This window comes from Methanobacterium bryantii, from assembly GCF_002287175.1.
GTDB classification, from domain to species: Archaea; Methanobacteriota; Methanobacteria; order Methanobacteriales; family Methanobacteriaceae; genus Methanobacterium_D; species Methanobacterium_D bryantii.
Window position 1 is genome coordinate 517637 of the sequence record NZ_LMVM01000012.1, and the last position, 56913, is coordinate 574549.

A 56913-nucleotide genomic window follows, 5' to 3' on the forward strand; every position below is an offset into this window, starting at 1 on the left:
CAATAAATATTTGGGAAGCCACATTCACTAAAATGATAGAAAAAAGACTTATAAAACCAGTTAATCCTAGAACACTGGCATATGAATATTTTTCATTTGCAATATATCTCTTCTTTGAGTATTTTGTCTTAAAATATGATGAAGACTTTGATTCATTTATGGATCTAGCTTTAGAAAAGATGAATAACCATACAAAATTCCTTTTGAAAGCTATAAAAGTTTAATCATTTATTATTGCAACTATGCTGCGAGTTTATGTTAACCTATTTATATTTGTTGAACAATTTTAAAAATAACGATATCAGGAATAATCATGAAGAAAAATCTTAAAGTCCTTTTACTTGGATACAACGGTGCCAATAACACGGGATCTGAAGCAAGGTTACTTGCTATAATAGAAGATATAAGGGCAATTCTGGGTAATGAAGCCCTTATTACTATTCCAACATTAAATAAAGAAAATTTAGAACGTTACCTTAAAGAGGACAAGTTTTTGAAGGTTGCTCCAATATCTTCGATTTTCTTTTTTGATATAAGAAAACTGGTTAAAGAACATGATGTTCTTTTGCTAGTTGAGGGAAGCTGCTACATGGATACCTGGACTTCAGCACTTTTATGGGCTTTTTTATGGGCTACTAAATGTGCAAAAGATTTTAAAAAGCCAAGTATTGCATATGCAGTGGATGTAGGTCATTTATCTTCTTTTAACAGGTGGTTAGTTAAACGAGAAGCCAGCAAAACTGATCTGATTTTAACTAGGACTGAATCCGCAGCCCAGGAACTCCAAAAAATAGGGGTTAAAGCTCCTATCCAGACAACGGCCGATTGTGCATTTACATTCAAAACTGAAAAAGATGATGATGAAATTTTAAAGGAAATATGGCCCGAATCAGATTCTGGAGTCGTGGGTCTGGCACCAATTGATTTTTATTTGTGGCCAGTGGTGATGCGGCCATGGGGCAAAAAGGAGAACCTGTATAAATGGCCTTACTATTATTCACGTTCAAAATCGAGAGTTGATGGAAGCGAACGATTAGCTCTTAAATGGGCTGAAGAAGCGGACCGTATAATTGAAAAACGTGGTAAAAGGGTAGCATTAATTTGTATGGAAGAACTGGATGAACCGCTGGCTGTATGTATAAAGAACAAAATGAAGAAGCCGGAAATGGTAAAAATATTTTCATCAAGAAAGTACAATGCATCTACAATGACAAGTATCCTCAGAAGTCTTGAACTTCTTGTAACTTCTCGTTATCATGCAGGTGTCTTATCGCTTGAAGCTCAGGTTCTGCAGATAGCTATAGGGCATGACACTCGTCTTAGGGGATTTTATAAAGAATTGGGGTTAGAAAATTATTTATTAGATTACATGTCGTCTGAAATCTGGTATAAATTAGAGGAAAAAGTTAATGAACTGCTTGAGAATCCTGAAGCACAACAGAAACTACTGAAAGATGGATTTATTCAGCACATTGGCCGTGCTCGTAAAAATCCAGAAATTCTTAAGGGTTTTCTCCAAGAGAGAGGGTGGAAGGTGAAAACATGAATAAAGTTGTACTTTTAACAGGGGCAAATGGGTTTTTAGGTACTCAAGTTGCTCTAAGACTTCTCAGGAGTTATAACTATAAAATTATAGCTTTAATAAGGGGCAATGATAAACAACATGCTACAAACAGGCTTTCTCGAGCATGGTGGGAATTTCCAGAACTTTTAGATGAATTAGGTAATAGGATTCATGTATTAAATGGAGATATTACCAGAACTGAATTAGGAATAGAAAAGCAGGAATATAAAAGCCTGATTCAAACGGTTACCCATATAATTCACACTGCTGCAGACTGGAAATTAAAATCTTCCCTTGAGGAACTCCAGAAAATCAACGTGCATGGAACTGAAAATATACTGAAATTAGCTCAGCTAGCTCATGAAGACCATGGATTAGAAAGATTTTCTCATGTATCTACAGCTTATGTTGCAGGTGGAAAAAAAGGCGTTGTATCTGAAGATTCTTTGACCTCAAAATATGGGTTTTTAAGTGATTATGAAAAGACCAAGTTTGAAAGTGAGGTCCTTGTGAGAAAATCTGGATTTGATGTATCTATCTTTCGTCCAAGCATGATTGTAGGTGATTCTTCTACAGGATACATTAAAACATTTAATACGGTATATGTACCTCTCAGGCTTTATTTAAGCAGAAAATTAAAAATAATCCCTGTTTCCAGATCAATGAAAATAAATTTAGTGCCTGTAGATTACGTTGCAGATTCAATTGTAAAGCTTACTTTTGATCGGGAGGCCGTAAATAAGACTTTTCACTTAACTGCACCTGTTGAATCGCTCCCTACCCTTGAAGAACTTATTGAATTTGTAAGGAAATGGAGTGATGAGAATATGGATATTAAGCTTAGTACTCCAATTTACATGCCATTAAATGTTTCATTACTCCAAAAAATCTCATCTCATGGCTATTTATTTGGAAAAGGAACAGATAAATTACTTGAAACAGTAAATACTCTTTCTCCTTATTTTAATGAAAATAGAGAATACTTGAGAGATAATGCTGGGGAAATACTGGGGCCATATAGATATAAATGGCAGAATTTCCTACCTAAACTCATTGAATTCGCTGTTTATCATGGTTTCTTACATAGATCTGATCGTACAGTTCATGAACAGGTTTTATTCAGACTTCAAAGGAGCAGCAGGCCTGTTAAATATTATGACATCGTTAAAGGTGAAATTAAAGAATCCAGTGCAACTGACATTTATCAAAACATACTATCTGCTTCAAAAGCCCTTCAGAGCATGGGAATTAACAAGGGAGATAAAGTAGCAGTGGCTGGTTATAACAGTACAAAGTATCTCATATTAGATATTGCAATTGGCATTATAGGCGCAGTAAGCGTACCTATTTATTATACGAGCCCTTTAAATGAAATTAAGGAAATACTGGACGACAGCAGTGCAAGAATTCTTTTTGCAGGCACTCCTCAAATTTTAAATGATTTAAATGAATTTGATTCTCACATTTCAGTTGTTTCACTATGCAAACAAAGTGTTGATAGGGATTTGGAGGTTATTTCATGGGAAGACTTCCTTAAAAAAGGAGAAGAAGTAAATAAAGTGATTGATGTTCATTTAAACTTTGATGACACTGCCACTATACGTTATACTTCCGGAACAACTGGAAAACCTAGGGGAGTTATGTTTACTCATGGGAACCTCCGTTGGATGGCAGAATTCATAGCTTCTATGCCTCCTTGGAAGGATAGAACCTCTGAAATATCTTACCTTTCGTTTCTTCCAATGAACCATGTGGTGGAAGGAATTATGGGAACTTATGCTCCTTATTATGCTCCTGCATCTTTAAACCTTTATTTTCTGGAGAATTTTCATGATCTTGAAGAATCTCTTCAGAAAGTGAGACCCAATGTATTCTTTTCAGTGCCGCGTTTCTATGAAAAGGTATGGTGCAGTGTATTGGAATCCAGAATAGGGCAAATTTACATTAGTTCTTCTGGAATCTTGAAGACAGTTCTGGGAAAATTAATTAAGAGGGAAATTCTTAAAAAGGCAGGCCTCGACAGGTGTGCTCAATTAATCGTTGGTTCTGCACCTGTAAGTGATGAACTACTCAAATACTATCATGAACTTGGTATTGAAGTTCATAATGCCTATGGATTAACTGAAGCGCCGCTTATAACCATTAATAGAATTGGAAAAAATAGAATAGGGACAGTAGGTGAACCTCTCCCTGATACCTATATTAAAATAGATGGAGACGGTGAAATACTTATAAACGGGCCACAGGTAATGTCAGGCTATTTTAAAGATGATTCAGATTCTTTAGAGGATGGATGGCTCCATACTGGTGATCTGGGATATGAAACCCCTGAAGACAGTCTTGTAATTACCGGCCGTAGAAAGGAGGTCCTGGTTAATTCTTATGGGAAAACGATAAGCCCCCTCAAAATAGAAGTGATGCTTAAAAATATCTCTGGAATCGAAGAGGCTATGGTAATTGGTGACGGAAAGCCTTACTGCAGCGCTTTTTTATGGGCAGAGTCAAATCTTGAAGGAATCGATGAAGCTATCGGTGAAATAAATACTCAACTTTCTCGTCCAGAAGAAATTAAAAAATGGGTTGTTTTAAATAATGATCTTTCAATAGGTACTGATTTAACTGCAAACCTCAAACTTAAAAGAAAATCTATTTCAAAGCGTTATGAAGACATTATTAATTTTATTTATGGATCTGGAGCTAAACCTGACAGTATATTACACTTTGGCAGCATTGAGGTGGATTCATGAGCATTCGGCTAAAACTTGCCTCAATTTGGCTTCCAGATTTCATTTTAAAGAGAGAACTGGACAATGTATCTCGAAAAACGATAACTGGGCTTGATGATCTTTTAAAAGAGCATGCATCTCTAAAAATGGAAACAGTAACTTTAAATGGAAAACTTGAACAGAGAAGATCTTCAATGGCCACGGCACATAATGAACGTGTTAAAATATTGATTCAGGAGTTAGGGTATCAAAAAGCTGTTAAACTTGGAAGAAGTGCCATGTTTGAAATTGGCTGTAAGCTAGGAAAAGAGGCCCGCCGAAAACTGGGAGTGGGAAATAATTTTAATGATCTTGAAACTGCAGCGGGAATACTTTACAAGATACTGGGGATAGAATTTAAAATAGAAAATAAGGATGGAAATATGGTAATGGTAGTAAACAGATGTTTTTTATCTAAATATTATTCTCCTGAGTCCTGCATGATTTTAAGCGCTGCAGATGAAGGGGTAGTATGTGGTTTAAATGAAAATATAGGTATGCAGTTTAAAGAAAGAATTACTGAGGGTGCACCTGAGTGTATAGCTTGTATAAATGAGGTAAAACTATGAGGGCAATAGTGGTAGGAACTGGAGCTGGAGGGGCGACAGCGGCGCGTGAATTAGCGAATGCTGGATTTGAAGTAATAATTCTGGAAGCAGGAAAAGAATTTAAACCTTTCAGACGGCTTTTACAGGTAGCAGGTCCTCTTAGGAGAACCGGCCTTTTAGGAAATGAAAAAACAATCACGAGAATGTTTCCACCTATGGACACTATGCGTTCATCGGATGATCTGGTACTTGTTAGGGGTATGACCACTGGTGGTTCTACTGTACTTTCATGCGGTAACATAGTACGTGCAGACCACGGTTTAAAAGAAATAGGCTTAGATCTTACCCCTGAATTTGAAAAAATTGAAAAAGATATTGGCGTAACTGAATTTCCCCGAGAAAGGTGGCAGCCTGTAACAGAAAAGATGTTTGAAGCCGCTCAAAAACTTGGATTAGAACCAAAGGTAACTCCTAAAGCTGTTGATTCAATTAAATGTGTATCATGCGGATTATGCGAACTTGGGTGTACTACCGACGCGCGGTGGGATTCTCGAAGGTTTTTAAGTGATGCAGTTGATGCAGGCGCTAAGTTATATACTTCGTCGCCAGTTGAAAAAGTTATAATAGAAAAAGGTCATGCTAAAGGAGTCATAGTAGGATCAAAGACTATCCATGCAGATATTGTGGTTTTAGCTGCAGGTGGAATTGGAACTGCACAGATGTTAAAAGCTTCAGGCCTGCCTGCTAAAGATAATTTATGGGTTGATATCGTCCTTACATTGGGAGGAGTTCTTAAAGGGGCAAATCAGATTAAAGAACCACCTATGGCGTGGTATACAAAGCATGAAGATTATATTCTCTCTCCTTATTTAGATATCCTTTCCCACTGGTTCCATAAACCATGGAGAAATGTATCTATAGAAGATAGAGTTGGCGTAATGGTAAAACTTGCAGATATAGAAGAGGGGGCAGTTTTTGCAGATGGAAAAGTGCAGAAAACTATAAAAAAAGAGGATTATACCCGTCTTGATGATGCGATTGGAGAAGCTAAAAAAATTATGGAATATGCAGGTGTTTCAGGCCCCTATATTAATGGTGTGCATAATGGGGGGCATTTAGGAGGTACAGTACCACTTACTAAAGATGATGTTGATTCAATGAAGCCTTCATGGCTGCCAAAAGGTTTGTGGGTAGCTGACTTATCACTGGCACCTCGTTCGCAGGGTTTACCTACAATATTACTTGCTTCAGCCATGGCACGTAGGGTGGCAGGAAAGATATCTGAAGAATATAGGACAAATGAAATAACATTGTAACATAATTATAGAATGGAAGGCGGTTAAATGAAGATATTGGCAATAATGGGGAGCCCTCGGAATAAAGGAAATACTTATAAAGTTACTCGAGGAGTTGAAGAAAGAATGAAACAGTTGGGCAATGTTGAGTTTGAATATTTATTTTTAAAAGACGCAGATTTGAAGATGTGCAGGGGGTGTTTTAACTGCGTTAAGAATGGTGAGGAATTGTGCCCTATAAAAGATAGTCGGGCAGAAATTGAAAATAAAATGTTTGAGGCGGATGGTGTAATACTCGCGTCCCCTGTATACTGTGAAAATGTAAGCGGGCTTATGAAGAACTTCATTGACAGGTTTTCATTTGTATTCCACAGGCCTAGATTTTTTGATCAAAAACTCATGGTTTTAGCAACCAGTGCAGGTGGAGGACTAAAAGAGACCATTGATTATCTTAAAAAGCTTCAAATCTGGGGATTTGGAACTCCTGTTGAGCTTAGTGTGATAACACCACCGTGGCCTCAGTCTGATGCTCTTCAGAAAAAGAATGAGAAAAACATAAACAATGCAGCTGAAGAGTTTTACCAGAAACTTCAGGAAGGAAGGCAGCCCCCTAATTTCATGCAGTACATGCACTTTAGATTCTTAAAGGAAACTTCTAAATTGGGATATCTTCCAGCAGATCTTGAATTTTATAAAGATAAGGGCGAATTTTTTTATGATACTAGTGTAAGTCCTTTAAAAAAGATATTTGCACCATTAATCATGAAATTTGCATTTTTCATGATGAGGGACATGGAGCCAAAGAGTTAGAAAATTAAATTTAAATTCTTTTTTTATTGTCAGCAAATTATTTGATTAATAACAATCATATTATATGTTATGAAGGAGATCTATACGGAGATCGAAATAAACGCTCCTGTAAGTATTGTCTGGAGTATTCTCACAGACTTCGATGATTTTTCGAGATGGAACCCATTTATCAGGAAAATATCTGGAAAACTGCAGGAAGGGGCGCAAATTGAGGTTTTTATAATCCTTCCTAATTCAAATGGGATGAAATTCAGGCCTAAAATATTAACTTATGATCCAGAAAAAGAATTAAGGTGGTTGGGGAATTTTTGGATTCCAAAACTGTTTGACGGTGAGCATAGTTTAGTTATTAATGAAATAAGTGAAAATAAAGTGTTATTTATACAAAAAGAAAGGTTCAGCGGCTTGTTTGTTCCATTTTTCTCTGGAACACTAAAAGATACAGAATCTAGTTTTGAAATGATGAATCATGCTCTAAAAGAGGAAGCGGAGAATAGATATAATAATCAAGTTAATTAATGATTATAATTTTAAATATAAATTTAAAATAGGTAAATTCTTTAATTGCAGCTATATCCTCAGTTTGTTTATTCTGTTAGTAATTTTTAAATAATTCAATTAACTATATAATCTTGTTTTAAAATTTAATATAATATTAAAGGGGTTTTTATATGTCTGCAAATCCAAACGAAGCGTATCTGGAAGCTATAACAATGACACTTGCATATTTAGAGAAAAAAGAAGATTGTGATGAGAAGTTAGTGGAAGAACTTAAAAAAGAAAGGGAAAGGATTTTAATAGAGCTGAATGTTCATTCTATTAATTGATGGTAGAACACTCTCTCAAGAAGCATATTTTGATTTTTTTATTTTGGTTTAAGTTGAGATCCTTTTGAAATAATTTTCTTAAATAATATATATTCTTTAAATTTAGATCTATTCACAAAAATCAGACATTTCATTCATATCATAAAATATATTGCAGAAAAATTTACAAGATGATTTTAATTCTTTTTTACCTTCCACAGTTAAAGAATAATTTTTATTTTCATCAATTTCAATCAGGCCTTTCTTTTTCAATTCCTTAAGTGCAGGGTATATAGTGCCGGGACTTGGCTTTGTACCTCTCCGTTTTTCTAATTCTCTGCCGATTTGGGCCCCGTTCATGCTATTTTTACCTATAATCCACAGTATCAGGTATGTTAAATAGCCCTTCATTTCACAGCATTTCATACTGCTATATTTGGCGTCCAGTTAAATAATTTTTTCTATGTATCGTATATTCGATATTGGTAAACCGATAATTATAAGTGGTGGCATGCGATATTATTAATAACATTAGAAAATTTGGAGCATAATACGATGGAAAATGATAGATACAAAAGAGGATGGTCAAAATTAGAAGAAGTTGATGGGAATGCAGGAGAAGTTGTATTAGAAAGTTTAAAAGATATTGCTCCTGATTTAGGTAAATATATTATCGAATATGGGTTTGGAGATATTTATTCTAGAGACGGCACTGATTTAAGGCAAAAAGAGATTGCAGTTGTAGCCGCCTTAACTGCAATGGGAAATGCTGCACCTCAATTAAAAGTCCATATTAATGGATCACTAAATGTAGGATGTTCTGTAGATGAAATCGTAGAGGTTATAATACAAATGTCAAGTTACAGCGGGTTTCCAAGCTCATTAAATGCAGTTACTGTGTTGAAGGAAGTTGTAAAGGATCGAAACATAACTATAACTCCTGTTAAGAAGGATAAAAGTGAAGATAGATTTTCTACTGGATCTGAAGAGTTATCTAAGTTAAAAAGTGATCAGGTGCAGATATTGAAGGATAACCTGGATGATATTGCTCCAGATATGGTTGAATATATCGTTGCGTATGGTTATGGAGATATTTACAGCAGAAAAAGTTTAGATGTTAAGATGAGGCAAATTGCCACAATTGCTGCACTTACGGCTATGGGTACAGCTGAACCTCAGCTTGCTTTTCATATTGGTGCCGGATTAAATGTTGGATTAACAAAAGAAGAAATAATTGAAACCATAGTGCTTATGAATATTTATGCTGGATTTCCTGCATCATTAAATGGCATTGCTGTGGCAAAAAAAGTGTTTACAGATCTTTAGATGGTTCAATATATTGGGGTGTCTGTTAACTGAGTATAATTTTTATTGTACGTGTATTGAATTTTGAGTTTCAATATACTTGTGACTTTGTTTTTAAACCATAGGAGCAATTCCATTTAAGCTTCTTAAAGTATATTTTTATAAAAATTTTTTAATTATCGTATAACCGATAATTATAAATACTATCTATCGGATAACCAATACTACATAAAAAGAAGAGGAGGTGAAATCCATGCTAGTGGAATTTGATTTACCACACTGGTGCTGCGGCCCTAAAGGATGTCAGCTAGAAATAGAATACGGTGAAATGATTGATGCAGAATAATGAAAAAGGGAGGTAAACCATTCAGTATGCTGCTCAATTATTATCTTGTACACTACAAATCCTAAAATTCTCGAATCACAGAGTTTTTAGGGTTAAATTTTAATTTTATGGTGATGATAATATGAAAAGAAGTAGATACGCAACTCCAATTTTTATAATTGGAACTCATGATGAAGAAGGTAATCCAAATGCTATAAATGCTATATTAAGGGAGATGTCATGTTCTGATCCTCAGCATATTTCAATTTCTATAAAAGAAACTACCAGTACACATAAAAATATTCTATATAATGAAGCTTTTACTGTAAATATCCCATCTCAGACTTATATTGATGAAATAGATGATTTAAAAATAGAATGTGGAAAACATGAAGATAAATTTACCTCAAGTGGATTAACTCCTGTTAAAAGTGAACTTGTAGATGCCCCATATGTCATGGAGTTTCCCCTAGCTTTAGAATGTAAACTTGTTAATGCAACTGAAATGGGATTATGCACCAGTTTTACAGGTGAAATTCTGGATGCGAAATGGATAGAGAGTTCATGTTGAACTTATCTTTATTTAAAAATTGATTTTAAAACCTTTAAACATGTTTTATTCATTTAATAATTATTATTTTAAAATAATAGGATTTTATATGGGTTAAAAAGCAAATTAAATGGTATAGTAACTAAAGTATGGGTAGTGATAAATTGAACGAAGTTTTAAAAAATATTAAAAGCAGAAGGAGCATTAGAAAATACCGCGGCGAACAAATTAAAGATGAAGAACTTGATATGATACTCGAAGCGGCCGTATATGCTCCAACGGGACATAACGATCAGCCATGGCACTTCACGGTTATACAGAATAAAGAACTAATTGATGAAATGAGTGCAGAATCTAAAAAGTTAATGGCAGAATCATCAGTTGGCTGGATGGTTAATATGGGAAAATCCGAGCATTTACATCTTTTTTACAATGCTCCAACTGTAGTGGTGGTTTCTGGGAAAAAAGATGCAATATCCCCACTTGTCGACTGCTGTGCAGCCATTCAAAACATGTTAATTGCTGCAGAAAGTCTGAATATTGGTTCCTGCTGGATTGGTCTTGTTAAATTTTTCTTTGAAAGTGAGGAAAATGTTGCAAAATTTAACCTGCCTGAAGATTATGAACCTTATTATGCGGTCTGTTTAGGATACAAGGACTCCTCTAATAATAGAGCGCCTGAAAGAAATAAAAACGTTGTAAATTACATAAAGTAATTCTTTTCGCTTAGAAAAAGTAAAAATATATGAATGGAATAATTCCTATTTCCGCTTAAAAAAAGCAAAACACGTGAATTATATGGAATAAATTTATTTATGCTCTTAAAAATCATAAATTATAATGAGATGATATGAAATAATTTAACTGATTAAATATTTCAGCAACTTGACTACGGAGGAAATTAGATGATTTTTTATTTTTCAGGCACTGGAAACTCACTATACGCTGCCCAAAAGCTGCATGAATCTGGTGAAGGGGAACTTATTGATATGGCTGGTGCATTAAATGAAAAACACTTTAAATATAAAGTACCTGAGGGTGAAAAAGTGGGTATAGTGTTTCCAGTTTATTTTTATGGGCTGCCTACAATTGTAGATGAATTTATGGATAAATTAACGATAGAAAGCGATGGAAGTCCATTTATTTACACTGTTATCACATGCGGCGGATCCATTGGGCATGCAGATAAAATGATTGCAGATAAGCTTAAACAGAAAAATCTCCAGTTAAACAGTGCTTTTTCTATTAAGATGCCCAGCAACTATGTCATAATGTATGATACACCAGATAAGGAAAAACAGGATTTAACCCTTCGAGAGGCAGAAAAACAAATAGAGAAAATAGTTGGATTTTTGGAAGTTAATAAAAAAGGTAACTTTGTCTCTAATCGCAGTTATTTTGCCTTATTGTCGCCGATTGCATATAAATTATATGGAACTTACCGTAAGACTAAAAAATTTTATGCTACTGATGCATGTACCAGCTGCGGCTTATGTGAAGAGATATGCCCTTCTAAGACAATACATCTTTCATCTGGAAAACCGGAATGGATAAATGAAAAATGCAGTCACTGCAGTGCATGTATCAACAGATGTCCTACACAGGCAATTCAATATGGTAATGCCACAGAAAAACGGGGACGTTATGTAAATCCTAATGTGAAATTTAGTTAAAAAGGAGTTATTTTACTATGGAATTTTTTGATTTAGTTAAAAAAAGGAGATCTGTTCGAAAATATAAGGTCCAACCCGTGGATAAAGAAGATATTTTGAAGATACTGGAAGCTGCTAATTGGGCGCCGTCTGCAATGAACTGGCAGCCGTGGGAATTTATAGTTGTATCTGGCGAACTTCTTAAACCTCTTGCTAATAGTTTCAAGGCTGTTGTAGAAAAAATAATGTACGAATCAGAGACTTTCGATGATGAGTTCGTAAAGTTTGCAGCCCATTATGGTGGAGCTCCTGTAGTTATAGTAGTGCTCACTGGAGCAAGTGAGAAATCTAATGTGAGAAAAGCGAATCTTGAAAGTACAAGTGCTGCTATGGAAAATTTGGTACTCGCAGCGACTAATCTAGGATTGGGCACATGCTGGATGACAGGACCTCTCCATGATGAGAATAACTTACGCAGTATTTTGGATATTTCGCCTGACAAAGAGATCGTTGCAGTAACACCTTTAGGATATCCTGATGAAGTTCCAGAGCCACGCCCACGATTAGATGCAGATCTAAAACAAAAGGTTAGATGGTTAGGTTATTAATTTTATTTCAAATGGAGGTATAATATGAAGGTAATTGCAGTCAATGGTAGTCCAAGGAAGAGCTGGAATACTGCGACTTTACTTAAAAAGGTTCTTGAAGGGGCTGAGTCTCAAGGGGCTAAAACTGAATTAGTTAATCTTTATGATTTAGATTTTAAAGGGTGTAAAAGTTGTTTTTCGTGTAAAACTAAGGGCAGTAAAAGTTATGGTAAATGTGCAGTTAAAGATGACTTAACTCCTATATTAGAAAGAATTGAAGAAGCAGATGCTGTTATTTTAGGCTCTCCAATTTATTTGGGGACAGTCACTGGTGAAATGAGGTCGTTAATTGAGCGTTTGATATTTCCGTATTTAACATATACTGAGCCTATACAGTCTCTTTTCCCCAAAAAGATCCATTCTGCATTTATTTACACCATGAATATTGCTGAAGAACAGATAGAATCGTATGGATATGCTACACACTTCAATACCAATGAAAATTATCTCAGGTTGATATTTGGAGAGGCAGAATCACTCTTCAGCTATGATACGTATCAGTTCAGAGACTATTCTAGGGTACTTGCTACTCGTTTTGATGAGAAGAGGAAAGCAAAAAGGCGGAGAGAAGTGTTTCCAGAAGACTGCCAGAAGGCTTTTGAGATGGGAGCTAGATTTGCTAAAAATGAGTAAGAAGATTGATTGTATATTTGATCAATCTAAAAATTAATTTTTAAATTAAATAAAATTAAGCTTCGGCTTTTAATATATCCAGTTTGGCCTTAGCTTTTTTAAATGCCTTTAAAAATGAATCATCATCCTTTGTAGGGATAATTTCTAGTCCTAATTTTCGTTGCTCATCGATCCATTCTATAGAAAATACAGGGATATCGATTTTTATAGGCTCTTCTGTTGGGTTTACAACGATGATGTTCCTATATGGAAAATCGACTTCAACGATGTATCCTCCAACACTTATGATATGGAGAGGTCTTACTACGAATTTCATATTACTGTCCTCATGATCTATTTTTCTGGATATTAACTTAATTTTTTTACAGGAAAGATGCAGCAATAGCTACTGCACCTAATATGGAAGTAACAGCTACAACGGGGTAAAACTGTTTGAATGTGAATACTGGGGAGAATGCACTCATTGATGCAATCAAAATTGGGAATATTATTGCTGTTGCAAGTGTTACCAGTATTCCTGGGCTGAACAGGTTTGGTGGTATTCCGATGAACATGGTTGTAAATAAGCTTGCAAGCACGAATATCAATAAACCCTTTGTGATATAAGTGTATGCCCTGTATTTTGACATGTACTCGAGCATTGGTCCTTCTATAACGTCTGCTTTGGTTTTCATTATGGCAAATGGGTATTCGTTGAGTAATATCATGGAACCAATGAAATATACGACAGCACCTATGGCGCCAGCTACAGTAAAGAGTACTGGACCATGTAACTGCTGAAATGCAATTATATTGCTGAGGTATATGCTTTTAGACATTGCAACAGGCACGAAAAGCGCTATGTAAAGTGGGAATGACCCGAAAGCTATAAGTCTAAATGCACGCAGGGTACTCAGTTCTTCAATAAATGAACGTGTTGCATCCACGTGTTTAGCTCCTTTTGCATGGTCTGGGAAAGGCATGTTTACTGATAATACTGATTTGGAAAGTGAACCCATAAACATGTATGTGATCTCTTCAACTTTTAGCAATCCCACAACTGCTATAATGCTCGCTAATCCTCCCAAGAAGTACATTTGGGGCATTATGATTAATAATATGGCTGTTACTATAATTAAGCTGATTAAAGGAATTGCATTGTACAATCTGGGCATTGGAGAGTTTGGAGTTACGGCCTCTTTAAAGAAAAATTTGATTGGAGCCATGAGCCCCGGACTTGAGATGGGAGGGCCTACTCTCTGTTGAATTCTTGCTTGAACGAACTTTCTTTCAATACCTGGAAGCCAGACACTGACTGCAAATGCTATAATTAATGTTCCAACCACTGCAATTGCCGAACTTATAATCATTGATGTATCCATTTGCCATTTCTCCTAACTTTTATTAGACTTATTTGTTGATATTAATTTTAAAAATTTGAATAAGTTTAGATGATCTTGTTCTGTTTATTTGTTTTTTTGAGTGGATGATCCACTATTTGTATTGCACGGTCAGTGCATGTAAAACATGGATCGCACTGAACTATTGCTAATTGTGCTTCGGTTATGTGAGTTCCTATACAGGCATGTTCCATTGCATTTATATTTGTTATGGAGGGTGTCCTGATTATAGAATTTCTTACTCTTCCATCCTCTAATCTGTAAGAGTGGTAGAGTTTACCCCTTGGTGCTTCTATATAACTTCTTATTATGCCTGTATCCTGCATTTCCCAGCTTCTATTTGTGATTTTTCCTTCTGGAAGGTCTTTAACAGCCTGTCTTATTATTTTTATAGCTTCAAAAATCTCAAGTGCACGCATTAAAAGGTTGGATTTAACATCCCCATCATCTTGGGTAATTACCTCAAATTCAAATGGGTCATACTGCCTCATGTCTCTCCTTAAATCTACTTCAACTCCTGTTGAACGGAGTGTTGGTCCTGTTGCAGCTAATCTAAGGGCATCTTCTTTACTAAGTGCAGCAACTCCTGTTATACGGGACATGATCATGGGGTCTCTTGTGAACCTGTCTGCAAATTCTGTCATTTTCTCTTCGATAAGATCCATGCCTTCACTGATTTTCTGTATCCTCATTTCATTTAGATCTGAACGGGGTCTTATACCTCCAATTACAGGGACACCGTACTGGACACGGTTACCTCCAATCATTCGGAGGAGTTCCATTACAGTCTCTCTTATGTAAAATATCCTCATTGAAAATGTTTCATGACCTAAAACCTCGCATCCATGGGCTAGATAAAGTAAATGGCTGTGTAACCTCTCAAGTTCGCTCATAATAAGCCTTATATATTCTGCTCTTGGAGGAACATCAATTTCAAGCCCTTTTTCAGCTACAAGGCATGAGTTCCAGATGTGGATATGGGAACATATTCCACATATTTTTTCTGTAAGGGCATTTGCCTTTTCAACAGGCAGCCCTTCCATTATTCTTTCAATTCCCCTGTGGTTGACACCTATGGTTATCTCGGCATCTCTTACATATTCATCTTCAACAAATAATCTTACTCTGTATGGTTCTAATGCTGCAGAGTGTACTGTTCCTAAAGGAACTTCTGTTTCGATTACTTTGCTGTTAACCTGGTTATTGTTACTCATAATATATCCCTGCTAAATAAGCTTATTTTTCCCTAATTCATTAAGTATAATTCAATAATTTTATTTTGCATTTAATAGTAAAGGTAAAGCTGATACAACTCCTGATAAAACATCTTCTGGCCTTACGGCACATCCTGGGACTTTAGCATCTACTGGTATGATCTGATCAACAGGTCCGGCTATTTCTTCAGAGGGAATATCTCCATGGATGTTCTTGTAAACTCCGCCCATTGTTGCACATGCTCCTGCTGCTACAACAGCTTTAGGCTCTGGAATTGATTCGTAAATTGCTTTTAAAGGTGCTTCTACATGTTTTGTAACAGGCCCTGTAACTACAAGCACGTCTGCTTCCCTGGGGTTCCATGTTAAAAATACTTTGTACTGTTCTGCGTCGTATTTTGGCGAAAGTATACAGTTTACTATTTCTATATCGCAGCCATTACATCCTCCAGTATATACAAGCATCACATGTACGGCTCTTGCTCTTGAATATGATTTTAGACTCAAATTCATCCCTCTTAGTGATTAATTATTATTTAGAATTTTGATCTTCTCTTTTTCTTATTACTGCATTGTCAGAGAGAAACTTGGAAATATAAGCTATTTTGTCTTCAGATATCTTAACTGGCTTTTCAAGAAGTTCTTTTATATCTGGATTCACGTCTCCAACATCATTTGGATGTATAGTACCTGCTTCTCCGAATAATGCATAAAGCGGACAAAAATCATGACAATGATAACAATGCACACATTTTAAAGTATTCAGCTCTGGTTTTTCTTTTTTAATGATGCCTTCTATTACTTCAACAGGTTCTTCAAGGCTTACCATTTCTATCGCGCCTGTTGGGCATACATTTTTACATCCAGAACATCCAATACAGGGTACTTCAGCAACCTTATCTGTAGGCACAATTTCTCCATTCAGGATTTTATTTCGAAGTTCCATGTCAGTTACTCGATCTGATGCGAAAAGAATCCTTTTTACGTTGCTGTATACTCCCTCTAAAAATATGATGCCTAAGTTTTTCATTTTGCTACCTCGAATTCTCTTTCAAATAGTATGGCTCGTGCAGGACACACATTGCTACATGCACCACAGTATATGCACTTTGAATCATCTACTGTAACTCTGCCCATTTCATCTTCAGTAATTGCTTCTTCTGGACAGGTTTTAATACAAAGTTTACAGTTCATACATAACTTGTTTTCTACAAATACAAAACCATCTTTTATAGATTTTTTTCTCATGGTGGTTTGCGGAATTGCATCTTGAGGGCAATGAATTGCACATTTTTCACATAGCACGCATTTTTCAAGATCTACTTCGATACTTCCCCTTTTAAGAGTAACTGCGTCTTTTGGACATATTTCTGAACATATGCCGCAGGATATACAATCTTCAGACACATCACCTTTCCATGTAATTGTTTTGAAGCCTCTTGCTTCATTTACATCACATGCCTTAACACATCTGCCGCATGAAACACAGTATCCTTTAATAGGCCGTTCTTTTTCATTGGATACTCTTAATGTCCCTACTGGACAAGCATCTAGGCATTCCATAGTGTCACATTCCTCACAAAGTGAAGGGTCATAACGTATTTTACCATTTATCATCTGCAGTGCTCCATATGAACATGCTTCGGTACACAAGCCGCAGTTTAAACATGAAATAATGCAGCCTTTAGCTTCTTTGGAGTCACTATTCCTTTTGATCTTAAAGTCTTCAATGGCTATTGCATTATTTGGGCATTCTTTAACACATTTAAGGCAGAGAGTACATTTTGTTTCATCAATTGTCCCGTTGGATATGGCGCCGGCTGGACATACATCTTCACATATTCTGCATTCCTGGCACACGCCTTCAAGGTCATTGTTGATTATAATGGCATCTGTTGGGCAGTAGTATTCACATCTACCGCAGAATGTACACTTTTGCGTGTCTGTAATCACGTTGACTCTGCTTGATTTTCCTTCTTCTTTTTTAACTCTTATCTGCGGCGGGTTTGTGAGATTTAAAGATTCAAGGAACTTAATTTGCCTGTCTTCTATTACATCATACGCGTCAACACGGGCACCAATTGGGCAGGTGTCTACACATATTCCACATCTAGAGCATATCCCTTTTACCAGATCCCCCTCAATTGATATGCTGCTTACAGGACAGGTTAACTCGCAGACTCCGCATGCGTTACATTTTGCCCTATCAACAACATAACCTCCATATCTATTTTTAAAAATAGCTCTGTTGGGGCATGCTTCTTCACAAGCGCCACAGGTAATACAGCTGAATGCTTTACCGTTTATTAATCTAATGGCACCTGTGGGGCATTCTTTGATACATTCTCCGATGCCTTCGCATTTTTTGGTTGATAAAAACATAATCTTTACCCTCTAACTCTTTTTTCGAATGTTTAAATGTGACTTGAATCTTTGATTATCTTGAAGTGTACTTACTACACTCAACTTCTAACTCTAAATCAATCTTTTTTAGACATTATTACTCTCTTGTTTTAAAGTCTTATTATCTCCCGAAAGTTAATTTACCAATTATTATACCTACAATGCCTGATAAAATTCCTGATGCTAAAGGAAGATCCTGATAATATGGGAAAGGTCCCTGGTAGTAAGCTATTATGATTGCTACAATTACCACAATGGCGTAAACTTCTTTATCAAACTTCAATTTACTTTCTGGAACTGGTTTTATTCTCGTTCCTAATATGAATCCCAGCAGAAATCCAAGCACCAATGGACCAAGGTAGAAAATCATTGTTCATCCTCTCCAAAAAGATTGTCACGTTGTTCATCACTTCTTAGGAGTTTATCACTCTCTAAGAAAGCTATTACCACTGCACTTAGGCCGACTAACACTTTTAAACCCACTACAAAGTTTAGGTAGGGTATAATTCCTGCATGTACTGGGTCAGGATAGTCAAACAGGTTTTGTATGAATTGTGGTACTATATTGTAAAGATCAACACCAAGGTTGTACATGAAGAACCCGGAGAATACCAATCCTGCAAGCCCTAAAAATATATAGCCTAAAGCGCCTGCACTTTCAAGGGATGCCATAAAGCTGTGTGAAATTTTAATGGGACTTTCTTCCAGTCCGTAGACAATGATACAGAATATTATGCCTCCTGCTATCATTGCACCTCCCTGAAATCCTCCTCCAGGGGTTATATGCCCTCCAAGGATTGTATTTAATCCTATAAGAATTATTATGAGTGATATTGGAAATACAAATAATTTAAGGATTGTACTCATTTGTCTTCCTCCCCACCGAAATCAACCTTTCCTCTTCCAAATATAAGCAGTACAACAACAACTGCAGTTACAAGTATCAGTGCTTCTCCAAGTGTATCATATCCTCTCCAGTCGAATACTACGTTTGTAACCATGTTTGGAGCGATATGAGGGCCTATCCAGTTATAAATATAACTTATTCCTGGGTTCAATATCTGGTCAAACCCGTATATAGCATGGAATAGTGTCACGGCGAATAATAATAATGAAATACTTGCAATAAGGTTCTTTAAACCTTCAGACATTTAAACTCCCCCAGTAGAACAATACTGAAATGATTCCCAGTGCTAAAATTGTATAGAATACCATTCCATTAAGTGAATCATTTTGTTCTTCTTTTAATTTTGGCATGACAGGCATTGCAAAAAATGCTATTACAATTACCAGAAGAACTGCAACAATCATTAAAGCATTGCTGAAGAATCTTAACATTATCACTGCAACCAAAAGGGATGATAAAAGCGTTATTTCTGCTGCTAACATTGATGAAGCTTCAATACTGGTTACAGCTTTATTTTCTCCATCCTGTCCTTGAACTTTCTTTATTCTGTTTATTATAATATCGTAAATGCCCATAGAATCCCTCTATTTTATATTACCAAGCTATTTGCTAGTCCCTGCAGGAAACCAGTTGCAACCTGCGGGAAAAGACCTAATATAATACACACAATCAGGAGTACAACCAGAGAGAATATGGTTGCTTTAGGTATTTTGCCCTCTTTGATTTCAAGTTCTCTTGGTTTAGGCCTCATATAAACGGCATAAAATGCCTTCATAAATGTCATAAATGTCACAATACTTAGAAGTATCATGATTATACCCAGTTCAGGTATTCCTGCACTTAAAGAGGACTGAATCAACATTAATTTACTTTGGAATGCGTTAAGAGGTGGAACACCTGCCATTGCAAGCCCTGCTAAGAATACGAGTAAGGCTGCTTTTGGTGCTTCTGCCATCATTCCTCCCAGTTTTCGGATATCACTTTCTTTTGTCTTATAAAGGATAGTACCGAATCCTATAAACAAGAAAGCGGTTATCACTGCTTCATTTACTGCCTGGAAAAGTCCTGCTGTTATACTTGCAGCAGTTCCAATTCCAAGTCCTAATCCGATGTAACCTAATTCACCAACAGCGAGATATCCAATAATCCTTTTAACGTCGGTCTGCATGAGTGCCATAGTTATGCTGAGTATCATTGCAGCTAAAGATATGGCTATTATAAAAACCTTTGAAAATGCCAGGTATGAGAATATTCTGAGGATTATGACTCCAAGTGCTGCAAGTGTAAATACTGAAAATACCTGAAGCAAAGCAGCTCCATGAGGTAAAGCTTTACTGTATATATCTGATTTTATGGTGTGGAATGGTGGGAGTCCCGATGCATAAAGCCATCCAAATGTTATAAGTGCGCACGCCATAAGCAGTACTGGATTTTTAGGGTCTACTAATCCGTGTTGTAGGGAATAAACTATATCGGTTATGTTAACGTTACCTGTAACCCCTAGAAGGAGAGCTATTCCGAGTAATAGCAATGGGGAAGCAATACTTCCTAGAATCATGTATTTTAGGGCAGTTTCGTAACTACCTTTAATTTTAGATGCAACCACAATACCAACCTGTGCTATTGCTGCAATTTCAAAGAAGACATAAAGGTTGAATATGTCGTCTGTAAGAAGAATTGCGGTCATTGCAGCTGTTCCCATAAACATCAGGAATGCATAGACTCCAGAAGCTTTTTTTGTTTCGCTTAAAGACGTAAAGATTGCTAAAAATGCAATTAAGCATAATATAAATATTAAAATCTGCTGAGCACTACCAAATGAATAGACTATACCCATGTGGAACAGGTTTAATGCAGAATTTGTAATAAAAGCTGGCAATCCCTGTGCTAGCGTGGGGCTATTTGCTAATGTGCTGTACCCTCCTACGTAGTGAAAACCATAGGTTGTAACTAAAGGTATAATCGGTAAAGCTAAAGCTACTACAATTGAGAGTATTTTTACAATACGGTCCTTTGTATGGAACAGGTTTAAAAGCAGTGCACATGTAATTGGAATTATAACCATGAGTGGAATTAATGGGTTCATAGTTCGCCTCCCATTAACCATTTAGGCTTATTCAAAGACAGATTAATGTGATTTTGAATATCTGTGTTTTTTATTCCGGACATCTTTTTACTCTCCAAGAATCTTTGACGCGTTTATTGACCCGTACTTTTTGTATAATACTATTATTAAACCGAGCATTACAGCCAGTGTACTTGCCCCAATTACAATACTGGTGAGAACTAAAGCAAATGGGAGTGGATATGATGCATTTTGGGCAAACTGGTCAATTACCATGCCTGGCATGAAAATATACACGATCCCGCCGGCTTTGTATCCCATTGTGATAATGAATAGATTTACTCCATCTGCAATAAAGGCTAGCCCTATGACCTTTTTTATTAAATTATCAATAAATAAAGCGGCAAATATTCCTATTATTATTAGTGCTCCTGATGTGAAAAACGATGCAAGTTGTGTATCTATAACCATGATAATCCCTCAAAATGCAATAAATGTAACTATTCTTCCTCCATTCTACGTGTTTTCTTAACTGCGAGTGCAATAAATACGGGTATTATAGCTGAACCTACAATTGCTTGAGTCAATGCTACATCGGGAGCCAGTAAATATTGGAACAGAAAAGCAATTGCAGTTCCTGAAATCCCAGTTAATATGGCTGCTTTAAGGAGATCTCTTTGGATTAAAGCTATAATTGCTCCGAAGACTGCTATAATCATTAATATGTAATCAATCATTTTTTTCCTCTCCATAATAATAAGCATTAGCTATAGCATGAGATGCGAGTGGTGTAAGGAAAAGGTATATAATACCTAAATAGTACGTATTGGGAAGCACGATTAGTGCTAGGATACAAGCCATATCAGCTACACCGAGCATATGCACTCTTGCATAGAGAATTTTATTTTTATCATCCTTGTATCTGAGTAGTCCGATTGCGGTAAGGACTATGAGGATTGCAGATATTATCATTACTGCTGATCTTATCAAAGTTATTATGTCATCCAAATTACCATCCCCGTATAACCTTTGAAAATGCTATGGTGCCTATAGGGCCCAAAATAATCAGTGCAAGGGCTATAGTCTCACAATATAATATTCCATAAACTTGTCCGATTAAAACTAATAAGGTTGCTACGGCAATACTCAAACCTAGTAGACCTACAATACCCATGGATATGGTCTTTCTGGTTGAAATTCGTATTGATGCAAGTGCATAAAATGCAAGTGCGCCCATTAAAATGTATTCAGATATCGTTAGTATATCCATTTTAACACCTTTGTTTACTCTAGCCACCCTTTAATATATGGTTCAAAGGGAATTACATCCTCTTTTTTTCTTGAAACGATTGTTGCAACTTTTATAATGCAGTTTTCAGTGTCTACATCAATTGAAAGTGTACCTGGGGTTAAAGTTATGCTATTTGCAAGTATAACCTGAGAAATTGGCCTTTTAAGTTCAGTTTCAATTTCTATTATTTCTGGTTCGACTTTACCATTCAACGTTCTTCCTGCTACATCTAAAGTAGCTTTTATGATCTCTATAATAAGCACGATGAAATAAGCAATTGCATAAAACATTTTGAATATGATATTCATGGAGTAACCTCTCTTTGCAAACAATGTAATCTTTAATTATATGGTTTAAGGTGAAATTTCGCTATCACCTTGAAAATCAACCATTATATCATGTAATTATAATGATAAAACATGATATATAAAGATAACTCTTTTATCTTTGGATGATTAGTATGCCTTAATTTATTACCTCAAAAACAAGAATTACTCTAACTTTATAATCATAAATCAAAATACTGTACTGTTCAACTTAAAAACGTAGATAAACGCTAAAAATGCCCATAATATGAATAAAACTGCTCCAGAACGTTTTTTAAATTTTTTAGATGATGCTGGGTTTAATAAACGTATTCCGCTGGGGGTGAAAAGATCAAGTAATATGTGGCTTAAAGATCCAATTAATATGGCTAAAAAAACGTAAAGCATATTTAGATCCGTATTTTCTGTTATTATAATTCCGGCAGGTACAAGGATAAAAAATGGAAGTAAAAATTTCTTATTTAAAGCTATAATTCCTAAAATGACCGAAATTACAATTAGGCTGATTTTTTCATCGATATTAAACCCATGAAGTAATGTGTAAATTCCAATGATGGAAAAAGCAAGTAAAAATGATAAAGTCATTACTCCCCATATGGAATGTACAAAACCTCTATGTTTTGATAAATAAAATATAAATGCCATTATAATTAACGAAATTCCTATTAACGGTAATTTTAAAATATAAAGTGAAAACGTTAATAAAATCCCTAATACGGCTAGAAGAATCAGGTCATTCTTTCGTATGTGGTGGTCCATGTCTATCATTGATGCTCCAATCAATGCAAGTGAAAGATAGAAGATATCGTGAACGAAAGGTAATGCTATTATTAAAGAGAATATGGCGTGTTTTTTGTAAGACGGCATTTTAATCACTGAAAATCAGAAAAACAATGATATTTTATTAAGATTAGATTTAAATTATATCAAAATACTTTAAGTAGGATATCATCTGCAGGTAAGACCTTTCATGGCCTTCATTAGTTATTAATCCATTTTGTGATACCACTTCGCAGGTCACAGCTGGGACTCCTTCGAGGTTACACTCGTCCTCAAGTGCTCCATTGTATAATGCGCCGGCTTCTTTATGGCATATTATTTTTGAATAAGTGGACTCTGTTATGTACTTTGCTATCAAATAACTTTTATAACATGGGCTTTTGGAACAAAAGACGCTTTCAACACCAGGATTACTTCCCGGCTTGGTAGAATGAAAATCACCTGCAGCACTTATTTTAAGATCTTTAATGGCATTTAATATGTTATTGGATATAAAACCTCCTTTTGAGGCCGCTCTATTCATGTCTACTCCTTTAAATCTCCTTGAATTTTCCATAGTGGCATGGGGTACCGCAAAAGGTATTATATAGACTGTTCCATTTAGATCTTGATTTGATAATTCTCCTATGAGTCTGACTGCAGCTACCTGTGGGGGGAGTTCATTTCCATGTATTCCTGCAGTTATCATCACTTTTGGAAATCCACGGCCTATTTTTAAAAGGGGAGTTCCAGATTTTGCTGTGTAAACTAAGTCGGCTATGATTTCACTTTCAGGAACATGTTCCATTAAGTGAATATTTTTTTCAATTTCTCCCTTAGTTTCATTGGATATTGTAGTTATATTTTTGATAGCCATGACTTCCACCAAGTTTAAATTGATAATTGTTCTATAGTTATCTTATATTTTTATAGACTCATATAAATAATCAAGGTGAAATAATGAAAAAAGTTGTTCTCGCATTCAGTGGAGGTCTAGATACATCAGTGTGCATCAAGTTACTTGAAGAAAAATATAACATGGAAGTTGTAACAGCATGCGTAGATGTAGGACAGCCCGAAGATGAAATAGAAAGACCAGCGTCAGCTGCAGATAAAATAGGCGTTTCAAAACATTATACCATAGATGCAAAGGATGAATTTGCAGAAGATTTTATATTCAAAGCAATTAAAGCTAATGCATTATATGAAGGATACCCATTAAGTACTGCACTTGCAAGGCCGTTAATAGCAATGAAAATCGTAGAACTTGCTAAAAAAGAAGGTGCAGATGCAATAGCTCATGGATGTACTGGTAAAGGTAACGACCAGTTTAGATTTGAAGCTATGATCAGATCTAAATCCAATATGGATATAATTGCCCCAATAAGGGATTTAAACCTTACAAGAACTGAAGAAGTAGAATATGCAAAGGACCATGGTATTCCTCTTGCTTCTGACAAGCTTTACAGTATCGACGAAAACATATGGGGAAGATCTATAGAGGGAGATATCCTCGAAGACCCGATGGTTGAAACACCAGAAGAAGCATTCAACTGGACAAATTCAACTGAAGACGCGCCAGATGAAGCACAGATCCTGGAAATTAAATTTGAAAATGGGGTTCCTGTAGCTTTAGACAATGAAGAAATGAAACCTCTGGATATAATTGGAAAATGCAACGAAATTGCAGGTAAGCACGGTGTTGGTAGAATTGATATCATTGAGGACAGAATAATAGGACTCAAATCAAGGGAAAATTACGAAGTACCTGGAGCAATTTTACTTATAACTGCTCACAAAGCATTAGAACAGCTCACGCTCACAAGAAGCGAGCTTAAATTTGCTGCATACATTTCAGAAATGTATTCCGAGCTTGTATACGATGGACTATGGCATGATCCTCTAAGGGAAGACCTGGACAGTGCAGTTGATAAAATGCAGGGAAGGGTAACTGGAACTGTAAGAGTGAAACTCCACAAAGGAAACCTGAGGATACTTGGAAGGGAATCTCCTTACAGTATTTACAGTGAAGAAGCTGTTTCCTTTGAAGATAAAGGTATAGACCAGCGTGAAATGACTGGAATGGTCAAAAATTATGGTATGCAGGCTGCAACCTATAATAAAATATGTAAAAAGGACTGAATGGTCCTTAAATTTTTTATTTTAACATTTGAAAATCTTTCAAAGTTCCTTAATCATGCACAATAATTTTGCTTAATTGGTTTTCTTTTCTCAAAAAGCAAAAATAAATCCACAAAAACTTTATTAAGTTCTTTAACTAATATAAAGACGTGATAAAATGTCTATAGAACTTATAGTACTTGGAATCATAATACTAATTGTTGCATTTGCAGCACTTGGAATTCTGTTTAAAATTGCAGGACTACTGCTTAAAATACTAGTTCATGTAATACTTGGATGGATAGTTCTGTTCCTGGTAAATATACTTCCGTTTGTCCATATCCCTATAAATATACTGACGGTTCTTATTGCAGGGTTTGGAGGAATATGGGGAGTTCTGCTTTTAATAATCGCGCAGATATTAGGATTCTTTTAACTAAATTATCTTTTTTTAATCAATAAGAGTTAATTTCAAAAAAATAAAATTAATTTTTAAAACATACTGGCTATTGTAAAACTATTTTTGATGAGTATATTCACCTAAATGCATCGTCAATGTACTTCATCATGTCAGTTGCAGTAAAATGATATTCATATTTTACTGAAGCCATGTCTCCAGCTCTTCCGTTTATGTAAGCTCCAAGACAGGCAGCTTCAAATGCATCATGTCCTTTAGCCAGTAGTCCTCCAGTGAGGCCTGCGAGGCAGTCTCCAGTTCCGCCAACTGTCATTCCGGGATTTCCAGTTTTATTTAACCTTGTTTTTTCACCGTTTGAAATGGTATCAAGAGCTCCCTTTAGGAGAACTACACATTTATTTTCATTTGAAACCTTTGAGATAATTTCCATTTTATCTTTAAGTCCTTCTGGAACATCTAATCCGGAAAGAACTTTAAATTCTGCAGAATGAGGGGTAACTATTACTTCATTTTCTATTTCATGGAGTATATCATTATATAATAATTTTAAACCATCGGCATCTATTACCATCGGTTTTTTAATTTCCCCTACTATTTCATTTAAAGCAGTCACAGTTTCTGCATCACGACCCATGCCGCAGCCAATTACAACTGAATCTACATTTTTTGAGAGTTCCACTATTTCATCAATGTCTTCCTCAACGATGATCTCTTCAGAAAGTGTATGGACGATAAAATCTGGTGAATATGATCTAATTGGGAGTGCTACGCTTTGAGGACATGCTACATGGACTAAATCTACTCCCGACTTGAATGCTGCATGAGCTGCAAGTGTTGGAGCGCCTGAGTAATCTCGACTGCCGCCTATAACAAGAACTCTTCCGTTGTTACCTTTATGGGAGGTAATGTCTCTTTTTTTGAGCCTTAATAGATCTCCTTTGCCTAAAAATATTTCAGCTTCTTTTGGAATGCCTATATCATACAGGATAACATTTCCAACATATCTAACAGCAGCTTTTTTAAGCCCTGTTTTTATTTCATGAAATGTAAGTGTGAAATCAGCTTCTACAGCTTTATCTTGTACATTCCCTGTCAAAGGATCTAATCCACTTGGTACATCAACTGCAATTTTGATACCTTCAGATTTGTTTATTATATCAATTGCACTTGAAACTGGCTCTCTAAGCTTGCCTTTAACTCCAGTTCCAAGCAGTGCATCAACTATAACTGGGGCGGTGACTTTTTTAAGTGTGGATGAATCTTCAATTGTTTTTACTTTAAGAGAATTTAGGCCTGAATTTATATTCTGGATTGCAGTCCAGTTTTGAAGAGTTTCATGGGATTTAATTCTGTCAGAGCGTCCTATAAAAAATAATTCTACATTATAACCGTTATTTAGTAAATGCCGTGCAGCAACAAATCCGTCGCCACCATTACCTCCAGTACCTGCAAATATCACAATTTTACATGGATCTAGAATGTCAATTATGTGATCAGCTACGGATTTACCTGCATTTTCCATAAGTGCAGACTTAGAAATGCCTAATTCTTCTGCGTTACTATCAACGGCCATCATATCCTTTGGAGTCATATTATCACGACTTATTTATCTATTAAAAGTTTAATCAATATCACTAGTTATATAATCTATAAAACAAATTATTTAATTATAACCTCTTTACTTTGATAGATTAATATTAGCTGCATGGTGATTTAGTGGCCCGAATAAATCTGCTCCCAATTATAGAATCTGAAAATATGCCTATTATTTCGTATTCTATATTGATTTATGCTTTAGTTGCATTAATGGCGCTGTTTATTTATGGTATAATTGGATCCATGTATATAATGAATTTAGATATAATTAATTCTTTATATTATACTGTTATAACGATAGCAACTGTTGGTTATGGGGATATTATCCCAATTACTCCTGTTCAAAAACTTTTTACAATAACACTGGTTTTAGGAGGAGTTGGTTTAGTTGCTTATGTATTTACTTTAGCATTAACGGTGATTTCAATGGCTGTAGAAGAAGTTACTTCTGGTTCCAGGCAAAGAAGGAGGATAGCCGCTGCTAAAAATCATTTTATACTTTGTGGATATGGTAGAGTTGGCAGCGCGGTCTTTAAACAGCTTCAAAGAAGGAACCAGGAAGCAATAATAATTGAGAGAAATAGGAATATTATAGAAAAAGAATTATGGGAAGAACCAGAGATTCTTGCAATTCCTGGAGATGCAACAGATGAAGACATCCTTAAATCAGCAGGGATAAAAAAAGCAAGAGGTATTATAATAGCCACAGGTGAAGATGTTGATAACCTATTCATAACTCTAACTGCAAGGGAACTGCATCCTGAGATATGGATAGTTGCAAGGGCAAGTAAAAGCGAAAATATCAAAAGACTTTACAGATCTGGTGCAGATAAAGTTATATCACCTGAAACAAGCGGTGGGGAAGATATTTATTTCGCTGCTATCCAGCCGACCCTCATGAAAATTACCATGATGCATGGTGTTTCAAATATCAAAAAAGAAGCCGAAATAATACTGAGATATGGAGCTACCCTGGAAAATATAGAATATCATCTACCTGAGTTTAAGGAACCCCTTGTAAGGAAAATTGAGATTTCTCAAATGGACGAATTAAATAAGTTTATGGATAGTTTAGAGCGTGATCCCGCAAGAAAAAGCTCACTGCAAAGGGTATATGAATCGGTAAGTGGAATTCATTCACATTGGATTTCAGGGCAGGACAGGGAAAGTTTGGATAGGATTGTAGGAGAACTTAAAAAAGAAGGTTTACTTTTAGGAGTTAATTTAAACGACGATGAGATAAAAGAAGCTGCAAGAAAACATGGAAGAATTGTGGAAGTCATTGTAAAACCTGAAATTAAAATTACAGAATCTCATGCTGTTGGTGATATACGCAAAGAAGCTGAAATAATCTTAAAACACGGCTGTACAATGGAAGATATCGAATATTATTTGCCGGGATTCCATGAATCACTCCATAGAAACATCGGATTATCCCGAATTGAAGACATGGATAACTTTTTAAAAAGTCTAAATGAGGATTCAAAAAAGATGGAATCATTAGAAAGGCTATATTCTCTTTCAGGTGGGGGAATTCATTCCCATAGAATTACAGGGCCTGATACTAAGAGCCTGGCAAATGTTGAAAATGAGTTGAAAGCTAAAGGGTTCCTTTTAGGCGTTAATTTATCTAAAGAAGAAATAGAAACTAAAATTCGGGAATTTGGTAGGGTTGTAGAACTGCTTCTTCGACATGAAGTAACTAATCTCGATGATAAAAAGATAATAATGGGGCTTAAAGGCAGAATTTTAGATTCAAAGCATTACCTTCCTGGAGTTAGGCAAATTGTAACCAGAAATCTGTACATTAGCTCAGAAGAAGATGTTAAAAACTGTGAAGATGAACTTAAAAGGCCGGACGCAAGAAGGTCTGTTGAGTCATTATATAAAATATCACGGCAGATACATTCTCATACAGTGGCTGCACCAGACGTCAAGACCATTAAGAAAATTGAAAAAGCCCTTGATAATAAAGGCATACTTTTAGGAGTCAATTTGCCTGAAGAGAAAATATGGGAAATTGTTGAAAGTCAACCTGATGATGATGAATAAAATCAGTAGGTGAAAATATGAAGGCAGAATTGCTGTGCAAAAAAGTCTTAAGTGTGGTTGTAAGGATAAACATATTTTGAAGGATTCATGAACAGTAGGAATTATTGGTGGGCCTCAACATAAATCATCAACAGGATATAAATCCAAAGAAGGTAAATATAGATGTTCTTCATGTGGCTATATATTTAAGAAAGAAAATTAGCGTATTTACTATTTTTATTTATTTTATGAATATGGCGTTGCATCTGCACAGGTGGTGTAATGGGGGAAGCATTTTAACTTCATTTATATTGAATATCTTTTTATCATATGCTTTACGGCATTTTTCACATGTATTAAGAGATTTAGATATTTTGAAGTATTTATATCCTTTTTCTTTATGAATACGCCAGTTTCCAAGATTTTTTATTCTACTTATCTCATTCTTACTTATATTTTCAGCATCCTCGGAATTTAGCGATGTTTTTGATTTGATTTCATTGGTGGCGTCTATAACTCCTTTACCCTCGTTAACAACCTTTGCAAGTATTTTGATAATCTGTAGTTTTGTATGGTCATCGATTGGACCTATATATTCAAAATCATACAGTTCTGGAATTAATGCAATTTCTTTAAATATGGATCTTTGTTCTTCTACAGAAAAACCTTTTTTAGAAGGTCTTTTACTTTTTAATAGTTTAGTTAATCCGTCTGTGTGGTCAACGTTAATACTTAATTTGTGATTTCCATTTGAATCAGTATTTTTTTCATCAGGTTCAGAATTTTTAAACGTTTCAACGATGGTTTTTACTCTTTCAGTGTTATAAGGTATATTCAACGAATCAACCTGTATTAAATCGCCTCCACATTCACATTCTTTAAAATCATCTAGTGATTCCCATTCCTGAAGCTTGTAATATCCGTTACATTTAGTACATACGATATAAGGCAATGTAATCCCTTCTATATGCTTATTTAAATTGGCTTAAATATTTCTGGACTCTCAAATGTTTAACAGTCAAATATTATTGATAAGGATCTACCTATTAAACTTACCTAGTCCAGTGTCATGTTAAATCATTCCCAGTTCTAGCTGCTTATATGACTACTGTTAATTATTTTTTAAAAATTTTGGAATTTTTAGTATATCTCTGTTACTATCTAAATCCATTAAAGAAAGTATTTTTGATTAAAAGATGAAAATTGAAAGTTAATTTGGATTATACTATAAAAAAAATATTGTCAAAAAAAGAAAGATGGTCCTCAAATGGAGTTTTGAGAATCACATTTAGAAAATTTCGTGAAGCTTGATGTTGCATGTACCGAGGTTTCCGCCGAAGTTTCCAGCGCTTATTTTTAAGACACCTGGGACTTTGGTTGCTGCTTCGATTCCGACTTTCATTGCTTCTTTAACAGCTTCTTCGCTTACACCATCAATAACGATTTCGTATACTCCGTTTACGTCAGCTGGGATGTCGCTTTCTTCAACTTCGTCTTTTAATGTTACACACATTTTTTCGTTGGTGGAAGCATCTAAGAATTTATATTTGTTTGATCCGACTTTAGAACCTGAAGCTACTACTCCGCCGGGGAATGGAGTTATTGCACCTTCAACTGCTCCAATTGCATCTACTGCTGCTTCTGCTGCTATTAATGCTGATGATTGGCTGTCTCCCATTATGAAGAAGTTTCCTCCAGCAATTCCTGATTTGATTCCGAATTCACCTTCAACTAAGAAGTCTCCGGACATTATAGGAACTGAGTAGACAGTTCTTCCATCTATGTTTAATTCTTTTTCGAAACCGTCTCCGAAGAATTTCAGTTTGAATCCTACGTTTAGTTTCTCGTCAGCATCATCAAGAGCATCGAATGCTGCTGTTGTTGCAGCGGTTAGTAAACACATTCCCACACGTTCTAATAACTCATGATCGAGTTTTTTCTTGCTCATGTTACAGATCATGATCATGTAACCTGGTCTTCCGTCAGGGGTTTCTTCTGGCGGGACATAGCAGTCTATTCCTGCCTCTGCAGGACAACCGATAACTGATGTTCCGTAACCGGTTGCTTCTGTCGCTGCTATTTTAGCCAGCTTTTTGGTAGCTGCAGTTACAAGTATGCGTGAAACCTGTATTCCAAATGCTTCAGCAAAAGTATCTTCTATTTCTACTCCGTTTATTTCCATGATAATCACCGTCTGATAGTCAGTTAAAAAGAAGTTATATATTTTTCTGTTTAACCTTGAAAATCATAGATTTTGCAAGGTTAAGCAAGAACGTACCTATGAAATGGTATGTTCTCATGTTTGATTTTTTGGTAAATTTAAAAGAGAGTTGATGATGACAATTATCTATTGGATTAAATGGCAGATTATTGTTTTATTTAATTAAAAATGGTGTAATTTTTCACTTGAACCGTTAATTAAAAGAAATTTTATGAAATACTGTAAAGATTTTTATCTGACTTAAAAAACAATCTTAAATAGAGTTCCTGTATCTTTATAAATGTTTATACTGCCTGCTAACTGTTTTACAAGGGTAGTTACCAACTGTAATCCTAATGTTTTTGTATTGTTAAAATCAATATTTTCAGGAAATCCAATTCCATCATCGGCAACTTTAAGCACGTATTTTTCATCTTGAGGATGAAATTTAATGGATATCTTTCCTTTTTGCCCCTGTACGAAAGCATGTTTTAAAGAGTTACTAACCAGTTCATTTATAATTAAACCACAGGGAACAGCAATGTCTATATTTAGAAGAACATCTTCTACATTAATTTCTGGCTTTATAAAGTTTTTATCAATTCCGTATGAATTAAAAAGTCCAGATAATAATCTCTGGATATAATCTGCAAAATCAATTTTTGAAAGGTCACGAGATCGATAAAGCTCTTCGTGGACCATTGCCATGGATCTAACTCGATTCCGGCTTTCATTGAGAACATTTACTGTTTTTTCATCATTTAAATATCTAGATTGAAGATTTAAAAGAGAACTTATTATCTGCATGTTGTTCTTAACTCTATGATGAATTTCCCGTAAAAGCACTTCTTTCTCCTCTAAAGAAGATTTAAGCTGAGTTTCTACTTTTTTAAGTTCTGTAATATCGCGGGTGATATACACTGCCCCTGAAAATTCACCTTTATTATTAGAAAGGGGATTTCCAACGGTTTCTACCCAAATATAATGTCCATCAGCGTGTTTAAGCCTGTGCTGTGTTCTGTTTGGTTTTAAAGTTTGGATAACTAATTGAATCGTATCTATAAGTATTTCAAAATCATCTGGATGGGTCATGCCGATAAATTCATAATCTCTTTTGCCAATGATATCTTCTGATTCATATCCAAGTAGATCTTTAATAGAAGGACTTACATATTCAAAAATGCCTTCACTGTTAACCTGGAACATTAAATCCAGCATATTATCTGTAATTAAGCTTAAATGTTCTTCTCTGTTTTTAATAGAATTCTCAATTTTTTTACGTTCGCTGATATCTTCGCATATAAACAATCTTCCAAAATAGAGGTCTTCTTTATCTCTGATTTGTTTAGAGAATCGTCTTATAATTCTGCCATCTGTAAGTGAAATTTCATCTTCCAGGGTTGATCTGTTCTCTTCGTGGTGAAGCGGCGCACATGTTTCCATAAAGTATTCTTTATCTTCTGCCAAATGCAATATTTTTGATATAACCTCTTTATTTTTAAGTTTACCTTCTTCTATTTCTTTTTCAAGATCTTTTAAACCCCATAATTTACAAAAATTATGATTAAGGTATAAAACAGAATCAGTTTTGTTATCTACAACATAAAAAGCCAGAGGAGAATTTTCTGCCACAGAGCGAATTAGATTAATGTTCCATCTTAAGTTTTTCTCGGTCTTCTTAAGTTCTGTAATATCACGGGCAGTGCTGAGAATAAGTTTCTCAGATTTTATTTCAATGAGTTTTGAATGTATTTCTACAGGTATAATTGATTTATCTTTCTTAAAATGAGTGGATTGGAATCTTAGTTCTTGTTTCACAAGTTCTTCTGATTGAAGATTTAATTTAGAAAATTCAGGAAAATTTAAATCGTAAAGATTTGTTTTCATTAATTTATCTTTAGTATAACCCAGGAACTTGCATGCTGTTTCATTTAGGTAAAGGCAGTTTCCTTTAATATCGTGCAGGAAAATAGGATCAACATGCATGTCTAAAATACTGGTTTTTAGCCGCAGTTCTTCTTTTAAATTACTATTTTCTTCTATTTTTCCAGTAGTGGAATGTATTTTAAATTTACCCTGCTGTTTTTTAAACAGATCTTCATCATTCATGCACAATCCTCTAATTTAAGATGTTTATTAGAGTATAGCATATAATAATATTTAAAATATTATCAATTTCATATTTAAAATCGATAAATAGAAAAAATATTGTACATTGAGCTTATTTTTACTAAAAAGTAGAGTTGAGCATATCTCAGGATTATTTTAGGTATTCTGATTTTGTCAACTGTTTTTACTAAAAATTTTGTCTACAACGCCTGTTCCAAAATAAGGAAGTACAGCAGTACCTATGATTGTGGTCATCCAGAATGAAATCAGCCTTTCAACTATAGTTGCTGCAGCACTTATGGATGGTGGAACACCTGCAGCAGAAAATAAAATTATCATTACACCATCAACTGCACCCAGGCCTCCTGGAAGAAGGGGTATCATTCCAAGCAGGGTAGAAATTATAAAAACTTCTGCTATTAATAGGAGCGATACTTCCGCGTTGAATGCGGAAAATACAATGTAAACTCTTAATATTTCAAAAATCCAGATTACAAAGGAAAGTGGGAGTCCATACATCAAAACATTTCTATCTTTTATCATGGTTCTCATGCTGTTTTGGAAACCATGAATAACAGTTAATGCTTTTTCTTCAAGTGTACTGTGTTCCTTTCTAGAAAATCGTTTTATTACCTTTACAAGCCATAATGTGGCTTTTTTACCGAATTCTTTATTTATGGACATGTATAATGCCACTATAAATAGAATAAGCAGGGCTATAACTGCAATTGTAAGGCCTATTACTACCAGTTCTGATAAAGTCATGAATAAAACTAGAGAAATTATGGTTATAACGGCTAGAACCATGAAAGGAAATGTATCAAGTCCTCTATCTGCTATCACTGTTGCAAAAGACTTTTCGAAGGTTGTTTTTGAGTATTTACTTAATATATATCCCCTTACTGGCTCTCCTCCTCCTCTTCCGCTTGGAGTTAGGTTATTAATAGCCATACCTACCATTAACATGGGAAGGAGATGAATTTTTTTAATGTTAATGTCTACAGAATTCACATTTATTGCCCATCGCTGGGTCCATAAACCATAAATTGCAAACTGTATAAGTACTGCAAGAATCAGATACCATGGATTTGCTAATTCAACTGCACTTACAATTTTGCTTGGCCCTATAATCAGAACCATAGCTGCGAGAATCCCAAATCCTACGAGTGATAAGATCAAAGTGCTATGTTTCATATTTTCTGCCCTTATTTGAGTTATACATATATAAAATTTTAATATCGGTTGTGATATTTAACATTACTAATTTTATCTCACATTCAATTATTAAACAGTTAATTTAAGATTTTTGATAATGTATACAACATAGTATATAACTTTCGCTCATGTCTTATAATCGTGGGCATGAATTATATTTTATGTTAAATTGTAATTATGGAATTAATCTTTAAAACATGTAAACTTACTTCAGGATACAAAATTTACAGTATCCTATCACTTTAGGGGCGATAAAATAGTTACTATCTGTTAATTAATTATTATAAAACAATAGGTTCATAGCTTAAATCTTCAGGATCAAGCAGTACAACCGTTTTTTTACCAGATAGGTATCCGCATATTTCTCCAGGGTTAATCATCATGCATTTTCCCTGTTTAACTTCTAGTTTATGTGTATGTCCCCGTATAACAATATCATAATTCCCGCTTTTAACGAGAGCTGTCACAATATCTTCAGTTGTGCCGTGAATAACTGCAATTTTTTTCCCATGCAATTCAAGTTCTTGAAAATCATTGTGGTAGCAAATACCTTTAAAAAAATGCCGTAAACCATCTCGTTCGCCGTCATTATTCCCAAAAACGGCTCTAAATTCTGCATTGAGATTTTTAATTTCTTTAGCAGCGAATGGTGAAATCATATCCCCAGCATGTATTACTAATTCTACTTTTGCTTCATTGAAAAATTTGACGGCTTCCCTTATTGCAGGTAAATTATCATGTGAGTCTGACATTATACCAATCATATTTTTATTTATGTAAATAATCTGTATAAAATTGATCATTTATCTTAAATAAAATCAATCTTTTTGAAATTATTAATAACAATATTTATATATATCTAAAATAAAGAATATTTTAAGCTAGTTTTCTAGCTTATTAGGATGTGATGAATTGTTTAGAAATAATTACGGAAGAGATAATTTCTCAGATAAAGGACCTTCAGCTCCTATTAATGTAGGAGACGAATACGATGTTAAAATTGAAGATGTTGGAAGAGATGGCGACGGAATCGCAAGAATAGAAGGATTTGTTGTCTTTGTATCAGGAGCAAAACTGGGCGATGAAGTTAAAATCAAAATTAACTCAACAAGAAGAAACTTCGGTTTTGCTGATATAGTTGAAGATGTTGAATAAACTTAAATTAAATTTAATTTAATTAATAAGTCTTGAAAATAATGATTTTCACGACACTTCACTCTTTTTTTAATATTTAAACTTATTTTTTTTGTATTTGATTGTTACTTGATAGTTAATTCATATATTGAACTTAAATTTTAAAGCGTTACTCATTTCTATTATTATATTGACTTAAAGTAAAAATTATAATCATCTCATATAATCAAAAATTATTTTAGTATTTTAATCATACTTTAATCTTTATATTTAATAGGCAGTTATTACATAACTTATGTTAACGTGACTAAGATGTGATAGGAGGTGTAACAAAATGGCTGATCTCGTAACGCTTTTTATTGTGGGAATCATAATTTTGATTATTTTAGGTCTTTCAATACGTGTAGTAAATCAATATGAAAGAGGGGTGCATTTTAGGTTTGGTAGAGTAATAGGGGTTAAAGATCCTGGTTTGCGCCTGATTATTCCTGTAGTGGATAGGTTGGATAAAGTATCCCTTAGGATTGTCACTATGCCTATTCCTTCCCAGAGAATAATAACTCAGGATAATGTATCAATTGATGTGGCTGCAGTTGCATATTTTAAGGTTGTTAACGCATATGATGCAGTTGTTGCAATTGAAAATTACAACAGAGCAGTTAACCAGATTGCTCAGACTACTATGAGAAATGTAATTGGACAGTTCCTGTTGGATGATGTTTTATCTTCAACTTCAAAGATAAACGAAAGAATTAAGGAGATAATTGATAAACACAGCGAACCATGGGGTGTACAGGTCACTGCTGTAGAAATTAAAGATATCAACTTACCTGAAACAATGAGGAGATCCATGGCAAGGCAGGCTGAAGCAGAAAGAGAAAAAAGAGCTAAAATTATTTCTGCTGAAGGTGAATTCCTTTCAGCTAAAAAACTTGGTGATGCTGCAGATATAATAACTGCACACCCAATAGCGCTTCAATTACGTAACTTACAGGTGCTGCTTGAGATAGCAAGTGAGAAGAATTCTACCATAGTGTTCCCTGCAAGCTTCATGTCAACAGTTAGGGACTTAAAGGACTTCATGGAATCAGAAGTGAAGGCTGAGTAAAAGACATAATCCTTTCTTTTATTTTTTTTTATTTGAAAATCTAAGCTTACAAACACTGCCAAAAACTTGTTTTTTGAGGGATTTTCAACTGGAAAATCATAGATTTTTACATGTTTGAACATCTACGATTTTCAACCGTAAAAATCATAGATTTTTACATGCTGACTAACGTGTATTTAGTTTAAGAAATCTTAGTTTATTCCATTTGTTATTTAGACGTTTGTAAGTTGCTTTAATTACAGGTGATATGATAGTTAAAAATTTATTATTAGATATACATTTTTATAGTATGATGAGAAATATTTGAAAGTCTAACGATTCAAATAAATTAATGAATTAATTAATAAAAATTATTTTATTATTCTTAAAATACTCACAATAGAGGCGTAAAGATGTATATAGTGATAATGGGTGCAGGAAGAGTTGGATTAAATCTTGCATCTAACTTAGTTAGTCGAGGGCATGACGTGACCCTTATTGAAAGCGATGACAGCTTATGTGGCAATGCAGCGGCTGAATTGGATGCATTAGTTATTTGTGGTAACGGCACTGATACAAAAACGCTTGAAGAGGCAAATGTAAGTGAGGCAGATGTTTTTGTTGCAGCTACTGGAAATGATGAGGCAAATCTTCTTTCCTGTATACTTGTAAAACAGTATAATATTTCTAAGGTTATCGCAAGGTTAAGCAACCCTGATCATGAAGAAGCATTTAAAAAAGTAGGAATAGATGATGTTATAAGTCCAGAGCTTACAGCAGCAGGGTACCTCGAAAAATTAATAACAAGGCCAAAGGTGGCTGACTTAATAGTTATTGGAAAGGGTGATGCTGAAATACTGGACCTTACAGTAAAAAATACTAAGGTTATAGGGAAGAAAATTAGCGAAATTAACCCTACAGATGATTATATAATTGTGGCCCTGTATAAAAATGGTGAAATAACCATTCCTAAGGCGGATATGGTTTTAAATGACGGGGATAAAGTATCAATTCTCGTTAAAAACCGCGCTGTAAAGGATGTTGTGAAGACATTTACAAAATAAATGTATAAATTTCTTATTTTAAAATAGTTTTAAACTAAATTAATTATTTTTTTAGGTTTATTTTCAGTTATATTAAGGTTATAATAAAGCATAATGCTGCTACAAATATCCATTCTCCATCAACCAGCAGATCTGTAGCATATTTGGGAACTTTTTCAGTATTACAGAAATAGTGGATATACCAGTATCCGTAAATGATACAGAAAACCAACACTGGAAGATAACGTGTAAAAAAACCCCAGTAAATGGATAATGCAAGCCATGGAATAAGTGAAGAATGAATTGCTAATAACAATTTTTTGGTTTTTGTCCGTCCGATAACAACAGGGATGGTTTTTATATTGTTCTCTCGGTCCCCTTCTATGTCTCTTACATCAAAAATAACTGCATTTACAACTAGTTTAATGAAAATGAAAAATGATAATAAGATTGTGATTATGGTAGATTTGTATAAACATGTTAATGGAAGTGCAATTATTTCAATTGTCCAACTTAGGGCTGCGGTAACATTTTTTGCATAGGTTATATTTTTTAAACGTGGAATATTGAGGGGTATATTTACACTATATAAAATTCCAGCAAATAATGGGAAGAGCAGAATAATTACAGCTAAAATATTAACAAAAAACCCCAATAAAAGAGTAGTAGTATAAGATAATACTGTTATAATCAGAATAAATTTTTCATTACCTAAAACGTAATTCTTTCTTTCGGGTGAATTGATTGAATCTTCATATTTATCTGTTAATTTATTTAAGTTGTATATGCTGAGAATTACAAAAAACATTGCTAAAAGTAAGTTAATGTTTGGTACAATATCTAACAATAAAAATGAAAAATATATTAATGAAAAACCAACGGAAGATATAAATAGTGAGTTTATTATTAAAAATAATATTAAATTTTTAATTTGTAAAAATAATTTATTAATTAACTTTTTTTGATTTTTTGAGATAGTATTCAAATAATTTTTGTCCCCATACAATGGCATTTTTATCATCACTTATGAGATCCATACTATAATCATATATTCCGTCAACTATAAACAATCCAAAGGAAATAAAGTTATCAGTGACAGTAAATGCTTCTCTCACTTCTTCATCTATTACATATAACTTGAAGTTCTTTTTTGATAGTAATTCATTTAAAATCCCTCGATTTAGTATTTTTAAAATAGAGATAGTCACTATAAGTTGGATATCTACACCCTTTGAAATCAAAGTTGCTATAATCTCTGGAAAGTCAGGATGATAAACGGGAGAAACTCCTTTCATTTTTTTTGTTTGCTTAAGTAATTGTATAAAATTTGTATGTGGCTTATTGATGTTTGTAAAGTCCGATTTTATAAGAATTGAATCATTCAAATCTCCGATTTTTAACAACAATTCTTCAGGGATTCTGTCTATTTCATGATTAAGCCATAATTTCTCATGACTTTTTATAGTATCTATTGTTTTAATTAGATTTATTAATTTAAGGGCAAATATTTTCCCTATTTGTGATAAACTATATTTTTCCCCGTTTTTAAAGATTAAGTCGCGTTTTTCAAGCTTGCTTGTACCATGGATAATGGTAGATGATTCTAGGTTAAGGTCCTGTTTTAAGCCAGTTAAGTTTTTGGAACTTTCATTTAAACTCAACAATATGCCGGTACGAACATTGGAGCTGGTTAAAAACTTCAAAAGGTCTGCTGCCTCGTCATACTGTTCATAAATACCTTTTGAATTCATATTTTATACTTCCTTATTGATATAAATTGCGATTATTGTTATTAAGTAATATTGAGACATTTAATAGTAATATACATGCTTTTATAATTATTTTTATATTAATCAATATAATATGCACATTGATAGAATAAATACTATATTATTTTTATTTCTTGAGCATTATTTTATCTAATAAGTATATGTATCCTATTTAATAAATTAAAGCTAAAAATAACTTAAATTAAAATGTTATCCTTGAATTTATATAAATAAATTTAGAAAATTAAGATTTAAATTAGAAAAATCAATAAATTCCTTTAATCATTCTATTAGATAAATTTATATGCTCTGAACTGTTATCAACTGCAGGGCCGTGTCCTGGAAGTAGATATTCCACATCAAGTTTGGAAAGCTTCTCTAAAGATTCCCTCAACATATTTATATCTCCACCAAGGTCATATCTCCCAAATCCTCCATTTGCAAAAACAGTATCTCCAGATATCAGTGTTTTGCCGTTATAAAGGCAGATACCACCTATTGTATGTCCGGGTGTATGAATTACCTCGAAATCATGGATTTTATCTCCTTCTGTTAGTTTAAAATCAACTTTTTGAGGTTCTATACTTCTTCCAAACATCTGGGAAGCAACTGCAATAGGATCTCCATTTTCAAGCGCGAGGGCATCTTTTTCATGTATTGCAAGTTTAGAATTAAAATATCTGTTTCCACCTACGTGATCGTAGTGGCAGTGGGTGTTTACAATCAGTGATATGTCTGAAATATTTAAATCTGCTTTTTTTAGTGATTCACGCAAATATTCAATATTTTCACCGGTTCCAGTATCAACTATAACATCATCAAAGACGTAAATATTACAATCAGAACCAGACCCTTCAATCATGAGGATATCATTTATTTTTTTCAAATTCAATCACCTTTTGATGATTCAGGTAAAAATAGTAATGGGGTCACCGGGATTTGAACCCAGATCCTAGGATTTCTCTTGTCTCAGTACTCCAATTGATCATCATTGGGTACTAAACCTCAGAGCGCGCATTTCTTCAAAGACAACTGGAGTCCCAGATGATAGCCTGGTTACACTATGACCCCTAAATAATCATTAATTTTAATTATTCAAAATTGAAAGCCAAGGGAGAGATTTGAACTCCCGTGTAATGGATCTGCAGTCCACCGCTTCGCCTCTAAGCTACCTTGGCATATCATAGCTCATTAGTTAAATTATGCTGTATTAGTATTTAAACCTTACGGAATGTGAGGTTCTGAATTTAACAGAATAACTCAATCAAATAAGACAAATAAATCATACTTAACTTCTTTTGAAGTTTTTTAGAAACATAATTACAATTAATTATAGATGTATTATAGATTATCTATAATAATACTTTCGTGTTGGTCCTGAAAAATATGAAAGTTGCTACTGTTCTTTATGAAGTTGCAGATAATGGAATTGTTTAAACTTTTGGCACATAGAAAACCTGCACTTTTCTTAAAAATCATTTATGGCTGAATGAAGAATAATTTGGGAGTTTAGGCTTTCTTGGGGTTATATTATTTTAAAAAATAAGGATAATGTTTATATTTTGAATTCTATTCACCGGAAGAATCAATATGTGGAGATATTGGCTAATATCTCACAGGAGGCGGCTGTATTGATTCTCATTTTAAAAAAGTATATCCCACCCTCTCCAAATAGAATCTAAATAATAAACATGCAGGTTTTTAGATTTTATTCCTAATTAAAGTCTAAATTCACCGATAATTGCTCTCATTTGATTTCTACTTTGAAGCTTTCTGCCCTGTCTACTTTTGGGGCTTCAACTGTTAAAACATCGTCTTGGAAGGTAGCTTTAGCTTCGTTAGGTATCACTTTTTGAGGGAATTGCACTTCTCGTTTGAAAAGACCAGTTGTATTATCGTTTATAGTAATGCTTCCATTTTCGATTTCCTGCGTTATATCAAAGCATGCTTCAACTTTAAGATTTGAATCTGTAATTTTAAGTTTAATATCCTCTTTTTTAACGCCAGGCATGTCCAAATGCACGATTATATTTTCATCTGTTTCGATAATATCTTTTTCCGGTGCAGATTTGTAGTCTGTAACTGATTTTCCGAAATTGTATTTAATATTATCTGCTGTTCTTGTTGTGGTTTTCAATATTTGTTTAACTAAACTTCTTTTAGTTAGAATGGTATTTTCGCTGTGTCTGTGCCTTTTATCTGCTGAAATTGAATTAACAACATTAAAGAATTCTGAAGCTGTTTTTTTCATACCTTTATGTGATTTTTTAGCCATATGTTCTGAAAATTCGGCCATATCTTTTGAAATTGACATTTTTATTATCTCCCAGTATATTTATTAATTTAATTTTAATTTTTAATACTCGTTTTTTGATAAATTATGAAACATATTTTGAGTCCTAAGGTTCATGACGTCGCTAAAATAAAGAACCTGCAGAAATTAAAGTTTCATTTTTCATTTGATTTCCAAGGTAAAACTTTCTGTTTTCTCCAATTTTGGAACTTCAACTGTTAAAATGCCATTTTCAAAGGTAGCTTCAGCTTCTTCTGGAACTACTTTCTTAGGGAATCTAACAGATCGCCTCATAACACCTGATTTCCTATCATGAAATGTTATGTAACTTCCTTGTTCGACTTCCTGTGTTATATCAAAATTAGCTACAATTTTAAGGTTGGTTTCGGTAAGTTTTAGTTCAATATCTTCTTTTTTGATGCCTGGTAAGTCCACATGTACTATTACGTCTTCATCTGTTTCAATAATATCCTTTCCAGGTACAAATGTGTAGTCAACCACTGATTTTTCGATATCGTACTTAATACTGTCGATTGTTCGTGCGGTATCTTCCAGCATCCTTTCAACTAAACCTTTCCTATCTAAAATAGTTTTTTGTTTATTTCTATATCTTTTGTTCATATTTTCAGCCTCATTATTTGAGTCGCTTTCATTATATTTCAAAAATAATATATAAACTTTTCCATAACTTATTAAATTTAAAAGCTTATTATTTGACTGAATATTATAAATATAGATTAATAATTATCATCTGTTGAAAATAGGGTTATAAAATTAATATTAAAGGAACAGAACAACATATAATTGGGTGATGTTAAAATTGGAAGGAGTATAACTAATTAAACAACTAAATTTTTAAAATTTTCAGTTGATATTACATTTTAAAAGAATTATTAAGTTCTTCTTGATTTGTTCTGTTTTTAAATAAGAGTTTATACATAATTAATATTTAGAGATAATGAATGAGGTGATAAAACATGGTACTTGTTCTAGATCCGGTAATAATCGTAAACTTGATTTTTTGTATTATAATAGTGGCCCTTGGTATTGTAGGATATGAAAAAGTTAAAAGTACAGTCCCTCTTTACATAGCTGCAGCATTTGGCCTTTTTGGAATTTCACATTTTGCAACTATTTTGGGTTATGCGAGTTCATTAACAGTCTTAGTGATAATAAGGAGCCTTGCATATATTGTAATTATATACGCGCTGTATAAAATGGCTTTCAGCAGATAAAGCTGTAATTAAAAATTGAAGATTTCGTTAATGGGCTATTGATGTAATTTTAGATATAACTTAAATTAAAGTCCAATTAATCTATGGTTATATCTTCAATTTTAAGCCTTTTTTGGCGCAGGATCTTCATCAGGGTAACCTACAGGCAGTAAAGCTACAGGGTAAATATTTTCATCCCCTGAAGATGTCTCTGATTTTATCTTCTTTTAATGCTCTAATCCAGCAAGTTCCAAGATTAAAATCAAGGGCTCGTAAGACAATGTGTTCAATAGCTATTGCCACGTTAGCTGCTATTTTTGGACTAATCTCAGATATGCTCATTTTTTTCATTTCATCTACATTTCTGCAAATTATATTCACGATATTGTCTTCAACAGCACCTATTTTACCTAAATCTTGAATTCCAGAGGCTGAACCTTCAATATAATCTGAAACATTGGCACAGCAAACTAGTACAATTGGGGCCGGACCAATAAAAGTTTGATTGTGGGCTCTTTGACAAGTTTCATCTTTGTTTCATTATCTTTAACAATCTTAAAACGCCATGGATGTGCATTGCAGCCGGAAGGCGCAAGTCTTGCAGCTTTTATTAATTCTGTTATATGCTCCTCTGGAAGGGATTTGTCCTTGAATTTCCTTATACTTTTCCGGTTTTCGATTGCGTTTTTAGTGGTTAAAATTTCTTTTTCTCATATTTGGAGAATCTTTATAAAGTAATGTATCTGCGAAAATAAAAACATTAGTAGAATATTTAATTCCAATCATATTAAATAACAAAAGAATAATTATTATTAAGTGAAGTATGCCTGTCATTTATACAAATATGAAGTTATATTTAATTAAATTAGATATGGAAGATTTAATGGGATTAATTAGATTAATAATGTGATTATCATTTGGGAAAAAGATTATACTCTCAAATTTAAGTTTAGGTGATCTAATGAATATAAAACATTTTATTTCATTTGTTTTGTTATTTATAATTGTTATTTCTTTATTATCTGGCATTGCTACTGCTTCAGATCAAAAGGGAAGAAGTTATTCTATTCCTTCTGCGAGTATTGATCTTTTTGTGGAAGAAAATGGTAATCTTCATGTAAAAGAAAAAATTCATTATTCATTTATAGGGACATATAATGGTGTTTATCGTGATATACCTATCAAATCTGGAGAAAAGTTAGCGAATCTAAAGGTATATGCTGAAGGTGCATATTGCTCTTATAATGTTACCAATCGTATGGACGAGAAGTCTATAAAGATTTTTCTTTACTCTGATCCTCAAAAGAGTGCTCCCATAAATGATAGGGATGTAGATGTTTTTATAGAATATGATTTTGTTAATGTAATAAAAATTTACAACGATGTTGCTGAACTCCAGTATAAACTATGGGGGGAAGGATGGGAACAGGATGTAGGCCATTTAACGGCTAATATTCATTTAAAATCAAATAATGGAGTACAATACTGGTTAAATCCCCCATATCTCGTCCAAAATACTACGTGGCATAATCAAACCCTGAGTATCACTACTAAACCTATTTATTCAGCTAATTGGTTTGAGTTATTGATGGCCATACCTTCTAATCAGTTTTTAAATAGTACTCCCTATGCACTGCGGTTTAAATCAGATATACGTGGATACCTTGAAATTACCCAGAAAAATTATGAAAATGAATTAAATTTTAAAACAAAAGTATACTCTTTACTTACAATTCTAATAATTTTATGTGCACTTTTTCCATTATTCATCTATTTTAAATTTGGCAGGGAGCCAAAAATTGATTATCTAAATGAATATGAGAGAGATTTGCCTTCTAATGATCCTCCTGCAGTTATAAATGCTTTATATGGCAGTGAATTAGTTGGAGATCCAGATATAAATGGATTTAGGGCGACAATAATGGATTTAATAGATAGGGATTATTTAAGATTTAATGAGGATCCTTCAAATGATGAAAATTCTCTTGCCCTCAAAATAACATATAAAGATCCATCGAAACTTAAAAATTTTGAAAGAGATGTCTTTGAATTCTTTAAAAAATTTGAGGAAGATCGTATTGTAAATTTAAATAAATTAAAAGACGAATTAAAAAAGAAAGAAAATGCAAAAATTTTCATGCATTTTTATCTTAATTGGAAATATCATTTAAAAGAAGAATTATTAGATGATGAAACAGTTAAAAAAGTATTTCATAAAAAGGGAAATAGATATCTGAAGATATATGGATTGATAGGATTAGAGGCAGCTTTCTTCCTGGTATTTTTAATGGGGGATAATATCCCTGCAGCTATATATGCTAAATATGCTGCAATTATTCTGGGAATCGTCGCAATAATCTCTTTGATTACTCCTGCAAAAATCCCTGGACAATGGACAGATTACGGCAGGTTAAATTATGAGAAATGGAAAAAATTTAAAAGATATTTAAAAGAATTCAGTATGATAAAAAAACACACTCCGGAGTCTATTGAAGTATGGAATAAATATCTTGTTTATGCCACTGCATTTGGAATAGCAGCTGAGGTTATAATGGACATGGAAGAGATTTTTCCTCTAGATCAACTAGCTAGGAGTGCCATGTATAATTTCCATTATTGGGGTGGTTTTAATGCTATTTATATTGGAACGAATAGTGGTATGAGCGTTGGTTACGCTAATGTTGGAGGCGGTGCGGGAGGTGGCTCTGGAGGGGGTGGAGGAGGAGCTTTTTAAACTAAGCTTCTTTGAAATAATTTTAATTAATCATTTGATTGTTTAACGCCTCTTTAATTTTCTTATTCTTAGTTAAAGTAGTCTTTAAAAGCTCATCGAAGGTATTTGGCAGTTCTTTTTCCAGTATTTTAACACCTTCTTCTGTAATGCCCCCTTTTGTGGCTACTCGTGAAATTACCTCTTCAAAACCCATATTTCCTTCATAAAGAAGTTTTGCAGTCCCATAAAGAGTCTTTATAACCATGTCTTGGGTTTCGGCAGGGGTAAAATTACTATTTTCAGCGCCTGCTTCGGCAAATTTCATGAAGATCTCTGCAATGAATGCAGGAGCGCAGCTTGTTAAATCAGATCCTGCTTCAAAATTTTCTTCATCAATGATTTTTACATCACTAATTGAGCTGAAGAGATTATTTACAAAATCTGCTTCTTTTTCAGTTACTTCCTCGTTGTGACAGATAAGAGAAACACCTTCATTAACTTTGGAGGTTAGACTAGGTATGACTTTGGTAATTTTCCCTGGAAATGCACCTTCCACATTCTCCATGGTTAAAGCTGCTGCAATGTATGTAATATGGGAATCTCCTGAAATTTCATCTTTCACTTCTTCAATTACTTCTTTTACTGCAGATGTACCTACAAAAATGAATATTTTACGACATTTTCCTGCTAAATATGCATTGTTATCTGTAATTTCAATTTCAGGATATTTTTTTTTAATATCCTCCAGTTTACTCTTTGTTCTATTTGAAACAATTATTTCATCAGGTTTTATAACATTCGAAGATAGGAGACCTTCTATGATCATGCTTCCCATACTTCCATAACCTATAAATCCAATTTTAGACATTAAATTCCCTCTTTTAATTTAATTGAGTAGTTCTATAAATTTATTTTCTTTAAATATACTAAATTTAAGTTTTCAGTTAATTTTTCAGTTTTAAATTCTTTATAACCAAGCTTTTGATATAATTTTAGATTCTTCCCACTTTTATGACCTGTAATAAGCTCAAATTTTCCACAATTCTTGAAAATTCTCTCTATTTCCCTCATTAAATTTGTTCCAATTCCTTGATTCTGAAAATCAGGATGGACTATGAGTTTTCCAATGTAGCATGTTTTAGGATCAATTAGTAATGCTCTTACTGATCCAATTATCTTCTCATTTTCCACTACCTTAAGGAACACGTGGTTTTCAAATTCTTCTTCTACTTCTTTTAATGTTTGAACTAGAGGGGGAAATATTAAAATCATTATAAAGCTCAGCTTCGCTTTTATATGCCAGTTTCTGTAATTGAAGTATTTCTTCCAGATCTGAAAATTCAGCTTTTTTAGTTATCATTTTTAACCAACTTTACTAACTAATTTCAAGTTAATAATGTATTAAATGCATTGAAAAATTGATAAAAATTGGGCAATAAATTGACTTAACATTATTATTTAAAATGGAATATATGGAATTTCTTAAAGATCATCTAGATCCTTTAAATGATTTAGTTGGGTTTAGATTCTGCACATAATTTATACTTATTGTATAATTTCAGATTCGCAATTGTAAAATAATTAAAGTATAATTAAAATAAGTAGTATATTTTTTATTTGATCCATCTTTAGAATCTATACTTTTTGACTGTTATCATGCATAAATTACTATGATTTGTAGAACCCAATTTTAAGTTCCTATTTAATAATAAAATTATAAAGTTAATATGTGGTTATAATTTATATTAAGTTTTATTCCGTATAAATGGACATTTTATGTCAATTTAATATGGCATAAATATAATTAGGCTGCTAATTTTGTTTTATTTATAATTTGAATCTGTGATATGCCTCTAAATTTTTACATTTGGTAAAAGAAAAAATAGGTTAATATTCATTTTTATGTAATTTAACCAATTTTTAATGTATTTTCACGCAAAATACGTTTTTTTAAGCAAATTGGGGCTTATATTGTAAAAATTATAACGTTTATATGTAACGAATAATAATATATTATAATGTAGTAATACAAAATTTGGAAAATTTATTAAATGGAGTTAGTGACATATGTCGGATACAACAATTTTGATTGTTGAAGATGAAGCCATGACTGCAATGAATCTCCAAAATTGGTTTGAGTTTTGGGGATATAATGCCCCTCTCATAGCATGCTCCGAAAAAACAGCTCTTAAAAAAGTTCAGGAGATAAAAATAGACTTAGTACTCATAAACATAGAACTTGGAAATATGAATGGCCGAATAAATTTTGCTAAAAAAGTAGCTGATAATTTTGATACGGCCATTGTATATATAACCCCTTATTTCAATAATGAAATTATGCAGCATATGAGGGCTACAAAACCCTATGGATGTATATTTAAACCTCTTGAAGAAAATCAATTAAAATATACCGTTGAAAACGCTCTTTACAAAAGGAAAATATATAAAAGGTTTATTGCAAGTAAATAAGAAAAAATAATTATTTTTTTCTTCTTTTTTCAACATTTTTATTTAAATGAATTAATCTTTTCCATAATCCTATCACTCAAACTTTTTAGAAAAAGCCATCAAAAAAAATCTCCGATTTTTTTTGGGGCATGTGAAAATTTTCAATTTTCACGGCTGCAAATCAAAGATTTGCAAGCACTGAAAATCAGAGATTTTCGAGTGTTTGATCAAAAACTACAGATTAAAATGAATTAATCTTTTCCATAATCCGATCACTTAAAAATTCAGAGGATATAAAATCAGGATAGACTGGAAGTCTTTCGTCTAAAGATAGTCCCATTTCTTCTGTCATTTTTCTAAGATCTTCTAATTCGGGCCATGGAGCTTCTGGATTTACGAAGTCCCTTGTAAGCGGTGAAACTCCTCCCCAGTCATCAGCACCCGCAAGGAGAAATACCTGTGCATTATGATTATTTAAGTTTGGAGGGACTTGAACTCCAGTATTCGGGAATAAAAGCCGGGTTACAGCAACCATTTTTATCATTTCAATTACAGATGGTTCTTTCCATGATTCCATGGGGATCCCTTGTTTTGGCTTGAAATTTTGAATGATAATTTCCTGGATATGGCCGTATTTATCATTAATACGTTTTATTTCAAGGAGTGATTCAGCTCTTTCTTCTATTGTTTCCCCTATTCCGATAAGCAGTCCTGTTGTAAATGGAATGTTTAACTTTCCTGCATTTTCAATAGTTTTAATTCTCAGCTTTGGATCTTTTCCAGGGCTTTTCTCATGTACAATTGTTTTCATAAGTCTTTTACTTGTATTTTCAAGCATTAAACCCATAGATGCATTTACTTCATTTAATAATTCCAGTTCTTTCTTTTTTAGCACTCCTGGATTACTGTGAGGTAAAAGTCCTGTATTTTTTAGGGTTTCATCACAGATAAAATAAAGATAGTCTACCATATTTGAATACCCTTTATCTTCAAGCGCTGCTTTTACTTGCGAAGTTTCTTCAGGACGTTCTCCAAAGGTAAAAAGAGCTTCTTTGCAATTATATTTATCTCCTTCATTTAAAATATCAAAAATTTCCTGATAATTCATTAAAATTCGCGCTTCTTTATCATCTGGAGTTTTTTTGAAGGTGCAGTATCCGCATTCATTCCTGCAGATATCTGTAAGTGGTAAAAAGACATTTTTAGAATATGTAATTGTGCCATTATCCCTTTGAGACTCTGCGGTAGAAATTAAAGATAGAATATTTTTACCTTTTGCATTTAAAAGGGATATTATTTCTTCTTTTGAGTATTCAGGCATGCTATCTTCCGTTTAATTTGTAAAAATAGTAATTTAAAGTTTATAAAAAAAGGAGAAAAAATTATTATTCTATATTTGCAGCAACCACTTCCACGAACTGCGGACCTATTCCACTTTTATCTTTCCATGTAACGATAAAAGTCCCAACATTATCGATGAGGCCTAATGTATATGCTACATTACAATTCATGGCTTCTAAAGATTCTTTAAGCAGGTAAACTCCAGTAATATCAGTTTCACCTGGAATATCAACACTTTCTCTTATCCTTTCATCCATTATGCCGATCATGTTCCCCCCTTCTTCGGAAAACATATCTATCTGGCGTGCACCGAGTTTTTTTAAAAGATTCGAAAGAACTTCATCCAGTTCTTCATTAAATTGTTTTCTTGACATTCCCCTTACAATGAGAATATTATCGGCATCTATGGCAGGTTTTGATCCATGGAATGCCTCTAAATCACCCATTACCTGACCTGCAATTTTGTGTATTGGCTTCACTTAGTATCCTCTCCAAAATGATCTCAGTTACAAATTGTTTTAGCAGACTGATTATTTTCTTCTATACCTTCAATTTCGTACTTTAGCTCACCTAACATGGCGACTTTTTCTGCAAATGCGTTATGTCTGTGTATACTTTCCTCATTTATCTGTCTTACAGTTACTAATGTATCATCTGGAAGGTGAGAATATTCATTCACGATCTTCTGTACCATATTTCTTACGCAGTCTTCAACAAACATTGGATGTTCATGCGCATGGACCACAACTGCATTTTCATCGGACCTCTTAAGAAGTTCGCATACTGAAGAGCTCATTGAGTCTTCTATAATCCTTATAAGGTCTTCGCCGCGGATCATATGTTGTTCTGGGACTTCTATCATGATCATCCCCCTTCCCCTCTGGTTGTGCGATGCAAGAGATACAGTATTTAAGACTTTTTCAGTTGTTTCTTCATCTAAAAACTCTAGAAGTTTCTGTCGTGAACTTTCTTTTATAGATTCCTGTGCGCAAGGACATGCTGTCATTCCGACGACCTCAGCACCGATCATCCTCCTTATCACAACTTTATCTCCATCTCTGTAACCGCTGGCGTCTGCCATGATTTTGGTCATTTCCTGAGTTTTCATTTTTGTAACAGGAGATTTTTTCATGAACATGAAATCGCTTTTCATGCTTACTTCTGCCCTTCTTGCGTATTTGTGTTTTTTAAGAAGAAGACTTACTATTTCAGCACATACGTTTTCTATTTCAACTGCTGTGCTTTCCATAGCTTCTTGAAGAACTTCGCTAATGGCTTCTGGGTTCCTGGACATGTGGATCCCTCTCTGCGTACTTGGAAGATCCACAAAGGCGTCGAAGGTAGGTAGAAGTACTATGGGTCTTTTCCCTTCTCTTTCAATTTTTAAAAGTTTTTTAACCCCGCTAACTCCGACCCTTGTAAGATGTACAGGGATAGTGGGTACTTTATCTTGTGTGTCTGGAAAACATGTGATAGACAAAATTTTTCACCCCGATTGATAATCATTTAGTATTTTAGAACTTAAATGTTTAAGTAGATCATAAATTAACCATTTTTTTAGTATTACTAAACTGTCAATATTGGATATGATGATAGTTTAATATATCTAATTTGATAATCAATTCTTTATATCTTTAGTTTTTTAATTATTTATAATTTTAAATACGGATTAATGATTTATAAAGGTAAGTAAATAATTATTAAATCTTTATTAAAACCATTTTCAAAGTAAAATAAAAATAAATTTAGTACTGAAATACTTTAAATGGAAGAATATTAGTTATATTTCAATTAAATAAAGCTTAAACTTTGGTTATTATATCTTTAAATTCTTCTGGTGTTAAGTCCTTTAAATTGTCTAAGGTAACTACATTTGCATTGTAAATTTCTTCTGCTCTTTTACCCAGAAGTTCGCTAGCTTTATCTGATTCAATAATTACTAAAATCTTTTCTAAGCTAAGGCTGCTCATTTTTCTACTAATATCATTTTTCACGTGTTCTATTTTCTTTGAAATTGCCCCGAGTGCAGCTTCAGGAATTTTAGGATTGATAATCTTCATATCTTCTACTTCAAGAGGTACGCCTGCAACAAGTATCTGCTGAGCGTCAACTCCGAACTTGGATATCATTTTTCTAAAGTTTCCTTTACTTGTTAAAATTAAAAGACCATCAGATAATTTTTTAATCTCTTCTTCAACGCTTTCTTTTTCGATGACTCCAAAATTCGCAAGCATGCTGTCTATTTTAGTTCTCACTTTTAAAATTTTCCCGCAAAATAAGTTCGCATCATTTTCATTGAGTTTGTGGGAAGGCCTGCTTGAATAAATAAATTCTTCTGCCTCAATCAGTTCATCTAAAATTTCTCCAAAGAGCTTAACGTCTATATTTCCTTCTTTGGGGGCTTTAAATTTTTCACCTGTAGTTTTAGATTTTCCTGCTTCTTTAATTAGTAACTGAGCTTGATGAAGTCTAAGTTTTTCCATAAATATCACCGTTAATTAAATTTTGTGGAGAAAATAATTCTTTGATGTGTTAATATTTATTTAACTTATTTATATTTCCTCATTGATTAGTATAAGACCTAAAATTCATAAAATGGCGAAAATACATCTTTTATTTTATTAAACGTATTCTTTGTACTTTCTGAAACTTTCAGTTCATGTTTATAATTATCATGGCTTATATTATTTAGTGCGTTTATCATTTTAACATTACACCTTGAAAGAATGTTTAAGTTGTATCCTCCTTCTAAAATTAGAGCTAATGAACCCGCAATGCCCATCATTTTTCCTGCTATATATTCATAGAACTCATCAGTAAGAGATAGACTTGAAAGTGGATCATCTACATGGCCATCAAACCCAACATCCATAAAATAAAAGTCTGCATTAAATTTAGATGATGCCGGTTCAAGAATTTTATCCAGAATGTAAATATAATCATCTGTAGTTGATCCAGGGACCATTGGAATGTTTAAATTACAGCCTTCACCATTACCCTTACCAATTTCTTCTACAAATCCATCTCCTGGAAATAATGTTCTTGGATTTTGATGAATAGAAATATAAAATACATCAGGGTCCTCATAGAATATCTTTGATGTTCCATTTCCAAAGTGAACATCAAAATCAAATATAAAAAATTTTTTAATTTTGCGTTCCTGCCTTAAATATTCTAAAGATATGGCCAGGTTATTAAATATACAAAATCCCATAGATTTATTTCTTGTCGCATGGTGTCCTGGAGGTCTTACAATTGCATATGCACTGTTGTACTCGTTTAAAACTAAGTCTGACGCTTTAATTGCGCCGCCAGCTGCAAGTTTTGCAATTTCGTAAGTTTGGGGAGATGCATATGTGTCATAATCTATATATCCTCCCCCATTCTGGCAGAAAGATTTAATTTGTTCAACATGAGCTTTGGAATGAACTCTTAAAATATCCTCTTTTGTTGCAGATGGAGGACAAATGCAGTGAATTTTACTTAGAATACCTTCCTTTTTTAGAGAATTAATTATGGCATTTAAACGTTCTTTGTTTTCAGGATGGTTTCCAGTATCATGCTTTTTATAATCCTCGCAGTAGACAAGTGCATTCAACTTAAACACCTATATATTTATTGTATATAGTTCAGCACGTCTTTCTGTTTCTTTACCTCTTGAACAGTAAAAGGACAACTTCATGTCATATTTTTGATGTACACTGCAATCTCGGGGACATAGACATGCTCTTTCATCCATTGGACAATTACTTTTACCTAAAATACAGAAAAGGAGCTCTTTGCTTTTTCGTGTACAGTTATTGTAAGTGGGGCATTCATGGCAGATACAATCATTCCTTAATTCTGCAATGAATTTATCTTTATCTGAACTGCTCATTTTATTCAATTCATTTTTTAAATCCTCAAATTTCATAATGATCAATTTATATTTTTGAAATTTGAATGTATTAAATGATGCTGTAAGTTTAATAAAAAATTCATATATTTAATAAAATTAAAATGTGTTAAATTCAGTATATTTTAATATAAACGCCAGGAATGGAATGGGTATGGAATGCAAGTATTTTGAAAAATTAAAGGATTACAATTATGGAGATTTACTAGCTGAAACAGACTACTGGATTATTTTACTCGCACCTGATCAAAGGAACCTAGGAACATGTGTTATAGCTTTAAAAAGATTTGAGGGAGATCTGTCAGAATTAAAGGATGAAGAATGGCTTGAATTTAGTAAAATTGTTAAAAAATTAGAATATGCACTTAAAAAAGCATTTAATTCCACAATGTTTAACTGGGGCTGTCTGATGAATTCTTCTTACCGTAAAGATCCTCCAGATCCACATGTGCACTGGCATATGATACCTCGATATAAAGAAAAAACGGAATTTAAAGGCCTTATTTTTGAAGACCCATGTTTTGGATCCAGTACAATGAAAACAAAAGGAGGCATCCGTAAAGTTGCAGAAGATGTCCGGATAAAAATCATTAAAGAAATAAAAGATAATTTTGAGATATAAATTTTAAAGGGAATGTCTTAGTTATTTTAAGTATTAATCAATTGAGTTCTTATTTTTACCCATTAAAATCAATGCAAATATTGCTGCAAAGCAAACTGCTGTATAAACCATGAATGCAGTATTTAAGCTTTTTAAAAATGTCATATAATACTGGAACGTTATCTGGACATTTCCAAGATACACTGCAAAAATTAGAAGTACAACTCCCATACTCAGCAGCTGCCCAGTAAATACCATAGTTGAAACAGTTGCCGAAGCAGTTCCATAAGTTTTTTTGCTTACAGAACTCATGCTTGCATTTGTGGCGGGGGACGAAAAAAGTGCCAGGCCAGTTCCAACAAGGATTAATCCTAAAATTATTATGTATAATGGACTATTTTCGTTTAAGAAAACGAACAAAGAAAGACCGATAGTTGTGATACCCATTCCTATGGATGTAATTGTGCGGGTTTCAACTTTATTTGATATTCTCCCTGCAAAGGGTGATAAAACAGCTACAGATAGGGGTTGTAAAACCAGAATGATTCCTGCAGCATTGGGACTCAGCAGTTTTAGATATTGGAGATAAAGGCTTAACAGATAGGTCATTGCAGAAGTTCCAAGATTAATTATTAAAATTGAAATTATTGAAATAGTAAAAAATGTGTTTCTAAAGATAGAAATCCTTAAAAGAGGGTGTTTCAATTTAGTTTCATATTTTATAAAGATCAGAGTTCCTAAAATACCAATTAGTATCAGATACTTGCCTGTGTTTCCATTAGGAAGTGTGGAAAATCCCTGCATCAATGTTATCATTATGAAAATGAAAAGTACTGCACCTACAAAATCGAAATGTTCTCCTTTACATCCTGCCCATTCTGATTTAAACTTCAATAAAATGATTGAAAGTATTAAAAGACCAAAAGGAACGTTGAACATAAAGATAATTCTCCATCCAAATTGTTGAATTAAAAATCCGCCCAGTATCAATCCACTGAAAATTCCTGTGTAAACTGATGTAACATAAATTCCATATGCCCTTCCCCTTTCTTTTTCTTCAAAAACTGAAGAAATAAGAGCTATTCCCGTTCCAAAAATCATTGAACAGCCCATACCCTGTAAAAATACAAATATGAGAAGTAAAATTGCAGAAGGGGTGACTGCAGCAAGAAATGAGGCAAATGTAAAAATTGCAACCCCATAGGTAAAAATCTTTTTTCTTCCATGTATGTCGGCTAATCTTCCAAAAGGGAGTATAAATGCTGCATTAGCTAAAATAAATATGGTTGGAATCCAACTTAATAAAATAGCGTTTAAAGCAAAGTCTGTACCAATTGTGGGGATAGCGATATTTAATGAAGTTCCCATAAATGGTACGAGGAAAGAGCCAAGTGCCACAGTGATTAAAACTATGTTTTTAATCTCCTTTTTTTTCATTTTTATAGTTCCAAATTAATTATAATTTAAATTTGTTTTCATTTGAGGTTTAAAACTTTAAATGAGGTTCTAATTTTCTTTATATACTATTTATTATTTGTATAATAAATTAATTAGGATATAATGAGATATAAAAAATAGAAGCTTGTTAAAGTTAAAAATATGGTTAAAGATATTAGATTTTTATTTACGAGATGCAGCGCATTTTTTCTATCTTCTGTTCTTCTTAAATAGCTTAATATGGCAAGACTAAGTGGAATTAGTGAGATGAGTGTAATAACTTTAAAATTTAAAATTGAGGGATACAAAATGGTAATTGAGATACTAAAAAAAGATAATGTGGCCATTATTCCTGAGACTGCAATTATTTTAAAGCCAAATTTGCGTCCCTTGGATACAATCCAGGTAATTTTACCTCCAAGTTTATCTCCTTCCATGTCTGGAATTTGAACTGCACTGATGAACAACATCTGGTAAAGTAGAAGGGGCATTGAAAAAATAATAAAAAGCATGTCTATTGTTCCCATTAAGGTTAAGTAACCTATAGCAGGCATCACGAAACCTGTAGAGATGGTTGCAAGTTCTCCAAGTTTATTGTAGGATAATCTTATTGGGGGAGCAGCGTAAAACCATCCTAGAAGGTTTGCAAATACCATAAATAAAAAGAAACATAGGGGATAAGAAAATAATAACACAAATACTGCAGCAATGATTAAAGATAAGCTTAAAAGCGCAACTGAAAACCATTTTGAAAATTTCTTAAGTTCCGGATTTTCAACTAGAACTCCGCTTCCACCAGCAAACTGGCTTGGTTTACCATATTTATCTGCCTCTAAATCAAAATAATCGTTGCTGTAATGCATAGAAAGCTGCGCAGTAAATAAAATAGCATAACCCAGTAAAAATTTGTTTAAAGAAAATTCAGCATTCAATAAAACTGCAAGGAACGCTCCAATACAAAAATACAGAAAACTTCCCAGTAAAAAATGAAAACGCCCCAGTTT

Annotated in this window: 67 protein-coding genes and 2 tRNA genes (2 of these 69 only partly in view); 24 read left to right on the top strand and 45 right to left on the bottom strand. The window is 33.6% G+C overall.

The window, feature by feature from the left end:
* From ASJ80_RS08005 to ASJ80_RS17045, 8 genes are all read left to right on the top strand, one after another.
* Positions 1–224 carry the final stretch of a TetR/AcrR family transcriptional regulator gene (locus ASJ80_RS08005; protein WP_069584974.1) on the top strand. The gene continues 418 nt to the left of window position 1, outside the view, so the window shows 224 of its 642 coding nt (coding positions 419–642); its start codon lies beyond the left edge, outside the window; it ends in the stop codon at positions 222–224.
* Positions 225–313: 89 nt separating this feature from the next.
* Positions 314–1546 carry a polysaccharide pyruvyl transferase family protein gene (locus tag ASJ80_RS08010; RefSeq protein ID WP_069584976.1) on the top strand — a complete coding sequence of 411 codons (1233 nt, stop codon included), beginning with the start codon at positions 314–316 and terminating at the stop codon, positions 1544–1546.
* Positions 1543–4311: an AMP-binding protein gene (locus ASJ80_RS08015; protein WP_069584977.1), complete on the top strand. Its 2769-nt coding sequence runs from the start codon at positions 1543–1545 to the stop codon at positions 4309–4311. The genes ASJ80_RS08010 and ASJ80_RS08015 overlap by 4 nt, the downstream gene beginning before the upstream one ends.
* On the top strand, positions 4308–4898 hold the full coding sequence (locus tag ASJ80_RS08020; RefSeq protein WP_069584979.1) for an L-2-amino-thiazoline-4-carboxylic acid hydrolase: 591 nt from the start codon (positions 4308–4310) through the stop codon (positions 4896–4898). The genes ASJ80_RS08015 and ASJ80_RS08020 overlap by 4 nt, the downstream gene beginning before the upstream one ends.
* On the top strand, positions 4895–6193 hold the full coding sequence (locus ASJ80_RS08025; RefSeq protein ID WP_069584981.1) for a GMC family oxidoreductase N-terminal domain-containing protein: 1299 nt from the start codon (positions 4895–4897) through the stop codon (positions 6191–6193). Before ASJ80_RS08020 ends, ASJ80_RS08025 begins: the two co-directional genes overlap by 4 nt.
* A 27-nt stretch (positions 6194–6220) precedes the next feature.
* Positions 6221–6982 carry a flavodoxin family protein gene (locus tag ASJ80_RS08030; RefSeq protein ID WP_069584983.1) on the top strand — a complete coding sequence of 254 codons (762 nt, stop codon included), beginning with the start codon at positions 6221–6223 and terminating at the stop codon, positions 6980–6982.
* A gap of 69 nt (positions 6983–7051) precedes the next feature.
* Positions 7052–7501 carry an SRPBCC domain-containing protein gene (locus tag ASJ80_RS08035; protein WP_069584985.1) on the top strand — a complete coding sequence of 150 codons (450 nt, stop codon included), beginning with the start codon at positions 7052–7054 and terminating at the stop codon, positions 7499–7501.
* 152 nt (positions 7502–7653) lie between these two features.
* Positions 7654–7809: a hypothetical protein gene (locus ASJ80_RS17045; protein ID WP_176720311.1), complete on the top strand. Its 156-nt coding sequence runs from the start codon at positions 7654–7656 to the stop codon at positions 7807–7809.
* A gap of 108 nt (positions 7810–7917) precedes the next feature.
* On the opposite strand, the gene ASJ80_RS08040 is transcribed toward ASJ80_RS17045, so the two are convergent.
* Positions 7918–8214: a PadR family transcriptional regulator gene (locus ASJ80_RS08040; RefSeq protein ID WP_069584987.1), complete on the bottom strand. Its 297-nt coding sequence runs from the start codon at positions 8212–8214 to the stop codon at positions 7918–7920.
* A gap of 129 nt (positions 8215–8343) precedes the next feature.
* Between ASJ80_RS08040 and ASJ80_RS08045 the strand changes: the two genes are divergently transcribed.
* From ASJ80_RS08045 to ASJ80_RS08070, 6 genes are all read left to right on the top strand, one after another.
* The gene (locus ASJ80_RS08045) at positions 8344–9114 is read left to right on the top strand and encodes a carboxymuconolactone decarboxylase family protein (protein WP_069584988.1); all 771 of its coding nucleotides are present in this window, start codon (positions 8344–8346) and stop codon (positions 9112–9114) included.
* A 446-nt stretch (positions 9115–9560) separates the two neighbouring features.
* Positions 9561–9989, top strand: a complete 429-nt coding sequence (locus tag ASJ80_RS08050; protein WP_069584990.1) for a flavin reductase family protein — start codon at positions 9561–9563, stop codon at positions 9987–9989.
* Positions 9990–10132: 143 nt separating this feature from the next.
* On the top strand, positions 10133–10684 hold the full coding sequence (locus tag ASJ80_RS08055; RefSeq protein ID WP_069584991.1) for a nitroreductase family protein: 552 nt from the start codon (positions 10133–10135) through the stop codon (positions 10682–10684).
* Between the two features lie 189 nt (positions 10685–10873).
* Positions 10874–11641: an EFR1 family ferrodoxin gene (locus tag ASJ80_RS08060; RefSeq protein ID WP_069584993.1), complete on the top strand. Its 768-nt coding sequence runs from the start codon at positions 10874–10876 to the stop codon at positions 11639–11641.
* Between the two features lie 17 nt (positions 11642–11658).
* Entirely contained in the window at positions 11659–12228 is a 570-nt protein-coding gene (locus ASJ80_RS08065; RefSeq protein ID WP_069584995.1) for a nitroreductase family protein, read from the top strand.
* A 24-nt stretch (positions 12229–12252) separates the two neighbouring features.
* Positions 12253–12900: a flavodoxin family protein gene (locus ASJ80_RS08070; RefSeq protein ID WP_069584996.1), complete on the top strand. Its 648-nt coding sequence runs from the start codon at positions 12253–12255 to the stop codon at positions 12898–12900.
* A gap of 55 nt (positions 12901–12955) precedes the next feature.
* Here ASJ80_RS08070 and ehbP read toward each other — a convergent pair whose 3' ends face one another.
* The 18 genes from ehbP to ASJ80_RS08160 all read right to left on the bottom strand — a co-directional run bounded on the left by ehbP (position 12956) and on the right by ASJ80_RS08160 (position 24121).
* Positions 12956–13216 carry an energy-converting hydrogenase B subunit EhbP gene (ehbP, locus tag ASJ80_RS08075; RefSeq protein WP_069584998.1) on the bottom strand — a complete coding sequence of 87 codons (261 nt, stop codon included), beginning with the start codon at positions 13214–13216 and terminating at the stop codon, positions 12956–12958.
* Between the two features lie 46 nt (positions 13217–13262).
* Positions 13263–14261, bottom strand: a complete 999-nt coding sequence (locus ASJ80_RS08080; protein WP_069584999.1) for a respiratory chain complex I subunit 1 family protein — start codon at positions 14259–14261, stop codon at positions 13263–13265.
* A 65-nt stretch (positions 14262–14326) separates the two neighbouring features.
* Positions 14327–15493 carry a hydrogenase large subunit gene (locus ASJ80_RS08085; RefSeq protein WP_069585001.1) on the bottom strand — a complete coding sequence of 389 codons (1167 nt, stop codon included), beginning with the start codon at positions 15491–15493 and terminating at the stop codon, positions 14327–14329.
* 60 nt (positions 15494–15553) lie between these two features.
* A complete protein-coding gene (locus tag ASJ80_RS08090; protein WP_069585003.1) occupies positions 15554–16000 on the bottom strand; it encodes an NADH-quinone oxidoreductase subunit B family protein in 447 nt (148 codons plus the stop codon).
* A 25-nt stretch (positions 16001–16025) separates the two neighbouring features.
* Positions 16026–16523 carry a 4Fe-4S dicluster domain-containing protein gene (locus tag ASJ80_RS08095; protein ID WP_069585004.1) on the bottom strand — a complete coding sequence of 166 codons (498 nt, stop codon included), beginning with the start codon at positions 16521–16523 and terminating at the stop codon, positions 16026–16028.
* A complete protein-coding gene (locus ASJ80_RS08100; protein ID WP_069585006.1) occupies positions 16520–17875 on the bottom strand; it encodes a 4Fe-4S binding protein in 1356 nt (451 codons plus the stop codon). Before ASJ80_RS08100 ends, ASJ80_RS08095 begins: the two co-directional genes overlap by 4 nt.
* 142 nt (positions 17876–18017) lie before the next feature.
* Complete coding sequence (locus ASJ80_RS08105) at positions 18018–18266, bottom strand: energy-converting hydrogenase B subunit J (protein WP_069585008.1); 249 nt, start codon at positions 18264–18266, stop codon at positions 18018–18020.
* On the bottom strand, positions 18263–18763 hold the full coding sequence (locus ASJ80_RS08110) for an MnhB domain-containing protein (RefSeq protein ID WP_069585010.1): 501 nt from the start codon (positions 18761–18763) through the stop codon (positions 18263–18265). Before ASJ80_RS08110 ends, ASJ80_RS08105 begins: the two co-directional genes overlap by 4 nt.
* Positions 18760–19047, bottom strand: a complete 288-nt coding sequence (locus tag ASJ80_RS08115) for an EhbH (RefSeq protein ID WP_069585012.1) — start codon at positions 19045–19047, stop codon at positions 18760–18762. Before ASJ80_RS08115 ends, ASJ80_RS08110 begins: the two co-directional genes overlap by 4 nt.
* Positions 19040–19378, bottom strand: coding sequence for an energy-converting hydrogenase B subunit G, EhbG (locus tag ASJ80_RS08120; protein ID WP_069585014.1), 339 nt, complete (start codon positions 19376–19378; stop codon positions 19040–19042). Before ASJ80_RS08120 ends, ASJ80_RS08115 begins: the two co-directional genes overlap by 8 nt.
* A 14-nt stretch (positions 19379–19392) precedes the next feature.
* Complete coding sequence (ehbF, locus tag ASJ80_RS08125; protein ID WP_069585016.1) at positions 19393–20889, bottom strand: energy conserving hydrogenase EhbF; 1497 nt, start codon at positions 20887–20889, stop codon at positions 19393–19395.
* Between the two features lie 87 nt (positions 20890–20976).
* Positions 20977–21339, bottom strand: coding sequence for a cation:proton antiporter subunit C (locus ASJ80_RS08130; protein WP_069585018.1), 363 nt, complete (start codon positions 21337–21339; stop codon positions 20977–20979).
* Positions 21340–21368: 29 nt separating this feature from the next.
* Positions 21369–21605 carry a DUF4040 domain-containing protein gene (locus ASJ80_RS08135; protein ID WP_048082103.1) on the bottom strand — a complete coding sequence of 79 codons (237 nt, stop codon included), beginning with the start codon at positions 21603–21605 and terminating at the stop codon, positions 21369–21371.
* Positions 21598–21876: a monovalent cation/H(+) antiporter subunit G gene (locus ASJ80_RS08140; RefSeq protein WP_069585020.1), complete on the bottom strand. Its 279-nt coding sequence runs from the start codon at positions 21874–21876 to the stop codon at positions 21598–21600. The genes ASJ80_RS08135 and ASJ80_RS08140 overlap by 8 nt, the downstream gene beginning before the upstream one ends.
* Before the next feature lies 1 nt (position 21877).
* Positions 21878–22138, bottom strand: a complete 261-nt coding sequence (locus ASJ80_RS08145) for a monovalent cation/H+ antiporter complex subunit F (protein ID WP_069585022.1) — start codon at positions 22136–22138, stop codon at positions 21878–21880.
* Between the two features lie 14 nt (positions 22139–22152).
* On the bottom strand, positions 22153–22467 hold the full coding sequence (locus tag ASJ80_RS08150; protein WP_069585025.1) for a Na+/H+ antiporter subunit E: 315 nt from the start codon (positions 22465–22467) through the stop codon (positions 22153–22155).
* A 207-nt stretch (positions 22468–22674) separates the two neighbouring features.
* Complete coding sequence (locus ASJ80_RS08155; RefSeq protein ID WP_069585028.1) at positions 22675–23352, bottom strand: metal-dependent hydrolase; 678 nt, start codon at positions 23350–23352, stop codon at positions 22675–22677.
* A gap of 49 nt (positions 23353–23401) precedes the next feature.
* Positions 23402–24121, bottom strand: a complete 720-nt coding sequence (locus ASJ80_RS08160; RefSeq protein ID WP_069585030.1) for a succinylglutamate desuccinylase/aspartoacylase domain-containing protein — start codon at positions 24119–24121, stop codon at positions 23402–23404.
* An 83-nt stretch (positions 24122–24204) separates the two neighbouring features.
* On the opposite strand from ASJ80_RS08160, the gene ASJ80_RS08165 reads away from it, so the two are divergent.
* Entirely contained in the window at positions 24205–25386 is a 1182-nt protein-coding gene (locus tag ASJ80_RS08165) for an argininosuccinate synthase (RefSeq protein ID WP_069585032.1), read from the top strand.
* Between the two features lie 157 nt (positions 25387–25543).
* Positions 25544–25801, top strand: coding sequence for a pro-sigmaK processing inhibitor BofA family protein (locus tag ASJ80_RS08170; RefSeq protein ID WP_069585035.1), 258 nt, complete (start codon positions 25544–25546; stop codon positions 25799–25801).
* Positions 25802–25901: 100 nt separating this feature from the next.
* Here ASJ80_RS08170 and ASJ80_RS08175 read toward each other — a convergent pair whose 3' ends face one another.
* Entirely contained in the window at positions 25902–27374 is a 1473-nt protein-coding gene (locus tag ASJ80_RS08175) for a bifunctional ADP-dependent NAD(P)H-hydrate dehydratase/NAD(P)H-hydrate epimerase (protein WP_069585037.1), read from the bottom strand.
* 167 nt (positions 27375–27541) lie between these two features.
* Here ASJ80_RS08175 and ASJ80_RS08180 point away from each other — a divergent pair, with 167 nt between their 5' ends.
* The gene (locus ASJ80_RS08180) at positions 27542–29431 is read left to right on the top strand and encodes a 3H domain-containing protein (protein WP_069585115.1); all 1890 of its coding nucleotides are present in this window, start codon (positions 27542–27544) and stop codon (positions 29429–29431) included.
* Between the two features lie 220 nt (positions 29432–29651).
* On the opposite strand, the gene ASJ80_RS08185 is transcribed toward ASJ80_RS08180, so the two are convergent.
* The 5 genes from ASJ80_RS08185 to ASJ80_RS08205 all read right to left on the bottom strand — a co-directional run bounded on the left by ASJ80_RS08185 (position 29652) and on the right by ASJ80_RS08205 (position 35686).
* Positions 29652–30362, bottom strand: a complete 711-nt coding sequence (locus tag ASJ80_RS08185) for a phage minor head protein (protein WP_069585040.1) — start codon at positions 30360–30362, stop codon at positions 29652–29654.
* A 336-nt stretch (positions 30363–30698) separates the two neighbouring features.
* Entirely contained in the window at positions 30699–31592 is an 894-nt protein-coding gene (fhcD, locus tag ASJ80_RS08190; protein WP_069585042.1) for a formylmethanofuran--tetrahydromethanopterin N-formyltransferase, read from the bottom strand.
* 279 nt (positions 31593–31871) lie between these two features.
* Positions 31872–33719: a PAS domain S-box protein gene (locus tag ASJ80_RS08195; RefSeq protein ID WP_069585045.1), complete on the bottom strand. Its 1848-nt coding sequence runs from the start codon at positions 33717–33719 to the stop codon at positions 31872–31874.
* A 174-nt stretch (positions 33720–33893) separates the two neighbouring features.
* Entirely contained in the window at positions 33894–34913 is a 1020-nt protein-coding gene (locus ASJ80_RS08200; RefSeq protein WP_069585047.1) for a UPF0104 family protein, read from the bottom strand.
* 302 nt (positions 34914–35215) lie between these two features.
* Positions 35216–35686 carry a metallophosphoesterase gene (locus ASJ80_RS08205; RefSeq protein ID WP_245837529.1) on the bottom strand — a complete coding sequence of 157 codons (471 nt, stop codon included), beginning with the start codon at positions 35684–35686 and terminating at the stop codon, positions 35216–35218.
* A gap of 160 nt (positions 35687–35846) precedes the next feature.
* Here ASJ80_RS08205 and ASJ80_RS08210 point away from each other — a divergent pair, with 160 nt between their 5' ends.
* The 3 genes from ASJ80_RS08210 (at position 35847) to ASJ80_RS08220 (ending at position 38219) form a co-directional block, all read left to right on the top strand.
* Positions 35847–36089, top strand: coding sequence for a TRAM domain-containing protein (locus tag ASJ80_RS08210; protein WP_048081795.1), 243 nt, complete (start codon positions 35847–35849; stop codon positions 36087–36089).
* A gap of 313 nt (positions 36090–36402) precedes the next feature.
* Complete coding sequence (locus ASJ80_RS08215; protein ID WP_069585049.1) at positions 36403–37176, top strand: slipin family protein; 774 nt, start codon at positions 36403–36405, stop codon at positions 37174–37176.
* Positions 37177–37568: 392 nt separating this feature from the next.
* Positions 37569–38219 (top strand): potassium channel family protein, encoded by a 651-nt coding sequence (locus tag ASJ80_RS08220; protein ID WP_069585051.1) that lies wholly within the window; start codon positions 37569–37571, stop codon positions 38217–38219.
* Positions 38220–38286: 67 nt separating this feature from the next.
* Here ASJ80_RS08220 and ASJ80_RS08225 read toward each other — a convergent pair whose 3' ends face one another.
* The 7 genes from ASJ80_RS08225 to ASJ80_RS08255 form a co-directional block, all read right to left on the bottom strand.
* Positions 38287–39045: a UbiA family prenyltransferase gene (locus ASJ80_RS08225; RefSeq protein WP_176720312.1), complete on the bottom strand. Its 759-nt coding sequence runs from the start codon at positions 39043–39045 to the stop codon at positions 38287–38289.
* 100 nt (positions 39046–39145) lie between these two features.
* Complete coding sequence (locus tag ASJ80_RS08230; RefSeq protein ID WP_083241037.1) at positions 39146–39949, bottom strand: helix-turn-helix transcriptional regulator; 804 nt, start codon at positions 39947–39949, stop codon at positions 39146–39148.
* Between the two features lie 283 nt (positions 39950–40232).
* The gene (locus ASJ80_RS08235) at positions 40233–40829 is read right to left on the bottom strand and encodes an MBL fold metallo-hydrolase (RefSeq protein ID WP_176720314.1); all 597 of its coding nucleotides are present in this window, start codon (positions 40827–40829) and stop codon (positions 40233–40235) included.
* Positions 40830–40891: 62 nt separating this feature from the next.
* Positions 40892–41038: transfer RNA gene (locus tag ASJ80_RS08240), tRNA-Trp, on the bottom strand.
* Positions 41039–41073: 35 nt separating this feature from the next.
* Positions 41074–41145, bottom strand: a tRNA-Cys gene (locus ASJ80_RS08245).
* 569 nt (positions 41146–41714) lie between these two features.
* A complete protein-coding gene (locus ASJ80_RS08250; RefSeq protein WP_245837530.1) occupies positions 41715–42281 on the bottom strand; it encodes an Hsp20/alpha crystallin family protein in 567 nt (188 codons plus the stop codon).
* Between the two features lie 141 nt (positions 42282–42422).
* Complete coding sequence (locus ASJ80_RS08255; RefSeq protein WP_069585056.1) at positions 42423–42881, bottom strand: Hsp20/alpha crystallin family protein; 459 nt, start codon at positions 42879–42881, stop codon at positions 42423–42425.
* Between the two features lie 356 nt (positions 42882–43237).
* On the opposite strand from ASJ80_RS08255, the gene ASJ80_RS08260 reads away from it, so the two are divergent.
* Entirely contained in the window at positions 43238–43495 is a 258-nt protein-coding gene (locus tag ASJ80_RS08260) for a hypothetical protein (protein ID WP_069585058.1), read from the top strand.
* Positions 43496–43666: 171 nt separating this feature from the next.
* Here the strand turns inward: ASJ80_RS08260 and ASJ80_RS17790 are convergent, their stop codons facing one another.
* Positions 43667–43855 (bottom strand): nitroreductase family protein, encoded by a 189-nt coding sequence (locus ASJ80_RS17790; protein ID WP_083241038.1) that lies wholly within the window; start codon positions 43853–43855, stop codon positions 43667–43669.
* 89 nt (positions 43856–43944) lie between these two features.
* Positions 43945–44175 (bottom strand): nitroreductase family protein, encoded by a 231-nt coding sequence (locus ASJ80_RS17865; RefSeq protein ID WP_083241046.1) that lies wholly within the window; start codon positions 44173–44175, stop codon positions 43945–43947.
* A gap of 260 nt (positions 44176–44435) precedes the next feature.
* Between ASJ80_RS17865 and ASJ80_RS08275 the strand changes: the two genes are divergently transcribed.
* A complete protein-coding gene (locus ASJ80_RS08275) occupies positions 44436–46208 on the top strand; it encodes a DUF2207 domain-containing protein (RefSeq protein WP_069585060.1) in 1773 nt (590 codons plus the stop codon).
* A gap of 22 nt (positions 46209–46230) precedes the next feature.
* Here ASJ80_RS08275 and ASJ80_RS08280 read toward each other — a convergent pair whose 3' ends face one another.
* Genes ASJ80_RS08280 through ASJ80_RS17310 form a run of 3 tightly spaced genes read right to left on the bottom strand, consistent with a single transcriptional unit; the run spans position 46231 to position 47547 of the window.
* Positions 46231–47055, bottom strand: a complete 825-nt coding sequence (locus ASJ80_RS08280; protein ID WP_069585062.1) for a pyrroline-5-carboxylate reductase dimerization domain-containing protein — start codon at positions 47053–47055, stop codon at positions 46231–46233.
* A gap of 32 nt (positions 47056–47087) precedes the next feature.
* On the bottom strand, positions 47088–47459 hold the full coding sequence (locus ASJ80_RS08285) for a GNAT family N-acetyltransferase (protein WP_218105072.1): 372 nt from the start codon (positions 47457–47459) through the stop codon (positions 47088–47090).
* A complete protein-coding gene (locus ASJ80_RS17310) occupies positions 47401–47547 on the bottom strand; it encodes a hypothetical protein (protein WP_218105074.1) in 147 nt (48 codons plus the stop codon). The genes ASJ80_RS08285 and ASJ80_RS17310 overlap by 59 nt, the downstream gene beginning before the upstream one ends.
* Before the next feature lie 707 nt (positions 47548–48254).
* Here ASJ80_RS17310 and ASJ80_RS08290 point away from each other — a divergent pair.
* Positions 48255–48656, top strand: a complete 402-nt coding sequence (locus ASJ80_RS08290; RefSeq protein WP_069585063.1) for a response regulator — start codon at positions 48255–48257, stop codon at positions 48654–48656.
* 220 nt (positions 48657–48876) lie between these two features.
* Here ASJ80_RS08290 and cofG read toward each other — a convergent pair whose 3' ends face one another.
* The 6 genes from cofG to ASJ80_RS08320 form a co-directional block, all read right to left on the bottom strand.
* Complete coding sequence (gene cofG, locus ASJ80_RS08295) at positions 48877–49956, bottom strand: 7,8-didemethyl-8-hydroxy-5-deazariboflavin synthase subunit CofG (protein ID WP_069585065.1); 1080 nt, start codon at positions 49954–49956, stop codon at positions 48877–48879.
* Between the two features lie 64 nt (positions 49957–50020).
* Positions 50021–50455, bottom strand: coding sequence for a DUF2120 domain-containing protein (locus ASJ80_RS08300; RefSeq protein ID WP_095652059.1), 435 nt, complete (start codon positions 50453–50455; stop codon positions 50021–50023).
* 23 nt (positions 50456–50478) lie between these two features.
* The gene (gene mptA / locus ASJ80_RS08305) at positions 50479–51456 is read right to left on the bottom strand and encodes a GTP cyclohydrolase MptA (protein ID WP_048081807.1); all 978 of its coding nucleotides are present in this window, start codon (positions 51454–51456) and stop codon (positions 50479–50481) included.
* 322 nt (positions 51457–51778) lie between these two features.
* A complete protein-coding gene (locus ASJ80_RS08310; RefSeq protein ID WP_069585066.1) occupies positions 51779–52459 on the bottom strand; it encodes a DUF2100 domain-containing protein in 681 nt (226 codons plus the stop codon).
* Between the two features lie 98 nt (positions 52460–52557).
* Complete coding sequence (locus tag ASJ80_RS08315) at positions 52558–53574, bottom strand: histone deacetylase family protein (protein ID WP_069585068.1); 1017 nt, start codon at positions 53572–53574, stop codon at positions 52558–52560.
* Positions 53575–53583: 9 nt separating this feature from the next.
* The gene (locus ASJ80_RS08320; protein ID WP_176720313.1) at positions 53584–53853 is read right to left on the bottom strand and encodes a DUF2769 domain-containing protein; all 270 of its coding nucleotides are present in this window, start codon (positions 53851–53853) and stop codon (positions 53584–53586) included.
* A 172-nt stretch (positions 53854–54025) separates the two neighbouring features.
* Here ASJ80_RS08320 and ASJ80_RS08325 point away from each other — a divergent pair, with 172 nt between their 5' ends.
* Positions 54026–54493, top strand: coding sequence for an HIT family protein (locus ASJ80_RS08325; protein ID WP_069585128.1), 468 nt, complete (start codon positions 54026–54028; stop codon positions 54491–54493).
* Between the two features lie 33 nt (positions 54494–54526).
* Here the strand turns inward: ASJ80_RS08325 and ASJ80_RS08330 are convergent, their stop codons facing one another.
* A complete protein-coding gene (locus ASJ80_RS08330) occupies positions 54527–55909 on the bottom strand; it encodes an MFS transporter (protein WP_069585070.1) in 1383 nt (460 codons plus the stop codon).
* A 113-nt stretch (positions 55910–56022) separates the two neighbouring features.
* On the bottom strand, positions 56023–56913 hold the 3' portion of the coding sequence (locus ASJ80_RS08335; protein ID WP_069585072.1) for a prenyltransferase. The gene runs 36 nt beyond the window's last position; only the last 891 of its 927 coding nucleotides appear in the window; the start codon falls outside the window, past its right edge; the stop codon is at positions 56023–56025.

What these genes read in the sequence shown, in the direction of transcription:
- ASJ80_RS08120 (WP_069585014.1), bottom strand. Translation starts at nt 19,378, where the DNA reads ATGGGCATTTACGATATTATAATAAACAGAATAAAGAAAGTTCAAGGA.
- ASJ80_RS08115 (WP_069585012.1), bottom strand. Translation starts at nt 19,047, where the DNA reads ATGTCTGAAGGTTTAAAGAACCTTATTGCAAGTATTTCATTATTATTA.
- ASJ80_RS08030 (WP_069584983.1), top strand. Translation starts at nt 6,221, where the DNA reads ATGAAGATATTGGCAATAATGGGGAGCCCTCGGAATAAAGGAAATACT.
- ASJ80_RS08230 (WP_083241037.1), bottom strand. Translation starts at nt 39,949, where the DNA reads ATGAATTCAAAAGGTATTTATGAACAGTATGACGAGGCAGCAGACCTT.
- ASJ80_RS08165 (WP_069585032.1), top strand. Translation starts at nt 24,205, where the DNA reads ATGAAAAAAGTTGTTCTCGCATTCAGTGGAGGTCTAGATACATCAGTG.
- ASJ80_RS08250 (WP_245837530.1), bottom strand. Translation starts at nt 42,281, where the DNA reads ATGTCAATTTCAAAAGATATGGCCGAATTTTCAGAACATATGGCTAAA.
- ASJ80_RS08045 (WP_069584988.1), top strand. Translation starts at nt 8,344, where the DNA reads ATGGAAAATGATAGATACAAAAGAGGATGGTCAAAATTAGAAGAAGTT.
- ASJ80_RS08015 (WP_069584977.1), top strand. Translation starts at nt 1,543, where the DNA reads ATGAATAAAGTTGTACTTTTAACAGGGGCAAATGGGTTTTTAGGTACT.
- ASJ80_RS08310 (WP_069585066.1), bottom strand. Translation starts at nt 52,459, where the DNA reads ATGGAAAAACTTAGACTTCATCAAGCTCAGTTACTAATTAAAGAAGCA.
- ASJ80_RS08080 (WP_069584999.1), bottom strand. Translation starts at nt 14,261, where the DNA reads ATGGATACATCAATGATTATAAGTTCGGCAATTGCAGTGGTTGGAACA.
- ehbP (WP_069584998.1), bottom strand. Translation starts at nt 13,216, where the DNA reads ATGAAATTCGTAGTAAGACCTCTCCATATCATAAGTGTTGGAGGATAC.
- ASJ80_RS08275 (WP_069585060.1), top strand. Translation starts at nt 44,436, where the DNA reads ATGAATATAAAACATTTTATTTCATTTGTTTTGTTATTTATAATTGTT.
- ASJ80_RS08145 (WP_069585022.1), bottom strand. Translation starts at nt 22,138, where the DNA reads ATGGATATACTAACGATATCTGAATACATTTTAATGGGCGCACTTGCA.
- ASJ80_RS08280 (WP_069585062.1), bottom strand. Translation starts at nt 47,055, where the DNA reads ATGTCTAAAATTGGATTTATAGGTTATGGAAGTATGGGAAGCATGATC.
- ASJ80_RS08215 (WP_069585049.1), top strand. Translation starts at nt 36,403, where the DNA reads ATGGCTGATCTCGTAACGCTTTTTATTGTGGGAATCATAATTTTGATT.
- ASJ80_RS08205 (WP_245837529.1), bottom strand. Translation starts at nt 35,686, where the DNA reads ATGTCAGACTCACATGATAATTTACCTGCAATAAGGGAAGCCGTCAAA.
- ASJ80_RS08175 (WP_069585037.1), bottom strand. Translation starts at nt 27,374, where the DNA reads ATGACTCCAAAGGATATGATGGCCGTTGATAGTAACGCAGAAGAATTA.
- ehbF (WP_069585016.1), bottom strand. Translation starts at nt 20,889, where the DNA reads ATGAACCCATTAATTCCACTCATGGTTATAATTCCAATTACATGTGCA.
- ASJ80_RS08220 (WP_069585051.1), top strand. Translation starts at nt 37,569, where the DNA reads ATGTATATAGTGATAATGGGTGCAGGAAGAGTTGGATTAAATCTTGCA.
- ASJ80_RS08050 (WP_069584990.1), top strand. Translation starts at nt 9,561, where the DNA reads ATGAAAAGAAGTAGATACGCAACTCCAATTTTTATAATTGGAACTCAT.
- ASJ80_RS08070 (WP_069584996.1), top strand. Translation starts at nt 12,253, where the DNA reads ATGAAGGTAATTGCAGTCAATGGTAGTCCAAGGAAGAGCTGGAATACT.
- ASJ80_RS08320 (WP_176720313.1), bottom strand. Translation starts at nt 53,853, where the DNA reads ATGAGCAGTTCAGATAAAGATAAATTCATTGCAGAATTAAGGAATGAT.
- ASJ80_RS08160 (WP_069585030.1), bottom strand. Translation starts at nt 24,121, where the DNA reads ATGGCTATCAAAAATATAACTACAATATCCAATGAAACTAAGGGAGAA.
- fhcD (WP_069585042.1), bottom strand. Translation starts at nt 31,592, where the DNA reads ATGGAAATAAACGGAGTAGAAATAGAAGATACTTTTGCTGAAGCATTT.
- ASJ80_RS08025 (WP_069584981.1), top strand. Translation starts at nt 4,895, where the DNA reads ATGAGGGCAATAGTGGTAGGAACTGGAGCTGGAGGGGCGACAGCGGCG.
- ASJ80_RS08200 (WP_069585047.1), bottom strand. Translation starts at nt 34,913, where the DNA reads ATGAAACATAGCACTTTGATCTTATCACTCGTAGGATTTGGGATTCTC.
- ASJ80_RS08085 (WP_069585001.1), bottom strand. Translation starts at nt 15,493, where the DNA reads ATGAGTAACAATAACCAGGTTAACAGCAAAGTAATCGAAACAGAAGTT.
- ASJ80_RS08100 (WP_069585006.1), bottom strand. Translation starts at nt 17,875, where the DNA reads ATGTTTTTATCAACCAAAAAATGCGAAGGCATCGGAGAATGTATCAAA.
- ASJ80_RS08130 (WP_069585018.1), bottom strand. Translation starts at nt 21,339, where the DNA reads ATGGTTATAGATACACAACTTGCATCGTTTTTCACATCAGGAGCACTA.
- ASJ80_RS08150 (WP_069585025.1), bottom strand. Translation starts at nt 22,467, where the DNA reads ATGAATATCATATTCAAAATGTTTTATGCAATTGCTTATTTCATCGTG.
- ASJ80_RS08325 (WP_069585128.1), top strand. Translation starts at nt 54,026, where the DNA reads ATGGAATGCAAGTATTTTGAAAAATTAAAGGATTACAATTATGGAGAT.
- ASJ80_RS08180 (WP_069585115.1), top strand. Translation starts at nt 27,542, where the DNA reads ATGCCTATTATTTCGTATTCTATATTGATTTATGCTTTAGTTGCATTA.
- ASJ80_RS08105 (WP_069585008.1), bottom strand. Translation starts at nt 18,266, where the DNA reads ATGATTTTCTACCTTGGTCCATTGGTGCTTGGATTTCTGCTGGGATTC.
- ASJ80_RS08010 (WP_069584976.1), top strand. Translation starts at nt 314, where the DNA reads ATGAAGAAAAATCTTAAAGTCCTTTTACTTGGATACAACGGTGCCAAT.
- ASJ80_RS08170 (WP_069585035.1), top strand. Translation starts at nt 25,544, where the DNA reads ATGTCTATAGAACTTATAGTACTTGGAATCATAATACTAATTGTTGCA.
- ASJ80_RS08155 (WP_069585028.1), bottom strand. Translation starts at nt 23,352, where the DNA reads ATGCCGTCTTACAAAAAACACGCCATATTCTCTTTAATAATAGCATTA.
- ASJ80_RS08135 (WP_048082103.1), bottom strand. Translation starts at nt 21,605, where the DNA reads ATGATTGATTACATATTAATGATTATAGCAGTCTTCGGAGCAATTATA.
- ASJ80_RS08040 (WP_069584987.1), bottom strand. Translation starts at nt 8,214, where the DNA reads ATGAAATGCTGTGAAATGAAGGGCTATTTAACATACCTGATACTGTGG.
- ASJ80_RS08255 (WP_069585056.1), bottom strand. Translation starts at nt 42,881, where the DNA reads ATGAACAAAAGATATAGAAATAAACAAAAAACTATTTTAGATAGGAAA.
- ASJ80_RS08020 (WP_069584979.1), top strand. Translation starts at nt 4,308, where the DNA reads ATGAGCATTCGGCTAAAACTTGCCTCAATTTGGCTTCCAGATTTCATT.
- ASJ80_RS08260 (WP_069585058.1), top strand. Translation starts at nt 43,238, where the DNA reads ATGGTACTTGTTCTAGATCCGGTAATAATCGTAAACTTGATTTTTTGT.
- ASJ80_RS08290 (WP_069585063.1), top strand. Translation starts at nt 48,255, where the DNA reads ATGTCGGATACAACAATTTTGATTGTTGAAGATGAAGCCATGACTGCA.
- ASJ80_RS08095 (WP_069585004.1), bottom strand. Translation starts at nt 16,523, where the DNA reads ATGAAAAACTTAGGCATCATATTTTTAGAGGGAGTATACAGCAACGTA.
- ASJ80_RS08060 (WP_069584993.1), top strand. Translation starts at nt 10,874, where the DNA reads ATGATTTTTTATTTTTCAGGCACTGGAAACTCACTATACGCTGCCCAA.
- ASJ80_RS08110 (WP_069585010.1), bottom strand. Translation starts at nt 18,763, where the DNA reads ATGAGTACAATCCTTAAATTATTTGTATTTCCAATATCACTCATAATA.
- ASJ80_RS17310 (WP_218105074.1), bottom strand. Translation starts at nt 47,547, where the DNA reads ATGATAACTAAAAAAGCTGAATTTTCAGATCTGGAAGAAATACTTCAA.
- ASJ80_RS08065 (WP_069584995.1), top strand. Translation starts at nt 11,659, where the DNA reads ATGGAATTTTTTGATTTAGTTAAAAAAAGGAGATCTGTTCGAAAATAT.
- ASJ80_RS08285 (WP_218105072.1), bottom strand. Translation starts at nt 47,459, where the DNA reads ATGATTTTAATATTTCCCCCTCTAGTTCAAACATTAAAAGAAGTAGAA.
- cofG (WP_069585065.1), bottom strand. Translation starts at nt 49,956, where the DNA reads ATGCCTGAATACTCAAAAGAAGAAATAATATCCCTTTTAAATGCAAAA.
- ASJ80_RS08330 (WP_069585070.1), bottom strand. Translation starts at nt 55,909, where the DNA reads ATGAAAAAAAAGGAGATTAAAAACATAGTTTTAATCACTGTGGCACTT.
- ASJ80_RS17045 (WP_176720311.1), top strand. Translation starts at nt 7,654, where the DNA reads ATGTCTGCAAATCCAAACGAAGCGTATCTGGAAGCTATAACAATGACA.
- ASJ80_RS08195 (WP_069585045.1), bottom strand. Translation starts at nt 33,719, where the DNA reads ATGAATGATGAAGATCTGTTTAAAAAACAGCAGGGTAAATTTAAAATA.
- ASJ80_RS08235 (WP_176720314.1), bottom strand. Translation starts at nt 40,829, where the DNA reads ATGATTGAAGGGTCTGGTTCTGATTGTAATATTTACGTCTTTGATGAT.
- ASJ80_RS08035 (WP_069584985.1), top strand. Translation starts at nt 7,052, where the DNA reads ATGAAGGAGATCTATACGGAGATCGAAATAAACGCTCCTGTAAGTATT.